The 57,671-nt window shown below is 48.3% G+C and carries 50 protein-coding genes, 1 pseudogene and 2 riboswitches (1 of these 53 running past the window's edge); of the genes and pseudogenes, 20 read left to right on the top strand and 31 right to left on the bottom strand.

Going from position 1 to position 57,671, the window contains the following annotated elements; translation table 11 throughout:
* The 5 genes from ACFPVS_RS08240 to ybeY form a co-directional block, all read right to left on the bottom strand.
* On the bottom strand, positions 1-438 hold the start of the coding sequence (locus ACFPVS_RS08240) for a YadA-like family protein (RefSeq protein ID WP_378595607.1). 6,969 nt of this gene lie to the left of the window's left edge; 438 of the gene's 7,407 nt are visible here — the first part of the coding sequence; it begins with the start codon at positions 436-438; its stop codon lies off the left edge, out of view.
* 207 nt (positions 439-645) lie between these two features.
* Positions 646-1,011, bottom strand: a complete 366-nt coding sequence (locus ACFPVS_RS08235) for a hypothetical protein (protein WP_378595605.1) — start codon at positions 1,009-1,011, stop codon at positions 646-648.
* On the bottom strand, positions 1,008-1,274 hold the full coding sequence (locus tag ACFPVS_RS08230; protein WP_378595604.1) for a hypothetical protein: 267 nt from the start codon (positions 1,272-1,274) through the stop codon (positions 1,008-1,010). The genes ACFPVS_RS08235 and ACFPVS_RS08230 overlap by 4 nt, the downstream gene beginning before the upstream one ends.
* 147 nt (positions 1,275-1,421) lie before the next feature.
* Entirely contained in the window at positions 1,422-2,252 is an 831-nt protein-coding gene (locus ACFPVS_RS08225) for an HlyC/CorC family transporter (RefSeq protein ID WP_096294681.1), read from the bottom strand.
* 13 nt (positions 2,253-2,265) lie between these two features.
* Positions 2,266-2,769: an rRNA maturation RNase YbeY gene (ybeY, locus tag ACFPVS_RS08220; protein ID WP_096294680.1), complete on the bottom strand. Its 504-nt coding sequence runs from the start codon at positions 2,767-2,769 to the stop codon at positions 2,266-2,268.
* Between the two features lie 183 nt (positions 2,770-2,952).
* Here ybeY and ACFPVS_RS08215 point away from each other — a divergent pair, with 183 nt between their 5' ends.
* The 7 genes from ACFPVS_RS08215 to nagZ all read left to right on the top strand — a co-directional run bounded on the left by ACFPVS_RS08215 (position 2,953) and on the right by nagZ (position 10,397).
* Positions 2,953-3,123 carry a hypothetical protein gene (locus tag ACFPVS_RS08215; protein ID WP_157742684.1) on the top strand — a complete coding sequence of 57 codons (171 nt, stop codon included), beginning with the start codon at positions 2,953-2,955 and terminating at the stop codon, positions 3,121-3,123.
* Between the two features lie 385 nt (positions 3,124-3,508).
* Complete coding sequence (locus ACFPVS_RS08210) at positions 3,509-3,904, top strand: hypothetical protein (protein ID WP_096294679.1); 396 nt, start codon at positions 3,509-3,511, stop codon at positions 3,902-3,904.
* A 39-nt stretch (positions 3,905-3,943) separates the two neighbouring features.
* Positions 3,944-4,879 carry a hydroxymethylbilane synthase gene (hemC, locus tag ACFPVS_RS08205; RefSeq protein ID WP_096294678.1) on the top strand — a complete coding sequence of 312 codons (936 nt, stop codon included), beginning with the start codon at positions 3,944-3,946 and terminating at the stop codon, positions 4,877-4,879.
* A 107-nt stretch (positions 4,880-4,986) separates the two neighbouring features.
* Complete coding sequence (nth, locus tag ACFPVS_RS08200) at positions 4,987-5,625, top strand: endonuclease III (protein ID WP_096294677.1); 639 nt, start codon at positions 4,987-4,989, stop codon at positions 5,623-5,625.
* 254 nt (positions 5,626-5,879) lie between these two features.
* Positions 5,880-7,364, top strand: a complete 1,485-nt coding sequence (locus ACFPVS_RS08195; protein WP_378595612.1) for a DegQ family serine endoprotease — start codon at positions 5,880-5,882, stop codon at positions 7,362-7,364.
* 160 nt (positions 7,365-7,524) lie between these two features.
* Positions 7,525-9,048 carry a Na+/H+ antiporter NhaC family protein gene (locus tag ACFPVS_RS08190; RefSeq protein ID WP_378595601.1) on the top strand — a complete coding sequence of 508 codons (1,524 nt, stop codon included), beginning with the start codon at positions 7,525-7,527 and terminating at the stop codon, positions 9,046-9,048.
* A 263-nt stretch (positions 9,049-9,311) separates the two neighbouring features.
* On the top strand, positions 9,312-10,397 hold the full coding sequence (gene nagZ, locus ACFPVS_RS08185; protein ID WP_096294675.1) for a beta-N-acetylhexosaminidase: 1,086 nt from the start codon (positions 9,312-9,314) through the stop codon (positions 10,395-10,397).
* Positions 10,398-10,565: 168 nt separating this feature from the next.
* Here nagZ and ACFPVS_RS08180 read toward each other — a convergent pair whose 3' ends face one another.
* Positions 10,566-12,296, bottom strand: coding sequence for a potassium/proton antiporter (locus ACFPVS_RS08180; protein WP_199721254.1), 1,731 nt, complete (start codon positions 12,294-12,296; stop codon positions 10,566-10,568).
* A gap of 290 nt (positions 12,297-12,586) precedes the next feature.
* Between ACFPVS_RS08180 and ACFPVS_RS08175 the strand changes: the two genes are divergently transcribed.
* Together ACFPVS_RS08175 and lnt are read left to right on the top strand one after the other, a co-directional pair.
* Complete coding sequence (locus ACFPVS_RS08175) at positions 12,587-13,459, top strand: DUF808 domain-containing protein (RefSeq protein WP_096294674.1); 873 nt, start codon at positions 12,587-12,589, stop codon at positions 13,457-13,459.
* A gap of 70 nt (positions 13,460-13,529) precedes the next feature.
* On the top strand, positions 13,530-15,074 hold the full coding sequence (gene lnt, locus ACFPVS_RS08170; protein WP_096294673.1) for an apolipoprotein N-acyltransferase: 1,545 nt from the start codon (positions 13,530-13,532) through the stop codon (positions 15,072-15,074).
* Positions 15,075-15,171: 97 nt separating this feature from the next.
* On the opposite strand, the gene ACFPVS_RS08165 is transcribed toward lnt, so the two are convergent.
* Positions 15,172-15,900 carry a transposase gene (locus ACFPVS_RS08165; protein WP_378595610.1) on the bottom strand — a complete coding sequence of 243 codons (729 nt, stop codon included), beginning with the start codon at positions 15,898-15,900 and terminating at the stop codon, positions 15,172-15,174.
* A 351-nt stretch (positions 15,901-16,251) separates the two neighbouring features.
* Between ACFPVS_RS08165 and rpoH the strand changes: the two genes are divergently transcribed.
* The 3 genes from rpoH to ACFPVS_RS08150 all read left to right on the top strand — a co-directional run bounded on the left by rpoH (position 16,252) and on the right by ACFPVS_RS08150 (position 20,411).
* On the top strand, positions 16,252-17,115 hold the full coding sequence (gene rpoH, locus ACFPVS_RS08160; protein WP_096296070.1) for an RNA polymerase sigma factor RpoH: 864 nt from the start codon (positions 16,252-16,254) through the stop codon (positions 17,113-17,115).
* 186 nt (positions 17,116-17,301) lie between these two features.
* Positions 17,302-18,555 (top strand): glutamyl-tRNA reductase, encoded by a 1,254-nt coding sequence (hemA, locus tag ACFPVS_RS08155; RefSeq protein WP_096294671.1) that lies wholly within the window; start codon positions 17,302-17,304, stop codon positions 18,553-18,555.
* Positions 18,556-18,755: 200 nt separating this feature from the next.
* The gene (locus ACFPVS_RS08150) at positions 18,756-20,411 is read left to right on the top strand and encodes a multidrug ABC transporter permease/ATP-binding protein (protein ID WP_378595598.1); all 1,656 of its coding nucleotides are present in this window, start codon (positions 18,756-18,758) and stop codon (positions 20,409-20,411) included.
* A gap of 298 nt (positions 20,412-20,709) precedes the next feature.
* On the opposite strand, the gene argF is transcribed toward ACFPVS_RS08150, so the two are convergent.
* The 7 genes and pseudogenes from argF to ACFPVS_RS08115 all read right to left on the bottom strand — a co-directional run bounded on the left by argF (position 20,710) and on the right by ACFPVS_RS08115 (position 26,243).
* The gene (gene argF, locus ACFPVS_RS08145; protein ID WP_096294668.1) at positions 20,710-21,705 is read right to left on the bottom strand and encodes an ornithine carbamoyltransferase; all 996 of its coding nucleotides are present in this window, start codon (positions 21,703-21,705) and stop codon (positions 20,710-20,712) included.
* 82 nt (positions 21,706-21,787) lie between these two features.
* A pseudogene (locus tag ACFPVS_RS08140) lies at positions 21,788-22,294 on the bottom strand (methylated-DNA--[protein]-cysteine S-methyltransferase); the annotation flags it as partial.
* Positions 22,295-22,373: 79 nt separating this feature from the next.
* Entirely contained in the window at positions 22,374-23,507 is a 1,134-nt protein-coding gene (gene dapE, locus ACFPVS_RS08135) for a succinyl-diaminopimelate desuccinylase (RefSeq protein ID WP_378595597.1), read from the bottom strand.
* 144 nt (positions 23,508-23,651) lie between these two features.
* Positions 23,652-24,269: an HI_0552 family protein gene (locus ACFPVS_RS08130; RefSeq protein ID WP_096294666.1), complete on the bottom strand. Its 618-nt coding sequence runs from the start codon at positions 24,267-24,269 to the stop codon at positions 23,652-23,654.
* 101 nt (positions 24,270-24,370) lie between these two features.
* Positions 24,371-24,880, bottom strand: a complete 510-nt coding sequence (locus ACFPVS_RS08125; protein WP_378595595.1) for a hemerythrin domain-containing protein — start codon at positions 24,878-24,880, stop codon at positions 24,371-24,373.
* A gap of 121 nt (positions 24,881-25,001) precedes the next feature.
* Positions 25,002-25,580 (bottom strand): azurin, encoded by a 579-nt coding sequence (gene azu / locus ACFPVS_RS08120; protein ID WP_096294665.1) that lies wholly within the window; start codon positions 25,578-25,580, stop codon positions 25,002-25,004.
* A gap of 234 nt (positions 25,581-25,814) precedes the next feature.
* The gene (locus tag ACFPVS_RS08115; protein WP_096294664.1) at positions 25,815-26,243 is read right to left on the bottom strand and encodes a DciA family protein; all 429 of its coding nucleotides are present in this window, start codon (positions 26,241-26,243) and stop codon (positions 25,815-25,817) included.
* Between the two features lie 153 nt (positions 26,244-26,396).
* Here ACFPVS_RS08115 and secA point away from each other — a divergent pair, with 153 nt between their 5' ends.
* From secA to ACFPVS_RS08100, 3 genes are all read left to right on the top strand, one after another.
* Complete coding sequence (gene secA / locus ACFPVS_RS08110; RefSeq protein ID WP_096294663.1) at positions 26,397-29,153, top strand: preprotein translocase subunit SecA; 2,757 nt, start codon at positions 26,397-26,399, stop codon at positions 29,151-29,153.
* A gap of 233 nt (positions 29,154-29,386) precedes the next feature.
* On the top strand, positions 29,387-30,484 hold the full coding sequence (gene aroC, locus ACFPVS_RS08105; protein ID WP_096294662.1) for a chorismate synthase: 1,098 nt from the start codon (positions 29,387-29,389) through the stop codon (positions 30,482-30,484).
* Between the two features lie 155 nt (positions 30,485-30,639).
* Complete coding sequence (locus tag ACFPVS_RS08100; protein WP_096294661.1) at positions 30,640-31,098, top strand: ProQ/FINO family protein; 459 nt, start codon at positions 30,640-30,642, stop codon at positions 31,096-31,098.
* Positions 31,099-31,194: 96 nt separating this feature from the next.
* Here the strand turns inward: ACFPVS_RS08100 and lpxH are convergent, their stop codons facing one another.
* From lpxH to rpsT, 5 genes are all read right to left on the bottom strand, one after another.
* Positions 31,195-31,902 carry a UDP-2,3-diacylglucosamine diphosphatase gene (lpxH, locus tag ACFPVS_RS08095; protein WP_096296068.1) on the bottom strand — a complete coding sequence of 236 codons (708 nt, stop codon included), beginning with the start codon at positions 31,900-31,902 and terminating at the stop codon, positions 31,195-31,197.
* A gap of 110 nt (positions 31,903-32,012) precedes the next feature.
* Positions 32,013-33,821: an aspartate--tRNA ligase gene (gene aspS, locus ACFPVS_RS08090; protein WP_096294660.1), complete on the bottom strand. Its 1,809-nt coding sequence runs from the start codon at positions 33,819-33,821 to the stop codon at positions 32,013-32,015.
* A gap of 103 nt (positions 33,822-33,924) precedes the next feature.
* The gene (locus tag ACFPVS_RS08085) at positions 33,925-34,623 is read right to left on the bottom strand and encodes a DUF502 domain-containing protein (RefSeq protein WP_096294659.1); all 699 of its coding nucleotides are present in this window, start codon (positions 34,621-34,623) and stop codon (positions 33,925-33,927) included.
* A 160-nt stretch (positions 34,624-34,783) separates the two neighbouring features.
* Positions 34,784-35,929, bottom strand: a complete 1,146-nt coding sequence (locus ACFPVS_RS08080; protein WP_123804542.1) for a phospholipase A — start codon at positions 35,927-35,929, stop codon at positions 34,784-34,786.
* A gap of 244 nt (positions 35,930-36,173) precedes the next feature.
* On the bottom strand, positions 36,174-36,437 hold the full coding sequence (gene rpsT / locus ACFPVS_RS08075) for a 30S ribosomal protein S20 (RefSeq protein WP_096294658.1): 264 nt from the start codon (positions 36,435-36,437) through the stop codon (positions 36,174-36,176).
* Between the two features lie 307 nt (positions 36,438-36,744).
* On the opposite strand from rpsT, the gene ACFPVS_RS08070 reads away from it, so the two are divergent.
* Complete coding sequence (locus tag ACFPVS_RS08070; RefSeq protein ID WP_096296067.1) at positions 36,745-37,887, top strand: extracellular solute-binding protein; 1,143 nt, start codon at positions 36,745-36,747, stop codon at positions 37,885-37,887.
* Between the two features lie 123 nt (positions 37,888-38,010).
* Here the strand turns inward: ACFPVS_RS08070 and gcvP are convergent, their stop codons facing one another.
* From gcvP to gcvT, 6 genes are all read right to left on the bottom strand, one after another.
* Complete coding sequence (gene gcvP, locus ACFPVS_RS08065) at positions 38,011-40,860, bottom strand: aminomethyl-transferring glycine dehydrogenase (RefSeq protein ID WP_096294657.1); 2,850 nt, start codon at positions 40,858-40,860, stop codon at positions 38,011-38,013.
* Between the two features lie 102 nt (positions 40,861-40,962).
* Positions 40,963-42,117 carry an MFS transporter gene (locus ACFPVS_RS08060; RefSeq protein ID WP_378595588.1) on the bottom strand — a complete coding sequence of 385 codons (1,155 nt, stop codon included), beginning with the start codon at positions 42,115-42,117 and terminating at the stop codon, positions 40,963-40,965.
* A gap of 140 nt (positions 42,118-42,257) precedes the next feature.
* Entirely contained in the window at positions 42,258-42,809 is a 552-nt protein-coding gene (locus ACFPVS_RS08055) for a DNA-3-methyladenine glycosylase I (RefSeq protein WP_096294656.1), read from the bottom strand.
* Positions 42,810-43,289: 480 nt separating this feature from the next.
* On the bottom strand, positions 43,290-43,673 hold the full coding sequence (gcvH, locus tag ACFPVS_RS08050; protein WP_096294655.1) for a glycine cleavage system protein GcvH: 384 nt from the start codon (positions 43,671-43,673) through the stop codon (positions 43,290-43,292).
* A gap of 39 nt (positions 43,674-43,712) precedes the next feature.
* The gene (locus tag ACFPVS_RS08045) at positions 43,713-43,841 is read right to left on the bottom strand and encodes a hypothetical protein (protein ID WP_269768620.1); all 129 of its coding nucleotides are present in this window, start codon (positions 43,839-43,841) and stop codon (positions 43,713-43,715) included.
* 59 nt (positions 43,842-43,900) lie between these two features.
* On the bottom strand, positions 43,901-45,001 hold the full coding sequence (gene gcvT / locus ACFPVS_RS08040; protein ID WP_096294654.1) for a glycine cleavage system aminomethyltransferase GcvT: 1,101 nt from the start codon (positions 44,999-45,001) through the stop codon (positions 43,901-43,903).
* A gap of 57 nt (positions 45,002-45,058) precedes the next feature.
* A riboswitch (glycine riboswitch) is annotated at positions 45,059-45,223 on the bottom strand.
* Positions 45,224-45,319: riboswitch (glycine riboswitch) on the bottom strand.
* A 261-nt stretch (positions 45,320-45,580) separates the two neighbouring features.
* Between gcvT and ACFPVS_RS08035 the strand changes: the two genes are divergently transcribed.
* The 4 genes from ACFPVS_RS08035 (at position 45,581) to ACFPVS_RS08020 (ending at position 48,847) form a co-directional block, all read left to right on the top strand.
* Entirely contained in the window at positions 45,581-46,063 is a 483-nt protein-coding gene (locus ACFPVS_RS08035; RefSeq protein ID WP_096294653.1) for an Lrp/AsnC family transcriptional regulator, read from the top strand.
* Positions 46,064-46,161: 98 nt separating this feature from the next.
* Entirely contained in the window at positions 46,162-46,734 is a 573-nt protein-coding gene (locus tag ACFPVS_RS08030; RefSeq protein ID WP_096294652.1) for a DUF1415 domain-containing protein, read from the top strand.
* A gap of 8 nt (positions 46,735-46,742) precedes the next feature.
* The gene (locus ACFPVS_RS08025) at positions 46,743-47,102 is read left to right on the top strand and encodes a YbaN family protein (protein WP_198345366.1); all 360 of its coding nucleotides are present in this window, start codon (positions 46,743-46,745) and stop codon (positions 47,100-47,102) included.
* A 326-nt stretch (positions 47,103-47,428) separates the two neighbouring features.
* On the top strand, positions 47,429-48,847 hold the full coding sequence (locus ACFPVS_RS08020; RefSeq protein ID WP_378595585.1) for a sodium:proton antiporter: 1,419 nt from the start codon (positions 47,429-47,431) through the stop codon (positions 48,845-48,847).
* A gap of 90 nt (positions 48,848-48,937) precedes the next feature.
* On the opposite strand, the gene ACFPVS_RS08015 is transcribed toward ACFPVS_RS08020, so the two are convergent.
* The 6 genes from ACFPVS_RS08015 to ACFPVS_RS07990 form a co-directional block, all read right to left on the bottom strand.
* Entirely contained in the window at positions 48,938-50,551 is a 1,614-nt protein-coding gene (locus ACFPVS_RS08015; protein WP_096294650.1) for a type I restriction-modification system subunit M, read from the bottom strand.
* Positions 50,548-51,732 carry an AAA family ATPase gene (locus ACFPVS_RS08010; protein WP_378595583.1) on the bottom strand — a complete coding sequence of 395 codons (1,185 nt, stop codon included), beginning with the start codon at positions 51,730-51,732 and terminating at the stop codon, positions 50,548-50,550. The genes ACFPVS_RS08015 and ACFPVS_RS08010 overlap by 4 nt, the downstream gene beginning before the upstream one ends.
* 7 nt (positions 51,733-51,739) lie before the next feature.
* Positions 51,740-52,342: a restriction endonuclease subunit S gene (locus ACFPVS_RS08005; protein WP_232507569.1), complete on the bottom strand. Its 603-nt coding sequence runs from the start codon at positions 52,340-52,342 to the stop codon at positions 51,740-51,742.
* Positions 52,311-53,078: a restriction endonuclease subunit S gene (locus ACFPVS_RS08000; protein WP_378595581.1), complete on the bottom strand. Its 768-nt coding sequence runs from the start codon at positions 53,076-53,078 to the stop codon at positions 52,311-52,313. Before ACFPVS_RS08000 ends, ACFPVS_RS08005 begins: the two co-directional genes overlap by 32 nt.
* Before the next feature lie 21 nt (positions 53,079-53,099).
* Positions 53,100-54,239 carry a Fic family protein gene (locus ACFPVS_RS07995; protein ID WP_378595579.1) on the bottom strand — a complete coding sequence of 380 codons (1,140 nt, stop codon included), beginning with the start codon at positions 54,237-54,239 and terminating at the stop codon, positions 53,100-53,102.
* Positions 54,240-54,384: 145 nt separating this feature from the next.
* A complete protein-coding gene (locus ACFPVS_RS07990; RefSeq protein ID WP_378595577.1) occupies positions 54,385-57,345 on the bottom strand; it encodes a type I restriction endonuclease subunit R in 2,961 nt (986 codons plus the stop codon).
* Between the last annotated feature and the right edge of the window lie 326 nt (positions 57,346-57,671).

Here is a 57,671-nt window from a genome sequence, read left to right as displayed (position 1 = left end):
AATTGCCAAAGAAGCTGCGCCGGAAGCCACTGACGAAAAACCGGCAGCAAAAGCTACATCGGTAGTAGCGCTTACCGATTGGCCAATTGCAACTGCGTTGTTACCGGATGCATTTGCCCCAGAACCACAGGCAAATGAGTTCGTATTAGAAGTAGCCGGAAGAGTCGCATCATTCTGTGTACAAGTTGCGGCCACGGCCTCGCTTGCGGGTAGCAACGCAAACCCTGTAATCAATGCAAAATTCAACGCCAATGCGCTCCATCCACAACCGGCTAGACTGTAAAGCTTGTTAACTCGGTTATTTGACAAACAGTGTGCGCCTTCTTGTGTTCGAGACATTTGGCTGCCTGCAGGCTTACCTTTAGCGTTTTCAATCTCAGACACGGCAACCCATGCGCCTAAAGATTCATTCCAAATACTGCGATAACTTTTATTCATGATATTTCCTTATTACTTATTTTTTAAGTTAACACTCCGTGAGTCAGACACTTGGGCTATCCCAGCTTCCCCATCCGAACCATGACTTGAATGACCATTAAATGTCACTTACATCATTTAACTGATATTTTTTGTCACTTTGTGACAAATTACTCACTCGCATTACATTACAACATCGATTATTGCATGATGAAATTAATATACCGATTATTTGATTTTTAAACCTCTAATCATAAGGTTAATGCACCATGCTGATTGACTGCTTGGCCATAATGCCGCTTGCTGTTTTTTTAGTTTTGCAATTTCCATGCCAATATTTTTTGTTAGACGGTATTTTTTTTGATTAAGTGGTGAGATGATATAAAAGCAAGCACCAGCCATGCTTGCGATGGTGAGATTGAGGCTCTGTATAATTACTGCGGGTGCATACCCATACGGGGAATATGTTATGCAAACAAGCCGAGAATCTTTACCTCTCAGATTTGAGTGCAGTTCAAAGTCAGGGAAGCAAAAAGTATATATGCCATTAAAGATAGTAAAGATAGATGGGATTTTGAGCAGTGCATAACTCAAGAGATATACCAAAGATGGGGTTTTGTAAAAGTTTCAACCAATTCAAACAAACCAAGTATGGTATGACGCGCTTGACCAACGGTGCTACCACCAAAATGCCGTCTGAAATTTTTTTCAGACGGCATTTCTGTATTCATCTGTATTTCTGAGACTCCACGATTTCTCGGCAGCCCCCAATGCCCCACATTCTCCAGCGCATGGTTCATCACCACGTCGATACACGCAGGCGGCGGTTTGATCACGAATGCTTCGCACAGAATCACATACCGACACCTTTGCCAAACTCCGCATCAAACTAACAGCAGAAACTGCAAAGTACAGTTTCTGCTGTTTTCATTGGTTTTAATCCCGACAATTTCCTACATCGTCTTAAACCATAATCGTTTCAGACGGCCTTGGTTGCATGCCGCTTATTCTTCTTTGGCTTTCACGACCATCAAGGTATGCAAACGACGGTTATCGGCGCGCGCGACGGTAAATTGCAGCGGCCCGATGACTACTTTTTCACCGCGAACCGGCAGATAGCCGAATTCCTGAATCACCAAACCGCCGATGGTATCGACTTCTTCATTGCTGTAATCGGTGCCGAAAAAATCGTTGATGTCTTCGATTTCAGTTACTGCATAAATACGCCAACGCTCGGCCGATACAGCGAAAATATTGTCGGCGCTTTCGTCTTCGTCAAACTCATCTTCAATATCGCCGACGATTTGCTCAATGATGTCTTCAAAGGTGACCAACCCCGATGTGCCGCCGTATTCATCAATCACAATCGCCATGTGGTTGCGTTGCTCGCGAAACTCTTTCAATAAGGCATTCAGCGACTTACCTTCCGGCACGAACACGGCCGGCCGCAAAATGGATTGCAAGTTGAATTGTTCAGCGCTGAACACGTATTTCAACAAATCTTTGGCATGCAAAATGCCCAACACCTCGTCCTTGTCTTCACCAATCACCGGAAAACGTGAATGCGCGGTTTCGATGATATAGGCGACAATGCGCTCAAGGCTGTCGTTTTCCTTAATCACATTCATTTGGCTGCGCGAAATCATCGCATCACGCACTTCCAACTCGGTAAAATCCAATACTTTTTCCAAGCGGGCAAAGGTATCGGCATCGAATACTTCCTGCGCATGCGCCTGCCGCAACAGGCTGATGACGTCTTCGGCGGAATCGGGTTCACCGGTCAAACGGGAAACCAAACGTTCGAAAAAATTGGGTTTCGACTGAGTGTCTTCCATATTAATGTTCGTCCTATTGATAAGGGTTGGGATAACCTGCGGCCTCCATCAGGCGGATTTCGGCGGCTTCCATGACTTCGGCTTCATCGTCTTCGATATGATCATAACCCATTAAATGCAAGGTACCGTGCATGGTGAGGTGGGCAAAGTGTTGCTCGGGCGTTTTGCCCTGCTCTTTTGCTTCTTTCAGTACCACTTGCGGGCAGATAATCAAATCACCGTAAAGGCCGTCTGAAATTTGGCCGGGTATGACGTCGCCTTCGTTCAAGGCAAAACTCAATACATTGGTGGCGTAATCTTTGCCGCGGTAATCGCGGTTGTAAGCTCGGGCTTCTTCTTCATCGAGCAAAATCAGGCTGATTTCGGCGCGGCGGTATTCGTCTTTCAAGGCGGCAAAAGCCCAACGGTAGAAATCTTTTTCAGACGGCACATCGGCTGCGGAAGAGACGTTGTCAAAGTTTAAATGAAAACGTTGGCGTTGTAAGGATTGGAAAGGAAATTTTTTGGCGCGTTTCATAGATATCTACTATTTTAATGATAATATCAATAATAATTATCATTGAACCATAATTTTTTTTTACTCTAATCTCTGTAATTTGCGTTTACTACACAGCATCCTGAGTTTCAAATTTATATTTGGATTATAGGATATCCTTTACTTGATTTGTAATTTTTTAAACCCTAAGGTAAGGAGTTCAAAATGCAAGAATTGACTATATATGAGTTGGAAGCAGTTAGTGGCGGACTGAATACTACTTTTCGACCAGTAAGCCAAAATGTTGAAGACCGGCGTATTGGTTGGCGCGATAATTCTTTTTGGTGGCATTTTGAAGGAGTTTTGCCAAGATTCGGCAGTAATTGGTTATATTGATAATCTGTAAAATAGGCTTCCTGCGAGACCATGCGATATCCTGATTTTTCATTTATGTAGGGAATACACGATACTTCCTAGGGAATACCGGATTCAGGCGCAACCTGTGTGACATGCTGTGTATTCATTCTAAATAAATGTCAAAATGCAACATTAATTTTGTGGGAAGTCTTAAATACGAACTGAAGAAACCGGCTGAAGTAAATTTGTCTGATCTCCTATCCCAAATAGATTATTATTTTTCAGCGAGACATAATTAGCTACTACAAAGCAATATGATAATGTTGCCATCAAACTGCCTGAGTATCCATTCTGAAACTCAAAAAAACATCAAATCTGAATACTTTAAGAAAAAGTCTCAAAATTTAATTGAAACGGAAACCGGATGAAAAAACTGTTTTATTTTTTATTGCCTGCTTTGGCAGCATGTTTACAGCAGACCCAAGCAGATAGCAAGGCTGATATTTCCTTCCCTGAACCTGGCCAAACCATCGCTTCAGAAAATGTAACGGATTCTGATAATGTCAGAATGACAGGGAGTGTCCATTTTTCTTTTGAACAGTCGGAGTTTATTTCCCAAGGTAAAACTTATTTTATTGAAAAAAGTTACGCAGTAATCGGTGAAATCAAAGCAAAACGGAAATATTCCGGTGCATATAATATAACGCTGCACAATATATGTATTCAGGGAAAAATTTTGAATAAAGAACAAAATAAAGGAAATAATTTCGGCCCTTTGGGGCGTTATGAGCAAGCTGTCATCATAGAGGGTTTGTGTTAGACTAACAGCCTTTCCCGCCTTTACATCCGGAAAACGTAAATGAACCCGACAAAACTCGTCATCGCCAGCCGCGAAAGCCGCTTGGCCCTGTGGCAGGCCGAACACATTCAAGGCCGTCTGAAAACCCTTTATCCCGACTGCGACGTGCAAATCTTAGGCATGACCACACGCGGCGACCAGATTTTAGACAAAACCCTTTCCAAAATCGGCGGGAAGGGATTGTTTATCAAAGAATTGGAACAAGCCCTGCAAGACGGTCGCGCCGATTTGGCGGTGCATTCAATTAAAGACGTGCCGATGGATTTGCCGGAAGGTTTTGCGCTGGCTGCGATTGGCGAACGCGCCAATCCGTTTGATGCGTTTGTGTCCAACCGATACGAACGCTTGGAAGATTTACCCAAAGGCGCAGTAGTCGGCACCGCCAGCCTGCGCCGCGAAGCACAATTGCGTGCGCGCTATTCTCATTTGGTAATCAAACCTTTGCGTGGCAATCTGCAAACGCGTTTGGGCAAACTTGACAACGGAGAATACGATGCGATTATTCTCGCCGCTGCAGGTTTACAGCGTTTGGGCTTGGACGACCGCATCCGCTTGATTATTTCCGATACCGTCAGCCTGCCCGCCGCCGGACAAGGTGCTTTGGGCATTGAAATCGCTGCAAACCGCAAAGATTTGCTGGAAGTATTAAAGCCGCTCAACCACGGCATCACCCACGCCTGCGTCACCGCCGAACGCGCTTTAGCACGCGCTTTGGGCGGCAGCTGCCAAGTGCCGCTGGCAGCTTACTGCACCGAAGAAAACGGTTTACTGACCCTGCGTGGCTTGGTCGGCCATCCCGATGGCTCAACCATTATCGAAGCCTATGCCCAAGCACCGGCCGGCTACGCCGATTCATTGGGTCGCGCCGTGGCCAAACGCTTGGCCGATGATGGGGCGATGGAATTGATTGAGACCGTTTTGAAAGAATCCGCATAAACTGTTTATCAGTTTGATGGCCAGATAGGCCGTCTGAAAAGCGTATGCTCTTTTCAGACGGCCTTTTTGCTATAATAACGCGCGAGCATTTCAAATAAAAACACATCATGAACAAACACATCCGCCAAGAAATTTTCGAGCGCTTCCGCGCCGCCAATCCGCATCCGACCACCGAGCTGAATTTCAGTTCGCCGTTCGAATTACTGATTGCCGTGTTACTGTCGGCGCAAGCCACCGATGTCGGCGTAAACAAAGCCACAGCCAAACTGTTCCCTGTGGCCAATACCCCGCAAGCCATGTTGGACTTAGGCTTAGACGGCATAATGGAATACACTCAAACCATTGGTCTTTACAAAACCAAATCCAAACACATCATGCAAACCTGCCGCATTTTGTTGGAACAACACGGCGGAGAAGTACCCGAAGACCGCGCCGCTTTGGAAGCACTGCCTGGTGTCGGCCGAAAAACCGCCAATGTGGTACTGAATACCGCTTTCGGCTGGTCGGTCATGGCAGTGGATACCCACATTTTCCGTGTATCCAACCGCACCAAAATCGCACCGGGCAAAGACGTGCGCGAAGTGGAAGACAAGCTCATGCGTTTTATCCCGAAAGAATTTCTAATGAACGCGCATCATTGGCTGATACTACACGGTCGCTACACCTGCAAAGCACTCAAGCCGCAATGCGGGCAATGCATCATTAACGATTTATGCGAATGGAAGGCGAAAAATATTGTTAATTAAGTTATCCCGCCCGATGATTCAGAATTAAGAGGCAGACAGGCTTTTAGGCCGTCTGAAACATTTCAGACGGCTTTTTCCATTGAAAATGAAACGCTTGAAAAAATGTTCATAATCGGTAAAATTGCCCCTATCCACTCAAATTAAGGGTATGGCGGGTAAACTTGCCCTTCCGTCCGATTGACAAACCGCAACCCGGTAAAACAGATAGACACGCATAACAAGGAATGACTGTGACAAAAAATACCAAAAAATATATGGCTTTAACCATTGCGGCCACACTGGCATTGAGCGCATGTGACAAAGTCGGCAGTTTTTTCAGCAATGACAATACCCAAGACGAAGAGAAAGAACTGGTTCAACGCATTGAACCGCCAAAAGACGATGGCAGCGTTGGCATGTTGCTGCCCGATTTTGCCCAATTGGTGCAAAACGAAGGCCAAACCGTGGTCAATATTCAAGCTACGGCAACCAACCGCAGCCAGCAGCGTGCTGAAGAAAACGGCATGGATTTAAGCCAATTTCCGGATAACGATCCATTCTACGAGTTTTTCAAACGCTTGGTACCCAACCTGCCTGATATGCCGCAGGAAGAAGCCGACAGCAGCGAGCTGAATTTCGGTTCCGGCTTTATCATCAGCTCCGACGGCTACATTCTTACCAACACCCACGTCGTTGCCGGTATGGGCAATATCAAAGTGTTGCTCAACGACAAACGCGAATACACCGCTAAGCTGATTGGTTCCGACCAGCAATCTGATGTGGCTTTATTGAAAATCGATGCCAAAGATTTGCCGGTTGTAAAAATCGGCGACCCGAAAACGCTCAAGCCGGGCGAATGGGTGGCCGCCATCGGCGCACCGTTCGGCTTTGACAACAGCGTAACATCAGGCATCGTCTCGGCAAAAGGCCGCAGCCTGCCGAATGAAAACTACACTCCGTTTATCCAAACCGACGTCGCCATCAATCCGGGTAACTCGGGTGGCCCGCTGTTTAACCTTAAAGGCCAAGTAGTCGGCATCAATTCACAAATCTACAGCCGCAGCGGCGGATTTATGGGCATTTCGTTCGCCATTCCGATTGATGTGGCGATGAACGTAGCCGACCAACTGAAAACCAGCGGCAAAGTGCAACGCGGGCAATTAGGTGTGATTATTCAAGAAGTCTCTTACGACTTGGCGAAATCGTTCAACTTAGACCGTGCCAGCGGCGCTCTGATTGCCAAAGTGATGCCAAACAGCCCGGCGCAGCAAGCCGGTTTGCAGGTGGGTGACATTGTACGCAGCGTCAACGGCGAGGAAGTGCGCTCTTCCAGCGATTTGCCGGTGATGGTCGGCGCTATGCCGCCAGGCAAAGAAGTAAAATTGGAAGTGTGGCGTAAAGGCAAGAAAATTTCTGTCAACGTCACTTTGGGCAGCACCGGTGCACCGACCCCGAGTGGCGAAAGTGAAATGGGAAGCCTCACATCGCCAAACGATGTGCAAAGTTTCTTGGTGGAAGAAGCCGGTTTGACGCTGCAAACGCAAACCACCGACGGCAAACAACGCTTGATTGTCACCCATGTCAGCGGCGCCGCCGAACGTGCCGGTTTGAAGCGCGGCGATGAAATCATGGCCGTGAGTCAAATCACGGTTAATGACGAATCAAGCTTCCGCAGTGCTTTGAGCAGTACCGGTAAAAACGTGCCGCTGTTGGTGCAGCGTGGTAGTGACACACTCTTCTTGGCCTTAAATCTGCAATAAAACGGCATAAAATTGTATAGTAATGATAAAATACCCGTTATTTTTGAAATGACGGGTATTTTACCGTTTTAGCTTTCACACTTTTTCAGACGGCCTTTTTAATACACACTATGCCGTCTGAAAACATTCAGATTTTATTTACACTTCATCATTTTACTTTATGCAACTAATCGATTATTCAAGCTCTTTTATGTCGGTAATTCCGCCATTTCTGGCGCTGACGTTGGCTGTGATTACCCGCCGCGTTTTATTCTCTCTGGCCATCGGCATCATCATCGGGGTGTTAATGCTCACCGGCGGCAATCCGCTCAATACCTTAACTCACTTTAAAGACATCACCGTATCACTGGTTTGGGCAGATGGCGATTGGTCTCTGGCCAAACTCAAAATCCTGATTTTCCTGTTATTATTGGGTATTTTCACTTCCTTGCTGACTTATTCGGGCAGTAATCAAGCTTTTGCAGATTGGGCTAAAAAACACATTCAAAGCCGTCGCGGTGCCAAAATGTTGACCGCCTGTTTGGTGTTCGTGACCTTTATCGACGACTATTTCCACAGTTTGGCGGTGGGCGCGATTGCCCGTCCGGTAACCGACCGCTTCAAAGTATCACGCGCCAAACTGGCTTATATCTTGGATTCTACCGCTGCGCCGATGTGCGTGTTGATGCCGGTTTCAAGCTGGGGCGCCTCGATTATTGCCACCCTGGCAGGTTTGCTGGTGACTTACAACATCACCGAATATACCCCGATGGGCACATTTGTCGCCATGAGTGCGATGAATTATTACGCCTTGTTTGCGCTGTTAATGGTGTTTTTTGTGGCGTATTTTTCTTTCGACATCGGTTCGATGGGCCGCTTCGAGCAGCAAGCTTTGAGCGAAACACATGAAGAACAAGCCGTTTCAAACGATTCCAAAGGCCGCGTATATGCACTGATTATTCCGGTTTTGGTGCTGATTTTCGCTACCATTTCCGCCATGCTCTACACCGGCGCACAAGCTTTGGATACCTTCAGCATTTTGGGCGCATTTGAAAACACCGATGTGAATACTTCATTGGTATTCGGTGGTGTGTTAGGCGTGTTGGCGGTATTGTTCTGCACGGTCGGCACCATCGAAGCCCATGTTTACCCGAAAGCCACTTGGGAAGGCATGAAGTCGATGTTCGGCGCCATCAGCATTCTGATTTTGGCGTGGCTGATCAGCACTGTGGTCAGCGAAATGCGTACCGGCGAATTTTTATCTACCTTGGTCGCAGGCAATATCCACCCGGGCTTTTTGCCGGTGATTCTATTTACCTTGGGCAGTGTGATGGCGTTTGCCACCGGCACCAGCTGGGGCACCTTCGGCATTATGTTGCCGATTGCCGCCGCCATGGCGGTGAAAATCGACCCGAGCCTGATTATCCCTTGCTTCTCGGCGGTGATGGCCGGCGCGGTGTGTGGCGACCATTGTTCACCGATTTCCGACACCACCATTTTGTCCTCCACCGGTGCACAATGTAACCACATTGACCACGTTACTTCGCAGCTACCTTACGCGCTGACCGTGGCCGCCGCAGCGGCCAGTGGCTATTTGGTACTGGGTTTCACACATTCTGCCCTGCTCGGCTTCGGTGTGACTGCCGTAGTTTTGGCCGTATTGATTTTGATGTTGCGCAGCAAAAAAACCGCGCTTGCCGCTTAATTGTTCAGACGGCCTCTAGGTGTAGGAAATTGTCGGGTTGTTTACACTTTTTATGCAAAACAGCTTTTATTTTTTGCCTAAATGATTGTTTTAGGATTGTTGAGCATTATCAAGAACTATGCGGCGTTGCCGTGCCTTTCGGCATTCTTGACAACACTCGAAAATCCCAAAATGGGTCTTCAAGCAAAAAAGCAAAAGTGTAAACAACGCTAGGATTTTCTACACTCTAGGCCGTCTGAAACGTTTTGGATAAAGGAAACAAAATGACCCAAGCCGTTATAGAACGCGGCCCTGTGATGGCCGATGTAAATACGTTTACATTGACCGACGAAGAAAAACAACGCCTGCTCGACCCGGCTATCGGCGGTGTGATTCTGTTTCGCCGCAATTTTGACAACGTACCGCAACTCAAAGCTTTAATCCGCGACATCAAAGCTTTGCGCACGCCGGAACTGATTGTTGCTGTCGACCACGAAGGCGGCCGCGTGCAGCGTTTTATCGACGGGTTTACCCGTCTGCCGGCCATGCGCGTGTTGGGTGAAATTTGGGACAACGAAGGCGAAGCCGCTGCCAAAGCCAAAGCCGAACAAGTGGGCTGGGTATTGGCAACCGAATTGAGCGCCTGCGGCGTGGATTTGTCGTTCACACCGGTGTTGGATTTGGACTGGGGGCAATGCACCGTTATCGGCAACCGCAGTTTCCACCGAGATGCCGACATCGTCACCGAATTGGCTTTGGCCTTACAAAAAGGTTTAAACAAAGGCGGCATGAAATCCTGCGGCAAACACTTCCCCGGCCACGGCTTTGTCGAAGGCGACAGCCACCTGACCCAGCCGCAAGACGACCGCTGCCTGGCCGATTTGCAGGCTGCCGATATGGTTCCTTTCGGCAAATTAAGCGAGGCGGGGATGGCGGCAGTGATGCCCGCACATGTGGTTTATCCGCAAATCGACCCGAATCCGGCCGGTTTTTCAGAAAAATGGCTCAAACAAATCTTGCGCCAAGACATCGGCTTTGACGGCGTGATTTTTTCAGATGACCTCACCATGGAAGGCGCAGGCAGCGCGGGCGGCATCAAAGCGCGCGTTCAAAGTGCTTTTGCCGCCGGTTGTGATATTGCATTGGTATGCAACCGCCCTGACTTGGTCGATGAATTGCGCGCCAGTTTCCACATGCCCGATAATCCGAACTTGTCTGCACGTTGGGCTTATATGGCCAACACACTGAACATGGACGCAGCCGAAGCGATGATGCAAAGTGATGAATTTAAAGCCGCTCAAGCCTTAACCGCCCAACTGGCTACACCGAAAGACATTGCCAACGGCGTGAAAGTAGGCGAAGCTTTTTAACTCTTCAAATATCAATCGAGGCCGTCTGAAATGTTTCAGACGGCCTCGATTGATATACACCCGAGAACTTTGCAAAACGCTAGATTTGAGTATACTTCGAAGCCAAAGCAGCGTATAACGAAGAAATAGGCCAAAAACAGTGATTTTGCAAAGGTTTGGGTTTATTTTTTAATCAGGAAACTTCATGCCCATCAACTTAATACTGCCGTCTTTATTCAATTCCTTAATCGTCAATTCAAATTCACCGATACTCACGCGGTCACCCTCCACCCATTTAGTGCTTTCCGAACGCAGCTCAAACAATTCGCCCAAGCTCAAGCTCTCTTCGTTTGGCTGTAATTTCAAACCGTAAGCCTTGGCCAAATCCCCGGCACGACTGGCCGGATCGAATGAAAATTCTCCAAAATAATCGAAATTAAGCAGCACGCTTTTTTCGGTCTCGGTGAAATAATAGGCCATATTTTCGACCTGATCGTCAGGTAGGACATACCACGCGATGTCACCCTTTTTAAGCTTGGTATCACTTTGCAACTCGATTCGGTATCCTTCGCGAATCAGTGCAAAACAGCGTCGGTCAAAGCTGGCGGAAATCGGAGCCACATCATCGGGATGTACGCCTTCTGCTTCGGATTGCGCTACCACTTTAAATGATATCATGCGTACCGCTTCTTTTTCTGCCAACCAAATATCGCGGCTGTCGTTCGGTTCGGGCTTCGGCGGCATGGCTACTTTCAGCAGGCGCGCCATGACCGGAATGGTTGTGCCTTGAATCAGCAGCGACAACACCACCACCGCAAATGCCACATCAAACAAGGCCCGTGAATTCGGTACACCCATTACCAACGGCATCATCGCCAGCGTAATCGGCACCGCACCGCGCAAACCCAGCCAACTGATGTACGTCTTTTCGCGCACGCTGTAATTAAACAGCCACAAGCCGGTAAACACCGCAATGGGGCGCGCCACCAACATCAAAAATACCGCCAATACCATCGCATCTGAACCGCGCTCCAACACACTCGACGGTGTCACCAGCAAACCCAACACCACAAACATAGTCGCCTGCGCCAGCCATGCCAAACCGTCCATCACGCGCAAAACATGTTCCGTCGCGTGATTATGCTGATTGCCCACCAATATACCGGCCAAATATACCGCCAAAAAGCCGCTGCCGCCAATCAAGTTGGTAAACGAAAACACCAGCAAACCACCTGACACAATCATCAACGCATACAAACCTTCAGGCAGATTCAGGCGGCGTACCAGCTTGGCCAGCAATTTGCCGCCGATAAAGCCCATCAGCAAACCAAAGCCGATTTGCAGCAGCAACATCCACATGAACGACATCACGCCGCCTTCGTCGGGCTTGACCATCATTGCGATTAAAGCAGTTACCAAGAAAATCGCCATCGGATCGTTGGCACCGGATTCAATTTCCAGCGTGGCCTGCACACGTTCATTCAAGCGCACGCCGCTGTTGCGCAACAGGCTGAATACGGCACCGGCATCGGTTGAACCGACAATTGCCGCCATCAGCAGACCAAAACGCCAATCGACATCCAAATAAAGTGTGGTGAAAATACCCAGCAAAGCCACGGTGGCAAACACGCCCCATGTTGCCAACACCGCCGCCGGTTTCAAACCGATGCGGAAACTCTGAAACCGCGTACGCAAACCACCGTCAAGCAGAATCACCGCCAAGGCAAGTTGGCAGATGAAGTTGGCCGAAACAAAATTGTCAAACTCAATACCGCCTATTCCTTCTTCACCGGCCAAAATGCCGACTCCCAGAAACACCAACAGCAAAGGCATACCCAAACGCGCCGAAAGTGTGGTGGAAACCACACTCAAAAACAGCAACGCACCGCCGAGTAGGAATAAGATATTCATCCAATCCACGTTTTTATTTCTCCTGATCTGCTGAAGTTAAGGGGGGAAACCGGCGGTTTCTTGCGTTTACGGCCGGCAGGGACGAATTTTAACACATGTCACGCCATGCAATTGGCAACCATTCAAGAATCTTTTCTTTCCTTTAATTTGATTAAAGGGCGTCTAAATGATAAAAACCGTATAATTTTCAGTTATAATATTCGGTTTCGCTAAAGGCAAGTTTGTGCGCCAAACCATCGCCGAACAGCCGGACTTAGCAGAAAATCATGACCTTTTCTTTAATCTAGGAACCATTCAAGATGGCTTTTGCCTCCCTTTTTACCCTGCTTGACGACATTACCGCCGTATTGGACGACGTGGCCTTAATGACCAAAATGGCTGCCAAGAAAACCGCCGGCGTGGTCGGCGACGATTTGGCCTTGAATGCCAACCAAGTGACCGGCGCTTCTGCCGAACGCGAATTGCCGATTGTATGGGCAGTAGCCAAAGGCTCTTTGATTAATAAAGTCATTTTGGTACCGGCCGCTTTATTGTTGTCTGTTTTCCTGCCGGCTGCGATTACGCCTTTATTGATGATCGGTGGTGCATATTTGTGTTTTGAAGGCGTGGAAAAACTGTTGCATAAATTGTTGCACAAAAACGACGGCAATGAAGCCGCTTCGCATGCCAGCGACGAAATTTTTGATGAAAAAGCCAAAATCACCGGCGCCATTCGCACCGATTTTATTCTGTCAGCCGAAATCATCATCATCGCCTTGGGTGTGGTGAGCGCCTACGGCGTGCTGACCAAATCTTTGGTGATGTCAGCCATCGGTATCAGCATGACTGTGATTGTTTATGGTTTGGTTGCCATCATTGTCAAGCTCGATGATTTAGGCTTGCGCTTAATCGAAAAAGGCAGCAGCCTAGGCAAAGCCTTTGGCCGCTGCATCATCGCGTTCATGCCTTGGTTTATGCGCACGTTAAGCGTGATTGGCACCTTGGCCATGTTCTTGGTCGGCGGGGGCCTCATCACCCACAATTTCGACCCGGTACACGACTTCCTACATGCCCATCATTGGGACACAGGCCTGATGGCACAAGTGGCAAACCTAGTGGTCGGCGTGCTGACCGGTACGGTGGTGTGCGCCGTAGTATTGCCTTTGATGAAAGTATTCTCTAAAAAACATTGATTTGTGTACCATAAGGCCGTCTGAAACCTAAAGCCTTCAGACCCCCCCCCTTTTCTTGTTCACTTAACATATGAATATTCTCCGCAAACTCGAAACATATTGGCGAAAGCCGCTGTTCTATTGGCCGCTGGTCATCATTATCGGCGGCGCTACGCCGCTCACCTTTGCCCCTTATTATCATTTCTGGCTGATGCCACTGCTGTTCGGCGCTCTGATCCGCCTGATTGAGCTGCGCCCGCGCATGGCTGCTTCAACAGCTTATGTATTCGGCTTTTTTGCTTATGTGTCACAGTTTTACTGGATTCATACGGCCCTGCACGGAGTTTCCGGCCTGCCGAACCTTTATGCCATTCCAATGACGGTTTTATTGCCGGCATTTTTGGCACTCTACCCTGCCCTGTGTTTCTGGTTGTGGAAAAAATTCCACTTTCCGCGCTGGATTAAAATCGGCATCGTACTACCGATTCTTTGGACACTGACCGAATTTGCCCGCGAACGCCTCCTGACCGGCTTCGGCTGGGGCGCATTGGGTTATTCCCAAATCACCAAAGCCAGCCCGCTGGCCGGCTTCGCACCCATCGGAGGTATTCATTTAGTAACCTTTGCCACCGCCTGTATCGGCGCATGGTTGGTATTGCTCGTGGATAATGCAGGCCGTCTGAAAAGCCGTCTCATGCCCTTGTGCTGCGGCGTAGCTTTGTGCACTGTCGGCTACATTGCCCAAGAAGCCGAATTTACCCAACCGGACGGCAGCACCAATACTGTCGCCCTATTGCAAGGCAATATCGAACAACACTTGAAATGGCGAGAAGACCAAATCGTTCCGACCATTCAAAAATATTACGAGCAGCTGAACAAAACCCGCGCCGACATTGTGATTTTGCCGGAAACCGCTATCCCCGAAATGCGCCAAACCCTGCCCGAAGAAGTCTTAAATACCTTTGCCGCCCAAGCGCAAAGTAACGGCAGCGCGCTGGCTTTAGGCATCAGCCAATACACGCGCGATGGCAACGGCTATGAAAATGCCGTGATTAATTTAAGCAACTACAACAACACTACCGCCGAAGAAATCCCGTATTACGCCAAAAACCATTTGGTGCCGTTTGGCGAATACAAACCCTTACCGGCCATCACCAACGTGCTTTACCGCATGATGAACATGCCGCTGGCCGATTTCCGCAAAGGCGGCGAAGGCCAAGCGCCTTTGGTGATGAAAGACCAGCGCGTCGCCTTCAACATCTGCTATGAAGACGGTTTCGGCGACGAATTAATCGCCACCGCCCGCCAATCCACGCTGCTGGCCAACGTCAGCAACATGGCATGGTATGGCGACTCTAACGCCATGTATCAGCAATTGCAGCAGTCACAAGCACGCGCAATGGAATTAGGCCGCTATATGGTGCGTGCCACCAACACCGGCGCCACCGCCATTATTTCACCCAAAGGCAACATCATCAGCGAAGCCGAAGCCAACACCGAAACCGTGTTGGAAGGTCATGTTAAAGGTTACATTGGCGAGACGCCTTACATGAAAATGGGTGGCTCATGGTGGCTCATCGGCCTACTCAGCGCCGCAGCCTTAATGCTTTTCGCCCTGCGTAACAAGCAAGAATAAGCGCGTCATCCACCTTGTTCAGACGGCCTGATAGACTGATTGTTTATCAGGCCGTCTGAATTTACATCACCAATAAATTGTTCTATATCAAATAAACTTATTTATCGATACACGCCTGAAATAGCCAATCCACATCCGCCATTCTCAGCCGATTCCCAACACCTTTAATCCAAGCCCGCTTTTTCTCTATCTGATTCAGATCGGGACTATAGGGCGGAAGCCATAACACGGTATGCCCCTTTTCCTTCAGCAAGGCTTCTGCCTTACCCTTATGAAACGCCGCATTATCCATCACCGCCACACTGTTTTGCGGCAGCTCCGGAATCAAAACCCGCTCCGCCCAAGCATCAAATATCCGGCGGTCAATACTGCAATCAAACAGCCCGACGGCAAACAGTTTGCCGTGAAATAACGCTCCAACGGCATTGGTCTGATGATGCCCCTGCCAATCATGAAGCGCATAACAACGCCGGCTTTTTGGCGCATAAGCGTAAGGCCGGTAACAGGATTTTCCGAATTTGCTCCCATCTGAACAAACAACCGGACGGTTACGGAGGATGTAGCGGTGCAGTAACTTCAGGAAGTTTTTTCTGAGCCTTCTGCCGGCTTTCGGGTGGCGGCCGGTCTTTTTTTTGCAGCTGATGCCGTATCGCTTTAATGCTTTGTGTATGGCGGTATGGGAACAGCCAAAGCGTTGCGCTCTTTCACAGCAATAGGCATCAGGATAACGCCCGACATCTTCGAGCAGTGCCTGGGCGCTGATTTTGCGGGTTTTGCGTTGCCTTGGAGGGACTTGGGGAGCCGGAGGGCGTCTCCAAAGCGTGATGGTGGAGAATGGCGGTGCCGGATTCTTTTGCGGTTCTGCGAATCGTCCATCCTTGACGGAGTTTTTTGAGTACGGGTTGTTTGAAGTCTTCTGAATAGGCCATGGGGGAATTGTATCGGAGAATATGTTTATTTGCTTATAATAAATTTATTCCCGAGTAAAATACTCAAATATTAAAAATTAATCATGTTTTTTAAAATACAAAATTTAACCTATCACACATACAACATTAACACAAAAAAGCGGTCTAATAGCCATATCAAAACAGTAGTGTTATACTACTTCGCCACACATTCTTAAGCGCTTGCCGATTACCGGCCGGCGCACATAACAAGGAAAGCCACTCTAATGATGAATAACGCTTTTGCATTACCAGTAATCCACAGCGGTAACGGTAGCTTGGAGCAATACATTCATACCGTGAACAATATTCCGATGCTTTCTGCCGAAGAAGAAACCCAACTGGCAGAACGCCAACAAAAAGGCGATTTAAACGCCGCCAAACAATTGATTCTTTCCCACTTGCGCGTGGTGGTCTCCATCGCCCGCGGTTACGACGGCTACGGTCTGAACCAAGCCGACTTGATTCAAGAAGGCAATATAGGCTTGATGAAAGCGGTGAAACGTTACGAACCAAGTCGTGGCGCACGCTTATTCTCATTTGCCGTACATTGGATTAAGGCTGAAATCCATGAATTCATTCTCCGCAACTGGCGCTTGGTTCGTGTTGCCACCACCAAGCCCCAACGCAAACTGTTTTTCAATTTGCGCAGCATGCGTAAAAATCTGAATGCCTTATCGCCAAAAGAAGCACAAGACATCGCCGATGATTTGGGCGTGAAACTTTCCGAAGTCTTGGAAATGGAACAGCGCATGACCGGTCACGACATCGGCATTTTGGCCGACAGCAACGATGACGAAGACAATTTTGCCCCAATCGACTGGCTGGCAGATAATGAAACCGAGCCAACCCAGCAAATCGCCAAGCAAGCCCATTACGCGCTGCAAACCGATGGTCTGCAAAATGCCTTGGCGCAACTGGACGACCGTAGCCGTTACATCGTTGAAAGCCGTTGGCTGCAAGACGATGGTGGTTTGACCTTGCACGAGCTGGCCGCCGAATACGGTGTATCGGCCGAGCGTATCCGCCAAATCGAAGCCAAAGCCATGCAAAAATTGCGCGGTTTCTTAGCTGAAGAAGCCAAAGCAGTTTAAAATCTAAAATCAAAGGCCGTCTGAACATTTCAGACGGCCTTTTCCATCCGTTCAATCAGTTAACCCAATCATTTTCTGCTAAAATTTAATAACCACGCAGATTGCGGAAGCCGCAAAACATTCTTTTCAAAGCCAACTTACGCTATAATAACCCCTTCACGCACACTCCCTATTCTTCACATTCCCATGCAACTTACCGCCGTCGGACTCAACCATCAAACTGCGCCTTTGAGCATACGCGAAAAGCTGGCTTTTGCTGCGGAAAGTCTGCCTGCTGCCGTGCAAAGCTTGGCCGGCAGCAATGCGGCCAAAGAAGCGGTCATTTTGTCTACCTGCAACCGCACCGAGCTTTATTGCGTCGGCAACACCGAAGAAATCATCGAATGGCTGGCGCAATACCACGGCTTACCCGCCGATGAGATCCGCCCTTATCTGTACACCTTCGACAGCAACGAAACCGTGCGCCATGCCTTCCGCGTGGCCTGCGGCTTGGATTCGATGGTATTGGGCGAACCGCAGATTCTCGGCCAAATCAAAGATGCCGTGCGCATCGCGCAAGAACAAGAGAGCATCAACAACAATCTGAATGCCTTGTTCCAAAAAACATTTGCCGTCGCCAAAGAAGTGCGCACTGACACAGCCGTCGGCGAAAACTCAGTGTCGATGGCTTCCGCTTCAGTAAAAATGGCCGAGCAGATTTTTCCGGACATTGCCGATTTAAATGTGCTGTTCATCGGTGCGGGCGAAATGATTGAGTTGGTAGCCACTTACTTTTCCGCTAAGAATCCGCGCCTGATTACCGTGGCCAACCGTACCTTACCGCGCGCGCAGGAATTGTGCGACAAACTCAGCGTCAATGCCGAGCCTTGTTTATTGAGCCAATTGCCCGATATCATGCACGAATACGACGTAATTGTATCGTCCACCGCCAGCCAATTGCCGATTGTCGGCAAAGGCATGGTCGAGCGTGCATTAAAGAAGCGGCACCATATGCCCGTGTTCATGCTCGATTTGGCCGTACCTCGCGATATTGAAGAAGAAGTCGGCGAATTAAACGATGCCTATCTCTACACTGTGGACGACATGCAGGACATCGTACAAAACGGTAAAGAAGCACGCCAAAAAGCTGCTTCTGCCGCCGAAGCCATGGTGGAAGAAAAAGTCGGTGAATTTGTTGAATGGCAGAAAAGCCGCCAAAGCGTGCCGCTGATTCGTGCATTGCGTGACGAAGGTGAGCGCGCCCGTCGCCAAGTGCTGGAAAACGCCATGAAACAATTGGCCAAAGGCACGGCGGCTGAAGAAGTATTGGAACGTTTATCCATACAGCTGACTAACAAACTGCTTCACTCGCCTACCCGCGCGCTCAACAAAGCAGGTTCTTCCGATACCGATCTCATCGATACCGTTACACAAATTTACCATTTGGACAATCACGAATAAATCATTAAGGCCGAAACCTTTGTCCCCCAGATTTGAGTGCAGTTCGAAGGTTAGAGCAGCACAGAAAGCGCAGACATCACAAAGATAGGCAAGCTTTCGAGCAGCGTATCACGAAGAAATGTGCCAAAGATGGGGAGTTTGCAAAGGTTTCAGGCCGTCTGAACCTTTCAGACGGTCTCAGTATTCCTACCGCTTTACACATGAACATCATTTCCCTCATCTACCGCCAATACCGCAAACCTTTTCTGATTATGTTCGGTCTGACCTTGCTCTCGGGACTGTTCGGCATCGGCGTGTTAATGTTTATCAATACTTATCTGTTGCAAAGCGGAGAGAGCGCACTCGGTGGCTTGATGTGGCCGTTCGGCTTATTACTGCTGGCCTATTTGGTGGTGGCCACTTGGTCGCAAATCCGCTTGTCGCGCATCGGTCATCAGTTTGTATTTGAAATGCGCACGCAGCTTCTGAAGCGGATTATGGATTCGCAAGAAGCGCAAATCCAGCTCACAGGCAAACCGAAACTGCTGGCCAGCCTGTCCAACGACATCCGCTCACTGAGCATGGCGTTTACCCGCTTGCCGGAATTTACACAAGGCGTGTTGTTTACCGTCGGTTGCAGTCTGTATTTGGTGTGGCTGTCGCCCAAGCTTTTTCTGGTTACCGCTGTCGTGTTACTGCTGATGATTGCAGGCACCAATCTGATTGTAAAACACGTGTTCCAAAGCTTCCGCAAAATGCGCGGCTTTGAAGACGAACTCTACACCCATTACGAAACCAGCCTTGACGGTCATAAAGAGCTGACGCTCAACCGTTATCGCGCCGAACGTTTCTACCGTAAAGACTTTACCACCGCTGCACAAAACAACCGCAGCTGGGCGGTGCGTGCCGACAGTCTGCATGCCTTGGCCATTAACTGGGGCAACACCGCCATGCTGGCGGCAGTGGGCATTATTTTTTATCTGTCGGTCTATCATCAATGGGCAAGCTTGGCCGATGCGGCAACCGTCACCATGACTGTCTTATTTATGCGCTCGCCGCTCTCGCAAGCCATAGGGGCATTTCCCATGCTGATGAACAGCAAAGTCGCACTCGAAGCGCTGAATAATCTCGGTTTAACAGAATACCGGCCGGGCTTTCACAGCGGCAATCTCATGCCGTCCGAATGGAAAACCATCCGGTTGGAAAACATCACCTATGCCTACCCCGAACAAGGCGGCCAATCGTTTGCGCTGCAGCCGGTGAATCTCACGCTCCGCCGCCATGAAACCGTGTTTCTCATCGGTGGCAACGGTTCGGGAAAATCAACACTGTCGATGATTTTGGCCGGTTTGTACATTCCGACTTCGGGCAAAATATTTGTGGACGACACCGAAATCACCGGACACAACCGCGATGCCTACCGCCAGCTTTTTGCCAGCGTGTTCACTGATTTTCATTTGTTTGACCAATTAGTCGGCAATATGGGCGAAGACGCTTCGGCCGACATGATTGCCCGTTGGCTCGACCGCCTCCAGTTGGGCGACAAGGTAAAACTTGAAAAAAACCGCATTCTCAACAGTAAGTTATCGCAAGGCCAGAAAAAACGTCTCGGCCTGCTGGCTGCAGCGCTTGAAAACCGCAGCATGCTGATTCTCGATGAATGGGCTGCCGACCAAGACCCGCATTTCCGCCGCGTGTTTTACGAAAAACTGCTGCCGCTTTTGCAACAGCAAGGCTGCACCGTCTTCGCAATCAGCCACGACGACAAATACTTCCACCATGCCGAACGGATTATCTCGATGAAACAAGGGGTATTGAGCGAGTTTGATGCCGAAGAAGCGGTGAAAGTGGCGGATGAACACAGCCGAGAAGGTTGAGGCTGAGACCTTTGCAAAACCTCAAGAATTACCAATAAAAACCTTAGGCCGTCATTCCCGCGCAGGCAGGAATCCATCACAACATCTAAGAAACCTATTTTATTCAACAATTTGCTATGATCAAAAATGGATCCCCCTTCGCGGGGAAGTGTAGCGGACTTGCGCAACTAATGAAGGTTTTATGGTTTGATTGGTGGTTGATGAGGTTTTTCAAAGGCCTCAGCCCGTCTGAAAGCCAATAAGTAAAAGGCCGTCTGAACAATCATTATTCAGACGGCCTTGAATTCATTCTTAAACCTCACTCACCCAACGCAGCCACCATCACCGCTTTAATCGTGTGCATGCGGTTTTCCGCTTGGTCGAATACGATGCTGGCTTCGCTTTCAAACACGTCTTCGGTCACTTCTACGCCGTTTAAGCCGAAGGTTTCGTAAATCCATTCGCCGACGGTGGTTTCGCGGTTGTGGAAGGCCGGCAGGCAGTGCATGAATTTCACTTGCGTATTGCCTGAAGCGGCCATCAATTCAGGCGTAACACGGTAGGCTTTGAGCAAATTGATGCGCTCCTGCCACACTTCTTTAGGCTCGCCCATGCTCACCCACACATCAGTGTGGATAAAATCCACGCCGTTGACCGCTTCTTCGGCATTTTCGGTCAGCAGGATTTTCGCGCCGCTTTCTGCCGCCACCGCTTTGGCTTGCGCCACAATGTCTTCAGACGGCCACAATGCTTTCGGTGCACCGATACGCACGTCCATGCCCAGTTTCGCACCTAAAATCAGCAAAGAATTGGCCATGTTGTAACGCGCATCACCGACATAAGCATAAGCCACTTGGTGAAGCGGTTTGTCGCTGTGTTCCTGCATGGTCAGCGCGTCGGCCAGCATTTGCGTCGGGTGGAATTCGTTGGTCAAGCCGTTGAACACCGGTACGCCGGCGTATTTGGCCAATTCTTCGACAATTTCCTGCCCGAAACCGCGGTATTCGATACCGTCGTACATACGGCCCAACACGCGTGCGGTGTCTTTAATGCTTTCTTTATGGCCGATTTGGCTGCCGGTCGGCTCGAGATAAGTCACACCCGCGCCTTGGTCGCGTGCCGCCACTTCAAAGGCACAACGTGTGCGGGTGGATGTTTTTTCAAAAATCAGGGCAATGTTTTTGCCTTTCATCCGCTGCACTTCTTTGCCTGCTTTTTTGGTGGCTTTGAGTTCGGCGGCAAGGTTCAAATAATGCAGGATTTCGTCTTGGCTGAAATCAAGCAGCTTCAAAAAATGGCGGTTTTTGAGGTTCATTGCAGTCTCTCTATTGTCAATGTTTTCAAATGATTAAAATCTTTTTCAGACGGCCTGATCGCAAAACAAGGCCGTCTGAAACTTAAAACAGTGTTCCCTGCTCCATGCCGCTTTCCAAATCCAGCAAAAACCGTTTGCGCGCCATGCCGCCGCCGTAACCGACCAGCTTTCCGTCGCTGCCGATCACGCGGTGGCAGGGAATCAGAATCGATACTTTGTTTTGCCCGTTGGCAGCGGCAACCGCACGGATGGCTTTCACATTACCCAACTGCTGCGCCTGCTCCTTGTAGCTCAAGGTCGCGCCGTAGGGAATAGTCAGCAGCACCTGCCAAACCTGCTTTTGAAAATCGGTGCCGACCATGTGCAGCGGTGTGTTGAATGTTTTCAGACGGCCTGCGAAATACTCGGCCAATTCATGTTGAAATTCATCATGATACACACTTTTTTGCCAACTGAAATTGGCTGACAAGGCTTGGTGCAGATGAGTCAATTCGCGCTGCAATTGGTCTTGATCGGCAAATTCGAGCAGACACAAACCTTCGCTGCTGAACACGGCCAGTATTTTGCCGATGGGCGTATCCAGCCGCGCCACGTTTAAAGTGGCGGTGTAATCGTCGCAATGGGCAAAACGCAAATCGGCAGGGTTCATTTCAGACGGCCTTCACTTCCTATTTCAACAATTCCGTCATCATGCCTTCATAAATCGCGGATAACTTTGGAATATCGTCCAGCAATACGTTTTCATTGAGCTGATGAATGGTGGCGTTGCTCGGACCCAATTCAATCAATTCAGCGGCAATGGCTTTAATGAAACGGCCGTCTGAAGTGCCGCCACTGGTCGACAATTCGGCTTCCACGCCGCATATTTGCCGAATCGTGGCTCGTGCTGCGTCGGTCAAACGGCCGGCTTGGGTTAGGAACGGCTGACCGGAACAAGACCATGCTAAATCGTACTGCACGCCGCAACGGTCGAGAATGTCTTGCACGCGCTGCTTCAGGCTCTCTTCGGTGGATTCGGTCGAAAAACGGAAATTGAATTTGACGTTGAGTTCGCCCGGAATCACGTTGGTGGCACCGGTGCCGCCGTTGATGTTGGAAATCTGGAAGCTGGTCGGCGGGAAATAATCGTTGCCCTCGTCCCATACTTCTTTTGTGAGCGCGAGCAAGGCCGGGGCAAAGGTGTGCACGGGATTCACCGCCAAATGCGGATAAGCGATGTGGCCTTGTTTGCCTTTAACGGTCAAATTGCCCGAAAGCGAACCGCGGCGGCCGTTTTTCAGCATATCGCCCAATACTTCCGTCGCGGTCGGTTCGCCGACAATGCAGTAATCAATCAGCTCGCCGCGCGCTTTCAATACATCAACCACTTTGGTGGTGCCGTCGTGCGCGTCGCCTTCTTCATCGGAAGTAATCAGCAGCGCAATGCTGCCCTGATGGTCGGGATGCACCGCCACAAATCGCTCGCAGGCGGTGACGAAACAGGCAATGCTGGTTTTCATATCAGCCGCGCCGCGCCCATACAAACGCCCTTCGCGCTCGGTCGGCTCAAACGGCGGCGAATCCCATTTTTCCAAAGGGCCGGCCGGCACCACGTCGGTGTGTCCGGCAAAACACAACACCGGCGCGGTGTTGCCGCGGCGCGCCCAGATGTTTTTGGTGTCGCCGAAATTCATTTCTTCGATGGTAAAACCGATTTTTTGCAGGCGTTCGGCCAAAAGCTGCTGGCAGTTTTGGTCATCGGGGGTGACGGACGTACGGGCAATGAGTTGCTTGGCAAGTTCCAAGGATTGGGTTTCAGTCATTTTATGCTTTATTTTCAATGGCATTTTTGAGATTAAGGCCTTCTGAAAGAAAACGCATTCCGTATTTCAGACGGCCTGAGAATGCTGGTGATGATAACGAGATGCGCTTTATCTGGCAACCCGCAACAGGCCGTCTGAAAACAGTTATTTAAAACAGGCTTCATACAGCGGAGTCAATTCTTCTATCGCATCCACAATCCATCGCTGCACGTCTTGCTTGCCCAAATCCGCGCGCTTGATGTGTTTGCCGATGCAGAAAAAATCGTCTTCATTGTGCAGGCGGATGTTTTCAGACGGCGTGCCGGCTACGGTGGCGTAATCGGCATATTCGTCTTCCGCACCGTGCCAAATATCGAAAGCAGCGTATTTTTGCGCGTTTAATTCATCCAACCATTGGTTGTATTGCAGCAAGGCAATGGGCGACACGCCGGCTTTGTAGCAATGCCAATCAAGGCTGACGGTGAGACGGCGGCGGTTGAGCAACACGGAAATAATCGCGGCGGAATCTTGGTATTGCGCGTATTTGAAATAAGCGAAAAAGTGCGCGCGCACCTGCCAGCCGTTACACCAGCGCTCGATGTGCGGCGGTGCGAAGGATCCGCCCAAGTCATCGGCCACACGCCCGATAAGCTCGCGCCAAATCTGCCAATGGTGTTTATACGCGGCTTTGATCGGCTCAATCATTTCCGGCGCATGTTTTTTCATTTGGGCAAACTGATAAAAAGGGATGTCGAAAAGTTCGCTGCTTTGAGGAGTGAGCATGGTCATTCTCCTTAATTGGATAAATAAACGGTTTGCGCTTTCAGACGGCCTATTAAGGTGATTTGATGCCGTCTGAAATCATAAACGGGGTTTTCAAAGCTTTATTGGCGTCTTCTCGCGGCCATAATTTCTCCGATTTCGGTCAGCTTTTCTTTGGGAATAAAGGTTTTGCCCATTTCAAACAACGGTTCTTCAATGCCTAAATGCACATCGTATCCGGCGGTAAAGCGCTGCAATACTTCGGTGTCTAACTGATGATCTGCGTCGGCCTCCAATCGGGCAAACTCATCCGCCACCGCCGACCAGTTGGCGTGCAGGCTTTCGTGCTGGCGCAATAATTCGTCAATACTCTCCTGCGCTTGCGGGGCGTATTGCAGCAGCAAAGGAAAAAAGTTCTCTTCTTCATCCTCATGATGCAAAGGCGCCGCTACATTGAAATATTGGCTGATTTGACGTATGGCTTGCAGCACCACATCGTTGCGGCCGTTTTCAGCAATATAATCGGGCAACATGTTGACTTGGCTGCAAAAACGGCGCACTTTGTCATGACAGGCATAGAGCATGTCGATGGGTTGGGCAAAAGTCACGCTTGGGGTATTGAACAGGTTCATGGCAGGGTTTCCTTATGTTCAGACAGCCTATCGGATTAGGCTACGCTTTTTTGGGGTCTGCGAAAGTAAAACAGCCCGCAACAAGGCAGGCTGTTCGATTCAAATCGGTTACACAGAGATATTAGTCAACCAAAGTGATGGTACCGTTCATCAAAGCACCGTGGCCCGGGAAGGTACAAGCAAATTTGTAGCTGCCGTCCGCCAATTTGGCAGGGTCGATTTTGATGGTGTCTTCTTCACCGCCACCAAGCAGTTTGGTGGCGGCAACAATACGTTCGTCATTTGGTTTTACATATTCAGCGTCAGGACCTGCAGCCACGCCGTCTTTGAATACGCCGTCTTGGTCTTCAGCTTTAGTAATTACCAAGTTGTGACCCATGCTGGCTTTAGGCTGAGTACCAACGTGTTTGAGAGTGATGCTGAATTCAGAACATGCTTTGCTGACTTGGATGTCTTTGATGTTGAACTGCATAGCGTCGTTAGATTCAACCACAACCCCACAGTTACCGGCAGCAGCGTCAGCCGCAGGGGCAGCGGCTTCTGAAGCCGGAGCAGCTTCAGCAGGCATAGCTTCAGCAGGAGCAGATGCTTGAGCAGCAGGCGCAGGCTCGTTAGCAGGTGCAGCCGGAGCGGCAGGTTCTTGTGAGCAGGCAGCCAAACCAATAACGGCGGCAGAAATCAGAGCCAAATAAGCTTTCATGTAATATCTCCTAATGATGAGAATTGAATGATGAGAATGTTTCAGTTATCCAAAATATTTGTGCCGGAAGACGCCATGCCTTCTGTAACAAAAGAGAAGTATGCGACTTTATTCTGCTCCAAACTTTGATTTAAATCAAAGTTCAAATAAAGATTTACACCTACTTACAAAATGAGAATTTATTTTATTTAATTAGGCTATTTTTTCATTCTGAAATTAACTTTCTTTAACAAATTATCCTTGTCCATAATGCTTTTTGGCCAGTTGTTCCAAGCGTTCGGCCAACTTAGGGTGCTGCTCCTGCAACTTGGCTGCGGTGTCTTCAAAACTCTGCAAAGCGGCTTCGCTTAACCGCAAGGTATTTTTGCGCTCGGGTTTGGGCGGCTTAGGCAACACCCTCACCTGCACATCGGCAATATCGGCGCGCAACAGCTTCAATTGCGGCAGCAACGAGGGCAGAATCATTTTCAAGCGCGAAGAAGCCATATTATTGGCCGCCAGCAAAACCAGCCTGCCGTTTTCGACACAGGCCGTCTGAAAATGCGCGCGCAAATTGGCAGGCAGGATATTTTTCACTTCCTGATCCAACCTGTGCCACTGTTGCGCTTGTTGCAACAATGCCTGCAAATGTCGGTCACGCTTGCCCAATTGTTCTAAATTCATGTTTCAGACGGCCTTTTTATCGGTTATTTTGTCAACGAATATTGAAATACGGTAAAACCGTCTTTATTTCAGACGGCATTAACACCTTACACAATCGCTTGTGTTAAAATCCAGCTTTCGCCATTCATTATTTTTAGGCGCAGGAACCAATTCATGCTGACAAACATTGCAAAGAAAATCTTCGGCAGCCGCAACGACCGCTTGCTGAAACAATACCGTAAATCGGTCGCAAAAATCAATGCCCTTGAAACCGACATGCAGGCTTTGAGCGACCAAGCATTACAAGGGAAAACCACAGAATTCAAACAACGCTTGGCCGACGGTGCCACTTTAGACGATATTTTGGTCGAAGCATTTGCCGTCTGCCGCGAAGCCAGCCGCCGCGTATTGGGCATGCGCCACTTTGACGTGCAACTCATCGGCGGCATGGTACTGCACAACGGCAAAATCGCCGAAATGCGCACCGGTGAAGGTAAAACCTTGGTCGCCACTTTGGCGGTTTACCTCAATGCCTTATCCGGAAAAGGCGTACATGTTGTAACCGTCAACGATTATCTGGCCGCGCGCGACGCAGGCATTATGGAGCCTTTATATAATTTCTTAGGCTTGAGCGTGGGCGTGATTGTATCCGACATGGAGCCTTTCTACCGCCAAACTGCTTACGGCTCCGACATCACCTACGGCACCAACAACGAATTCGGTTTCGACTACCTGCGCGACAATATGGTCACTGACCAATACGATAAAGTTCAGCGTGATTTGAATTTTGCCGTAGTCGATGAAGTCGATTCCATCTTGATTGACGAAGCACGTACTCCGCTGATTATTTCCGGCCAAGCCGATGACAATGTGCAGCTTTATCAAGTGATGGACAGCGTTCCGGCACAGTTAATCCGCCAAGAAACCGAAGACGGCGAAGGTGATTACTGGGTTGATGAAAAAGCACACCAAGTGATTTTGAGTGAAGCAGGTCACGAACACGCCGAGCAGATTCTGACTCAAATGGGCTTGCTGGCCGAAAACGACTCGCTCTACTCTGCCGGCAACATCGCACTGATGCACCACCTGATGGCCGCATTGCGCGCGCATACTTTGTTCCACTTGGATCAGCATTATGTGATTCAAGACGGCGAAATCGTGATTGTCGATGAATTCACAGGCCGTCTGATGGCCGGCCGCCGCTGGTCGGAAGGTTTGCACCAAGCCGTTGAAGCCAAAGAAGGCGTGGAAATCAAGCGCGAAAACCAAACCCTGGCTTCCATTACATTCCAAAATTATTTCCGACTCTACGCCAAGCTGTCAGGTATGACCGGTACCGCAGATACTGAAGCTTTCGAATTCCAAAGCATTTACGGCTTGGAAACGGTCATTATTCCGACCAACCGCCCGATTCAGCGTAAAGACTTCAACGACCAAATTTTCCGCTCGACCGACGAAAAATTCGAAGCCGTGGTCAAAGACATTCAGGAATGCTACGCCAAAGGCCAGCCGGTATTGGTGGGCACGACCAGCATCGAAAACTCGGAACTGGTGTCGCGCCTCTTAACCAAAGCCGGCCTGCCGCACAACGTTTTGAACGCCAAAGAACACGAACGCGAAGCCTTAATCGTGGCGCAAGCCGGTAAAGTCGGCGCGATTACGGTGGCCACTAACATGGCCGGCCGTGGTACCGACATTGTGTTGGGCGGCAACTTGAAGCATCAAATCGACGCCATCCAAGCTGACGAAAACTTGAGCGACAAAGACAAAGCCGCACAAATCGCCGCTTTGGAAAACGGCTGGCAAGCCGAACACGACCAAGTGGTCGCTGCGGGCGGTTTGCACATCATCGGCACCGAACGCCATGAAAGCCGCCGTATCGACAATCAATTGCGTGGCCGTGCCGGCCGTCAGGGCGATCCGGGATCGAGCCGTTTCTACCTGTCGTTTGAAGATCCATTGTTGCGACTGTTTGCCCTTGACCGTGCCGCCGCCATTCTCAACCGTTTGGCGCCGGAACGCGGGGTCGCCATCGAACACGGCATGCTGACACGTCAAATCGAAGGTGCGCAACGCAAAGTCGAAGGCCGCAACTTCGATATGCGCAAACAAGTATTAGAATACGATGACGTGGCCAACGACCAGCGTAAAGTGATTTACCACCAACGCAACGAAATCCTGACCAATAAAGACGTTATCGATTTAACCAAAGACATCCGTGCCGAAGTCATCAGCGATTTGGTCGATGCCCACATGCCGCCGGATACCATGGAAGAACAATGGGATTTACCGACGCTGCAAAGCAAATTACTGGCCGATTTCCGCCTGAATGCCGACATCGCCGGCTGGTTACAAGCCGACAATACTTTAGATGGCCAAGATGTGAAAGAGCGTTTGATTGACCACATCGAAACCGAATACGCTGAGAAAGTCGAATTGGTCGGCGAGCAGCAAATGGCCGATTTCGAACGCAATGTCATGTTGCAAGTCATCGACAACCAATGGCGCGAACATTTGGCGGCGATGGATTACCTGCGTCAAGGCATTCACTTGCGCAGCTACGCGCAAAAAAATCCGAAGCAGGAATACAAACGAGAAGCCTTCGCCATGTTTGAAAACCTGTGGAGCGGCATTAAGCACAACATTGCATCGCTGCTGACATCGGTGCAAATCGAGCGCAACGACACCCCTGCCGAAGACTTTGCCGCCCAACCAATCACCGATATGCAGGAAATGCATTCCGATGCGCCTGATATCGAAGAATTGCTCGGCGAATCGAAAAGCGATTTGGCCGCCGGTGCCTTCAATCCGGCCGGCAACGACTTCAGCCCGGAAGCCCTTGCCGCCAAAGGCCAAATCATTCACCGCAACGACCCATGCCCATGTGGTAGTGGCTTGAAATACAAACAATGTCACGGTAAATTGAGCTGATTGATTAAAAATGAATCAAGGCCGTCTGAAAATATTTTGCGTTTTCAGACGGCCTTTTTATCGCGGTAAAGTGTGTTTTATTTTGCTTTAAAGAATCATTATGCTCAAAAACGATATTTTTAATGTATCGTATCAATTTACCCAATCAGGCCGTCTGAAAACAAAATCCGTTTCAGACGGCCTTTATGTTAAAATTCAGCCCATTCGTTTAACAACATTTTTAGAGCAGAATTATGGCAGGCAACACTTTCGGACAACTCTTCACCGTCACCACCTTCGGCGAAAGCCACGGCCCCGCTTTGGGATGCATTATCGACGGCTGTCCGCCCGGATTGCCGCTCACAGAAGCCGACATCCAAGCCGACCTTGACCGCCGCAAACCCGGCACCAGCCGCCATGTAACCCAGCGCCGCGAAGCCGACCAGGTGGAAATCCTATCCGGCGTGTTCGAAGGCAAAACCACCGGCACACCGATTGCCCTGCTGATTCGCAACACCGACCAGCGCAGCAAAGATTATGGCAACATCGCGCAGCAATTCCGTCCCGGCCACGCCGACTACACCTATTGGCACAAATACGGTACGCGCGACTACCGTGGCGGCGGCCGCTCTTCCGCCCGTGAAACCGCTGCCCGCGTAGCCGCCGGTGCGGTGGCAAAAAAATGGCTGAAGGAGCAATTCGGCACCGAAATCACCGGCTATGTGACCCAAGTCGGCGAAAAAGCCATCCGTTTTGAAAACTTAGCCTTCATCAGTCAAAACCCGTTCTTCGCCGCCAACCAAAGCCAAATCGAAGAATTGGAAGACTATATGGACAGCGTGCGTAAATCTCTGGATTCTGTCGGCGCGAAGCTGCACATCGAAGCGAAAAACATTCCGGTCGGCTTAGGCGAACCGGTGTTTGACCGCCTTGATGCCGACATCGCCCACGCTATGATGAACATCAATGCCGTTAAAGGCGTGGAAATCGGTGCCGGTTTTGATTGCGTGACACAACGCGGTAGCGAGCACGGTGACGAACTCACAGCAGAAGGCTTCTTGAGTAACCACGCCGGCGGTATTCTCGGCGGGATTTCCACCGGCCAAGACATCCACGTCAACATCGCCATCAAGCCGACCAGCTCGATTGCCACGCCGCGCCGCAGCATCGACATCGACGGCAAGCCGGTCGAAATCGCCACCCACGGCCGCCACGACCCTTGCGTCGGCTTGCGCGCCGCACCCATTGCCGAAGCTATGTTGGCCTTGGTGCTGATGGATCATGCCTTGCGCCACCGCGCCCAAAATGCCGATGTCAGCGTCAACACGCCCGACATCGCCCGTTTCAAATAATCCACATGTTCAGGCGGCCTAGTAGGATAAATCAGGCCGTCTGAACAAATTCACACACAAAAACTTCGCCTAATCAGCCACTTTATACTACAATGGCAAGCATTTGCCGTGTACTAGGGAGCGCACGGCTTCAGATTGACAGGAATACAGACAACATGACACAAGAAACCGCTTTGGGCGCCGCACTCAAAACCGCCGTCCAAACCATGAGCAAAAAGAAACAAACCGACATGATTGCCGATCATATTTACAGCAAATACGACGTATTCAAGCGCTTCAAACCGCTGGCTGTCGGTATCGACCAAGACTTAGTTGCCGCCCTGCCGCAATACGACGCCAGCCTGATTGCCCGCGTATTGGCAAACCACTGCCGCCGTCCGCGCTATCTGAAAGCATTGGCTCGCGGCGGCAAACGCTTTGATTTGAACAACCGTTTCAAAGGCGAAGTGAGCCCGGAAGAACAAGCGATTGCGCAGCAACACCCTGCCGTGCAGCAAGCCATGGCCGCGCAAGCCGAACGCCAAGCAGCCAAAGCCGCCGAACAAGCCGAAGTGCCTGCCGCTGAAACCGTGGCGGAAGCCGCTCCTGCTGCTGAAAAACAAACCGAAGCTTAATCACGCTTTTTCTAATATATAAAAAGGCCGTCTGAAAATTTTCGATTTTCAGACGGCCTAACATTTGTATTTATAAAGATTAACTGATTCTTCTCATTACTCTCTGACGAATTCAAAGCCTTGTTCATCCACGTTTAATACCGAAGCATAATCGGCTTTCCAATCGCCTAACACAATACGGGTAAGATCCTCATTTACATGGATATTTTCCCGATGGGTATGGCCGTGAATCAACAGCGACACACCATATTGCCTGGCGATTTTCGCAGTAAACTCAGGATTTACGTCCATGATTTCAGCCGATTTTTGCTGTTTGTCCTGCTTGCTGGTGTGGCGGATTTTATGGGCGATTTTCAAGCGTACCGACAACGGCAGCATCAAAAACAGCTTCTGCCGCCATTTCTGATGCACTTTTTTGCGAAACTGCTGATAACGCACATCATCAATACACAAAGTATCGCCATGACACAGCAAAGCTTGTTGCCCGAATAAACCCACCACTTGATAATCAGGTAAGAGCTTCATGCCACATGCCTGCGTAAAACGTTCGCCAATCATAAAATCACGGTTGCCGTGCTGAAAATAACAGGCCACACCTTGATCGCTTACATGGCGAATGGCTCGTTTCACCGAATCAATCAGGGGCGACGTTTCATCATCGCCGACCCAAAAATCAAACAAATCGCCCAAAATATACACCGCCTGCGCCTGCGGTGCTTTCTCCTGCATAAAACGCAGAAACAACGCCGTCAGCTCGGGGCGTGATTCGCTCAAATGTACATCGGCAATAAAATAAATCGGCATGGAAGGGTTCATAAAATCAATTTCAGCCATTATAAATTTTCAGACGGCCTGTGTATATAAAGGCCGTCTGAAAGAATCACTCTTTCAGACGGCCTTCAATCAAGCGGGAATTAAGCTTCTTTGTTGTCGGTGGCTTTTTGACGCAAACGCAGGCTCAATTCGCGCAATTGCTTGTCGTCCACCACGTTTGGCGCGTTGGTCAGCAGACATTGCGCACGTTGGGTTTTCGGGAAGGCAATCACATCGCGAATCGATTCGGCGCCGGTCATCAAGGCCACCAAACGGTCGAGACCGAAAGCCAAACCACCATGCGGCGGCGCGCCGAATTTCAGATTATCCAGCAGGAAGCCGAATTTTTCTTGCTGCTCTTCCGGCGTAATCTTCAGCGCGGCAAACACTTTTTCCTGCACGTCAGCACGATGGATACGGATTGAGCCGCCGCCGATTTCCCAGCCGTTCAACACCATATCGTAGGCGCGTGCCAAGCAGTTTTCCGGTTGGCTTTCCATCAGGTTTTCATGGCCTTCTTTCGGCGCGGTAAACGGATGGTGTACGGCGGTGTAGCGGTCTGCTTCATCATCGTATTCGAACATTGGGAAGTCAACCACCCACAAGGGTTTCCATTCATCGGCAAAATAGCCGTTTTCTTTACCGTGTTCCAAGCCCACTTTGATGCGCAATGCACCGATGGCTTCGTTCACGATTTTGGCTTTGTCGGCACCGAAGAAAATGATGTCGCCGTTTTGTGCTTCGGTTTGGGCGATGATTTGTTTCAAGGCGTTTTCAGACAGGAATTTCACAATCGGTGATTGCAAGCCGCTGTCTTCGCCGTTGCTCAGGTTGGTCACATCGTTTACCTTGATGTAGGCCAAGCCTTTGGCACCGTAAATGCCGACGAATTTGGTGTAATCGTCGATTTCTTTACGGCTCAATTTGGCACCGCCCGGCACGCGCAAAGCCACCACACGGCCGCCTTTCATGTCGGCTGCGCCACGGAAAACTTTAAATTCTTCCGTTTTCATCAAGTCGGTCAATTCGGTGAATTTCAGGCTGATGCGCAAATCCGGTTTATCGGAGCCATAATAGAACATGGCTTCGCTAAACGGCATACGCGGAAAATCAGCCAATTCTACGCCGATGGCGTCTTGGAATACTTTTTTGGCCATCGCTTCGGTGATATCCATGATTTCGTCCTCGTTCAAAAACGAGGTTTCCAAGTCGATTTGGGTAAATTCGGGTTGGCGGTCGGCACGCAAGTCTTCATCGCGGAAGCACTTAGTAATTTGGTAATAACGGTCGAAACCGGCCACCATCAGCAATTGCTTAAACAATTGCGGTGATTGCGGCAATGCAAAAAACTCGCCCGGATGCACGCGGCTCGGCACCAGATAATCGCGCGCACCCTCAGGGGTCGAACGGGTCAACATCGGCGTTTCAATATCGATAAAGCCTTGGTCGTCCAAGAAACGGCGCACGCCCATGGCCACTTTATAGCGCAGTTTGAGGTTGTTTTGCATCACCGGACGGCGCAAATCAATCACACGGTTGGTCAGGCGCACGTTTTCGCTGATGCTTTCATCGTCGATTTGGAACGGCGGCGTGGCAGCAGTATTAAATACTTCGATTTCTTTGGCCAAGATTTCGATTTTGCCGGATACCATTTTGTCGTTGGTCGTACCTTCCGGACGGTTGCGCACGCGGCCGGTAATGCTCAACACGTATTCGTTACGCGCAGAATCGGCGGTTTCAAATGCCTCTTTGGTATCCGGATCAATCACGACCTGAACAATGCCTTCACGGTCGCGCAAGTCGATAAAAATCACGCCGCCGTGGTCGCGACGACGATGCACCCAACCTTTGACGGTTACGGTTTGGTCTAAATATTGCTCGCTGATTAAGCCGCAATAATTGGTACGCATAAAATCACCTTTTTGTGTTTGATTTAATTTGTTTTGAAATGGTTATGCCGTCTGAAAGTTTCAGACGGTCCGAGATCTTTGCAAAGGTTTCGGCCTGTATTACTTACTGTTCAGTAGCTTCTGATAAAGGCTTGCCCGCATCATCCGCCAATACTTTAGGCACATGTTCATCAGGCATTACCATACCCAGCGAAATCACATATTTCAGGGCTTCGTCCACGCTCATATTGAGCTCGCGGATGTCGCTTTTTTTCACCATGATGTAATAGCCGCCGGTCGGGTTGGGCGTGGTCGGCACATACACCGAAATGTATTCATCACCTTGCGGTAGCGATGCTTTTACCGAATCGGGAATATGGCCGGAAACAAACGCCAGCGTCCAAATATTCGGCTGAGGGAAAGGGATTAATACCGGCGTTTTAAACGAGCGGCTGCCGTCGGACAGCAAAGATTCCGATACTTTTTTCACGCTGGAATAAATCGATTTCACCACCGGAATGCGGCCGAGTATGCCGTCCCAAGCGGAAATGATGCGTTTGCCTAAAACGTTGGCACCGAAAAGGCCGGTGACAAACAACACGACAATCGCCACAATCACGCCCAAGCCGGGAATATTAAAACCTAAGAAATGCTGCGGCTGCCAATATACCGGCAAAAGATTAATCAATTGGTCGGCGGCGGTGATGATGTAGGTAATCACCCAAATGGTGACTGCAATCGGCAACCACACCAAAATACCTGTAATCAGGTATCTTTTTAATGATTTAGCAATTGTACCGCTTTCCGCTGGTTGTTCTGCCATGTTTTTCTATCCGTCAAATACGCAATATGACCGCCCAAACGCGCTATTATACGCGCTTGGGCGGTAAGAAACGAGTGTTTTTCATGGTTTGCGGCATAAACGCTTATGCTTGCATGAGTCATGCGCACAAGCCTGCTTAACTGCTGTTGCCAACCGTAGTTTAAATGCCGTCCCAATCGTTGAACATCAAGCCGAAACCGATGCCGTTTTGCTTGTGGTTGTAGTCAATCAAGCTCTCACCATACCCATGAAAACCGCGCACCACACCTTTGAGCTTGCCTTTAAGCGGAAAGGTGTACGCGGCTTCGACCGCACCGTGGCCGGTTTTCGGGTTGTAACGCAATACGGAATAGACGTTTTGCTTGTCGTTGAGACGGTATTGCACTTTTAAATCACCATAGCCCATGTAATCGGAAATATCCGGATTATCGTCTTCACCGCCATTGGCATCGGTGCGTAACCAAACGCGCGGAATCACGGTCAATCTATCCCATTCCATACCGGCCATGGCATAAATACGGTTCCACGAACGCGACTCGGGGCGGCTCTGACCATTGGATTGATGGGCAAAGCCGGCGCCAACCATGCGCAATTTACCGCCAAACGGCAAATCGAGCTTCACCGGCTGGGTCAGGAATACTTCCGGCTCGTAATCGGTATTGCGAAACGGCGCCGATTTTCTGCCCTGGTTGTACAGCTGCCAATCAGATTTTTGCGTATAGCCAAACCACAAATCCGCACGCGTTTTAAACACGTCTTCCATCAGCTTGCTTTTGAACGACACTTGCATTTTCGCTTCTAACCGCTTCTGCTCGGTAAACTTTTCTTCCGCGGTTACACCACGTGAAGGCGATTCCGGATAGTAATTCGGGCTGGAATTGTACCAAGCAGGCATCAGATACATCGGATTATGTTCACGAACAGAAAGCAAGCCGCGCGCATCATTAGCATCTAAGTCAAACATCATGCTCAAAGGCGTATAGGCGTCGGCAGCATCTCGCAAAGCCGATTCGGAAAGCAGTTGCTCATCGGTCTTCTCGTCAAAAACAATAGTGGTTTCTTTATTTTCGATGCTGGCATTAACCGTTTGCGCCAAATCCACAGGCTGCTTGGTATCTAAGGTATCTGAGGCTACCATAGGCTGCGATGGCGGCAACTGTGCGGCATAAATTTTATCGTAACAGGCCAAACGCATAGCGTTATCGACTATGGCGGCGCATTGCAACGCAGCCGCATCCAAAGCCCAAGCGGCAGGTGTAGCCAATATGCAGCCCGCTCCTCCCCATAAATAATGTTTCAACATCATGTTCACCGTTTACGTCAATCAGCATAATCTGCCGGCTTTTCGCTTGGCCGAATTATCCGAATCAACCCGATATGTCGCGTTATTTTTCAGACGGCATTCATTTAATTAAGGCCGTCTGAAAAAATAATCACTGTGTGTAAGATGCAGCAATGCCCCTGAAATACCTTTACGGTCAGGGGCAGTCGCTTAGTGCAGGTGTCGCCACCTACAGAGTTGCCGCCTTATGCGGCTGGCTGCAAAAGATTTAAGCCAAGGCTTTCACTTTAGCAGACAAACGACTCTTGTGACGGGCAGCTTTGTTTTTGTGGAACACGCCTTTATCAGCAATGCGGTCAATAATTTTTACTGATTCGCGGTAAGTTGCTTGAGCGGCAGCTTTGTCACCAGCTTCAACAGCTTTCAACACTTTTTTGATTGCAGTGCGGAATGCAGTACGCAAGCTAGCGTTGTGGGCGCGTTGTTTAACCGACTGGCGGGCACGTTTACGGGCTTGTGCGCTGTTTGCCATATTAAATATCTCCTGAATGAAAAATAAATTCTGTAAACGCGCAATTTTAAAGACGATTGCCCCTATATGCAAGTCTTTTCTCTGTAAACTTACCGATTCGCTCCGTGAGTTCGCCCAAAAGCCACACCGCTCCGTGGCCACACTCTTGCCTTTACGAAGCAATCAATAGAATTTTTTGCATAAATTGCCCGATATGGCTTTGATTTTCATCAAGCTTACATTACAATGGCCTTGCAGCTTGCCGGGGTGTTTATGGGGCAAGCCTGTTTCTTTTTATTTCAACTCTTTCATCAGGAAACCAACCCGTATGAAAAAATCCGTATTAGCCGTATTGGCCGCATTGTCACTGGCCGCGTGCGGCGGTGGCGAGAAAAAAGCCGAGCAACCTCAAGCAGGCAGCGCGCCTGCTGCCAATGCTGAAGCAGCCGCTACCGACACCTTAAACATCTACAACTGGTCAAACTACGTGGACGAAACCACCGTCGAAGACTTCAAAAAACAAAACAATTTGAAGCTGACCTACGATTTGTATGAAAACAACGAAACCCTAGAAGCCAAAATGCTGACCGGCAAATCAGGCTACGACCTCGTTGTACCGGGTATCGCCTTTTTACCGCGCCAAATCGAAGCCGGCGCCTACCAAAAAGTCAATAAAGACCTGATCCCAAACTACAAAAACATCGACCCTGAGCTGCTGAAAATGCTGGAAACAGCCGACCCGGGCAACGAATACGCCGTGCCTTACTTCTCAGGCGTGAATACTTTGGCCATTACCGCCAAAGGTAAAGAGCTGCTGGGCGGCCAACTGCCTGAAAACGGCTGGGATTTATTGTTCAAACCGGAATACACCAGCAAACTGAAATCATGCGGCATCGCCTTGTGGGATACGCCGTCTGAAATGTTCCCGATTGTATTGAACTACTTGGGCAAAGATCCTAAAGGCACCAGCACCGACGACATCAACGCCGCAGCCGAAGTATTGAAAGCCGTGCGTCCTGACGTGAAACGCTTCAGCCCGTCAGTAATTGACGAATTGGCACGCGGCGACGTGTGCTTGGCAGCCGGTAATGGTGGCGACCTGAACTTGGCTAAGGCCCGTTCGGAAGAAGTCAACAACAATGTCGGCATCGAAGTATTGACCCCTAAAGGCATGGGCTTCTGGATTGAATCTTGGTTGATTCCTGCCGATGCGAAAAACATCGAAAACGCCCACAAATACATCAACTACACGCTGGATGCCGACATTGCAGCGAAGAACGGCATCGCCGTCACCTTCGCCCCTGCCAGCTTGCCTGCACGTGAGAAAATGCCGAAAGAGTTGGTAGAAACCCGTTCGATTTTCCCAACCAAGGAAGACATGCAAAACGGTTTTGTGATGCCGCAAATGAGCGCGGATGCGAAGAAGCTGACCGTAAACCTGTGGCAAAAAATCAAAGTGGGTTCTAATTAATCCGCTTCGTTTTTGCTTAATCCGCTTCGTTTTTGCCAACTAAAAATGCCGTCTGAAAATATTGTTTAAGACGGCATTTTTTATGATTCAACATAAGGCAGGTTCACACCTGCCCTACCCGAATCAATCCTCATACGCTTCCATCGGCGGGCAAGAACACACCAAATGGCGGTCGCCATACACATCGTCCACACGGTTCACGCTCGGCCAGAATTTGTTTTCGCGCACATAAGCCAGTGGGAATACGGCTTCTTCGCGGCTGTATGGATGCGTCCATTCTTCGGCGGCGACGTTAAACGATGTATGCGGCGCGTTGACCAGCGGATTGTCGTCTTTCGGCCAGTCGCCGTTTTGCACTTTCAACACTTCCTGCTTGATGGCTTTGAGTGCGGCGATAAAGCGGTCGAGTTCAGCTTTGCTTTCCGATTCGGTCGGCTCGATCATCAGCGTACCGGCCACAGGGAAGGAAACGGTCGGTGCGTGGAAACCGTAGTCCATCAGGCGTTTGGCGATGTCGGTTTCGGTTATACCGCTTTCAGCTTTGAGCAGGCGTAAATCGACGATACATTCGTGCGCCACGCGGCCGTTTCTGCCGGTGTAGAGAATCGGATAGTCTTCGCTCAAGGCTTGGGCTACGTAGTTGGCATTGAGCAGCGCCCATTCGGTGGCTTGGCGCACACCTTGTTTGCCCATCATGGTGATGTACATCCAAGTAATCGGCAAAATCCCTGCCGAACCATACGGCGCGGCGGATACGGCGCTCATGCCTTCGGTTGCACCTTCTACCGGCGCGACAACGTGGCTCGGGGCAAACGGTGCCAGATGGGCTTTCAAACCGATTGGTCCCATGCCCGGACCGCCGCCGCCATGCGGAATGCAGAAGGTTTTATGTAGATTCATGTGCAACACGTCCGCCCCCACTTCTGCCGGCTGCATGATGCCGACTTGGGCGTTCATGTTCGCGCCGTCCATATACACTTGGCCGCCGTTGTCGTGGATAATGCGGCAGATATCACGGATGCCTTCTTCGTACACGCCGTGGGTGGACGGATAGGTAATCATCAGCGCGCCGAGATGGTCTTTGTTTTGCTCGGCTTTTTGCTGCAAATCGGCCACATCGACGTTGCCGTTTTCATCGGTTTTGACCACGATGATTTTTATACCGAGCATGGCGGCGGTGGCGGGATTGGTGCCGTGCGCCGATTGCGGAATCAGGCAGACATTGCGCTCGGCGTCGCCGTTGGCTTCGTGGTAGCGGCGGATGGCCAGTAAGCCGGTGTATTCGCCTGAAGCGCCGGAATTCGGTTGCAAACTGATGGCATCAAAACCGGTAATCGCTTCGAGCTGGGTTTGCAAACCTTGCAGCAATTCGCGATAGCCTTCAGTTTGTTCGCTCGGGGCAAACGGGTGCAGATTGGCAAATTCCGGCCAGGTAATCGGAATCATCTCGCTGGTGGCATTGAGCTTCATGGTGCAGCTGCCGAGCGAAATCATGCTGCGGTTCATCGCCAAGTCGCGCTCTTCCAGCTTTTTCAGGTAGCGCAGCATTTCGTGTTCGGTGTGGTAGCGGTTGAATACTTCATGCGTGAGGATTTCGTCTTGACGCAACAGGTTTGCTTTCAGACGGCCTGTAACTTCGCCGCGGCAATCAATATCGGTTTTGCCGGTAAACAAAGCAATCAATACCGCCAATTCGCCCACGGTCGATTCTTCGCTAAAGGCCACTGCGATTTGGGTTTCGCCTACTCGACGCAGGTTGTAGCCTGCGTTTAAGGCATTTTGATAAACCTCAGCCGCTTTGTCGCCGCACTCAACCAAAACGGTATCAAAGAAGGTTTCATGCACAACTTGCAGACCGTCTGAAACCAAGGCATCGGCAAACGCGGAAGCCAGCGCATGAATGCGTTGGGCAATTCGTTTCACACCTTCAGGCCCATGATAAACCGCATACATGCCGGCCAAATTCGCCAGCAAAGCTTGCGCGGTACAGATGTTGGAAGTGGCTTTTTCGCGGCGGATGTGCTGCTCGCGGGTCGATAAGGCCATGCGCAAGGCCGGTTTGCCTGAAACGTCTTTCGATACGCCGATAATGCGGCCGGGTGCCGAGCGTTTGAATTCGTCTTTAAAGGCAAAATACGCGGCATGTGGCCCACCGAAACCCATCGGCACGCCGAAACGCTGGGTGTTACCCAAGGCAATATCGGCACCCATTTCAGCAGGCGATTTCAGCAAGACCAAGCTCATCACATCAGCAGCCACCGCCACAATCGCGCCGGTTTCTTTCAGACGGCCGATTACATCGGTCAAATCCACCACATCACCGTCTTTGCCGACATATTGCAACAAAGCACCGAAATATTCGCCCTCTGCCGCTGCGGCAAAATCGCCCACCACCAATTCAAAATCAAAATATTTGGCACGCGTTTTCATTACGTCCAGCGTTTGCGGATAGACGCGTTCATCGACAAAAAAGCGGTTGGATTTAGACTTGGCCACGCGCTTGGCCATCGCCATCGCTTCGGCGGCTGCGGTCGCTTCGTCCAACAAAGACGCGCCGGCCACTTCAAAGCCGCTCAAATCGATACACACCTGCTGGAAATTCAGCAGAGCCTCCAAGCGCCCTTGCGCGATTTCTGCTTGATACGGCGTGTAGGCGGTGTACCAGCCCGGATTTTCCAACACATTACGCACAATCACATTCGGCAAACGGGTCGGATAATAACCTAAGCCGATGTAGGATTTGTTGATTTTGTTTTTCGCTGCAATTGCTTTGATTTTAGCCAAGGCTTCGGCTTCGGTCAGCGCTTCAGGCAAATCAAGTTCAGACGGCATACGGATAGATGGCGGCACGGTATGATCGATAAAATCCGCCATGCTTTTTTCGCCGAGCGCCGCCAACAGCGCTTCTTGGTCGCGAAAGCTGATGTGGCGCGCGGAAAATTCGTTTTTATCGAATAAGTCATTTAAATTCATAGTAATTCCTCTATTGTTAAACGGATTTATACCCCGATGAATGTTGATCACACGGTTTGTCCAGGCCGTCTGAAATCATAATGGCCAAACAAAATTCTTATTTCAGGCGGCCTTCATGCCTTTAAACACAATACCGATGGCGAGCACCTGCACCGCCAATAACGCCCACACCACACCATGCCAATCAGCAGCCTTAAATGCCAAACCGCACAGCCACGCACCGAACGTGCCGCCGCTGTAATACGCCATGTAATACAAGCCTGAAGCCAGCGAGCGCCCCTCTTTTACATTGGCCGCAATGTAATTGATGGTCGCTGCCTGCGTAATGAACACGCCTGACGACATCAACACCAGCCCGACGATAATCAGCGGCAAATCGGTTGCCAAAGTCAGCAGCACACCGGTCATCGATACACCAACCGCCAGCAAAATCGTTTTTACGCTGCCAAAATGCGTCATCAGCCTGGCCGACAAAGGCGTAATCACCATGCCGATAAGATACACGGCAAAAATATTCGCCAACGCGCTGCTGCTCAAACGGTAAGGCGCGTCGGCCAGATGCAGATTGATGTAGGTAAAGCAGCCCACTAAGGAAAACAACACGCAGCCGCCCAGTGAACACGCCGCAAACACATAACGGTTGTGTAAATGCGATTTCAGCATATTCAAGGCCGTCTGAAAATTCGGTTTCGGCACAAAATTCTGCGATTTGGGCAGCTGCCTCCACACAAACACTGCGCAAGCCAAGCTCAACACCGCCATTACATAAAACGCCGTGCGCCAGTCGAACCACTCCGTCAGATAGCCCAATAAGAAACGGCCGAGAAACCCGCCCAATACCGTACCCGACACATACATGGTCATCAACTGCACGACTTCGTTTTGGGTAAACTCTTCGCCGATATAGGCAATCAGCACCACCGTAATCCCCGGCACCGCCAAACCCTGCAAAAAACGCAACAGCGTAAACACTTCGATATTCGGCGACCACGCCAGCAGCATGGTCGGCAAGGCCAGATAAATCAGCGACCCGACCACAAACAGCTTACGCCCGAACGCATCCGACAACATGCCCATAAACGGCGACATCAAAGCCACACCCAACACCGCCGCCCCCACCGACAATCCCGCCTGCACCGCCGTAGCGTTCAATTCCGCCATCAACACGGGCAACACCGCCTGCACGGAATACACCTGCAAGAATGCCGACATACCGGTCAGCAAAATAGCCGTTTTCAACAGGCCGTTCAGTTTCATGATGGGTTTCTTCACATGTGTTTTTATGTTTTGATTTTATTCTATTTATTTGAATTATCTTATCTTTTTACCAACCTCCGTCTCAATGAAAGCCGGCCAATTTATGGTGGCGGGCCGTCTGAAAGTGTGCGCCGCCCTTTTCAGACGGCCTCTGCCCACTTCGCTCCGGCCGCCAATGTTTGCCGATAAATCGGGCAATGCTCGTCATGCGCGCCTTTTAAATAACCGGTGCTCATCAAAAATTCGCCGACAATTTCGCCGCCGGCAAATTTGAAATGCTGCTTAAACAATTTTACCCACGCCGCTTTATCACGCGGATGATGGGCATCGAGCCAGTTTTTGAATGAACCGTATTCGGCCTGCAAATGCAACACCGCGCGCGCATTGTGAATCACCGCATTGATTTTCAAACGGTTGCGCACAATTCCCGCATCGTTCAACAGCCTTTCGACATCGTGTTCATCAAACGCCGCCACTTTAACAATGTCAAAACCGGCATAGGCCGTATGAAACGCCTGCTGCTTTTTCAGCATCAATGTCCAATTCAAACCAGCTTGATTGATTTCCAAAATCAATCGGCCAAACAAAGCATTGTCATCGCCAACCGGAAAACCGTATTGATGGTCGTGGTAATGTTTGTTCGGGTCGTCGGTATCGGGCGGCAGACTGTTGGCAAAATCGCAGTAGGTCATGGGGATTCTTTAATGCACAAAGGCTGAAGCCTTTGCAAAACTGATGAATCATTAATAAAAACCAAAACCGCCGTCATTCCCGCGCAGGCGGGAATCCATCTCAGAATTTAAGAAACCTATTTTATTCAATAGCTTGTCATGTTTAAAAATGGATTCCCGCCTGCGCGGGAATGACGTCGGTTTTATGTGTGCTGGCTTTTGAAGGAATCTTGCAAAGGTCTCAGGTGTAGAAAATTGTCGGGTTATTGACACTTTTTATGCAAAACAGCTTTTATTTTTTGCCTAAATGATTGTTTTAGGATTGTTGAGCATTATCAAGAACCATGCGGCGTTACCGTGCCTTTCGGCACTCTTGACAACACTCGAAAATCCCAAAATGGGTCTTCAAGCAAAAAAGCAAAAGTGTAAACAACGCTAGGATTTCCTACATCAGGCCGTCTGAAAAAGAAGTTTCGTTTTCAGACGGCCTTTTACAGCGGATTAGTTGACTTCGTTGGCGTATTGCTCGGCAGTCAGCAAGCTGTCGAGATCGGCCGGATTAGCCGGTTTGATTTTAAAGAACCAGCCTTCGCCGTATGGGTCGCTGTTGGCGGTTTCCGGAGCGCTTGGCAAATCATCGTTGACGGCCACGATTTCACCGGCAATCGGTGCGTATACATCAGATGCGGCTTTCACCGATTCCACCACACCGGCTTGCTCTTCAGCCGCCAAATTAGCGCCGACTTCAGGCAACTCGATAAACACTATGTCGCCCAACAATTCTTGCGCGTGATGGGTAATGCCGACCGTCACCGTGCCGTCTGCTTCGGTGCGCAGCCATTCGTGGCTGGCAACATATTTCAATTCTGCTGGGATATTGCTCATTTTGTGTTCTCCAAGAGTAGGTTAGATTAAAATCCGACATTATTTTTTACATTTTCCAGCCGCTTCGCTGTAACTGCCGCCCTGATCCAGGCAGCGATCCTTGGCATCGCAACCGGCCAAATTCAGGAATGCTGAAACATCATTAAAAAAAATAATACTTTGTTCCACTTCATATATACCGTTCATTATCTTTCAGACGGCCTCACGAGGCTAAGCCGTGCGAGCCGTCAGGCAAACTGTTTCTGACCGTTGCGCACAAACGGCAGTTTCAATACGCGCACATCGACTTCCTTACCGCGAATCAACACTTTAGCCACTTCGCCGTCAAAGTCTTTCGGTACGCGGGCGATGGCAATGGATTGTTTCAGGCTTGGGGAAAACACGCCGCTGGTGGTGATGCCGTTGCCTTTGTCGGTCACGACTTCCATACCTGCGCGCAACACGCCGCCTTTATCCAGCAGCAGGCCGACTTGTTTCACCGCCACGCCTTTTTCTTTCAGCGCAACTAAAGCAGCCTTGCCGACAAAATCGCGGGTTTCATCTTTTAAATCAACCGTCCAGCCCATACCGGCTTCAAGCGGGCTGGTGTCGTCGTCCATATCGTTGCCGTAAAGATTCATGCCTGCTTCCATGCGCAAGGTATCGCGTGCGCCCAAACCGCAAGGCTGCACACCTGCCGCCTGCAGGGCTTTGAAAAATTCAGGGGCTTGGTTTACCGGCAAAATCACTTCCACGCCGTCTTCGCCGGTGTAGCCGGTGCGGGCGACAAACCAATCATCGCCGAAATCGTGGCCTTGGAATGGTTTCAGTGCGCTCACCTGCTCCGCCCATTCCGGTTTGACGCTCAATAATTTCTCAACTGCTTTCGGACCTTGCACCGCCAGCATCGCCAAATCGGTGCGCGGCGTTAAGTTTACGCCGAATGCTTGGCCGATTTTTTGGAATTGGGCGCTGTCTTTTTCGCGGGTTGCGCCGTTGGAGACGATGCGGTATTGCGTTTCGGCTTCGTTCATGCGATAGACGATTAAGTCATCAATGACGCCGCCGTGGTCGTTTAACAAGGCAGAATATAAGGCTTTGCCGACAAAGGCTAATTTATCGACATCATTGGCCAATAATTTGCGGAAAAAGGCTTTGGCTTGTTCGCCGGCCACGTCGGTAACCAGCATATGGGATACGTCGAACATACCGGCATCAGTGCGCACGGCTTCGTGTTCGGCGATTTGCGAACCATAATTCACAGGCAATTCCCAGCCGGCAAAATCAACCAGCTTGCCGCCTGCTTCGATGTGGTTTTGATGAAAAGGGGTGATGTTGGGGGCAGTCATATCAAGTTCTCCAGTATATTTTAGCGTCATCGCACGTTGCTGTTTTTATCTGCGCGCATGACCCTATCTGTCCTTGAACCTGAGATTTTCGGCGCCGTGTCGTTCCGACCGCAATCTGCTCATTGCGTGCCATTTGGCAACGGATGTCTGAATGGTGGCTCAGACGGCCTTCTCCCCTTCGGTGGGCATGATGTGACATCGTACCGCTCTCCAGATGTTTTATTTCAACGAGCAGTCCTTTTACCTGAGCGATTTAAGGGCATCTGCGCCTTCGGTGGCTGCCTGTAGTTGTCAGCAGCGCTCTCCTGCACGTTTTTTGATTATGGCGTGATTCTTTTTCCGGGGCAAGCATTCTTTGGGATTATTTTTACACAATCTATCAAAATATGATTATTAATAGGTTTGATAAATTAATTTTCCGAAAGTACGCTGTTTTAACACAGATTATTTTTGAAAAGTTTCTTTTCTTGAACTATTGTATGTTAAGTTTATTTAGCTTAAGATTACAGCAGTCGCTTTGTTTTCTGTTTCAAAACAATCAAGCGGCATCATAATCTAAAGCATAAAGGGAACCAGCTAATGGGTCAAATCACTCTGGATAAAACAGACCTTAAAATTTTGCAGGTTTTGCAGGAAAACGGCCGCTTGACCAATGTCGAGCTTTCCGAACGTGTCGCCCTCTCTCCTTCTCCGTGTTTACGCCGTCTGAAACAATTGGAAGATGCCGGCATCATCCGCAAATACGCCGCATTGTTGTCGCCGGTTTCCGTCGAACTGGGCTTGCAGGCGTTTATCCGCGTCTCCATCAGCAAAGCGGCTGATGCGCGTGACGATTTCTCGCAAGCGGTGCAAAACTGGCCGGAAGTATTGAGCTGCTTTGCGCTGACCGGTGAAACCGATTATCTGTTGCACGCGTTTTTCACCGATATGAATTCTTTCTCGCATTTTGTGCTGGATACATTGTTGTCACACCACGGCGTGCAAGACGCGCAATCGAGCTTTGTGTTGAAAGAAATTAAAAACACCACTGCCCTGCCGCTGTCGCATTTGCAGCAAGATTAATCTTTGCGCCAATATAACAAGGCCGTCTGAAACTCGTTCAGACGGCCTTGTTATTTGCTATAATTGAGAATTACTCTTATAAACACCATCTCCATCTAATGAACACGCCAAGCACCGAAACCGTTATCAAGCACACCAAACAATGGCTGGAAAAAGCCGTGATTGGTTTAAACCTCTGCCCTTTTGCCAAAGCGCCATATGTCAAAGACCGCGTACGTATTGTGGTCAGCGAAGCCAAACATTTAGACGGTTTCTTAGAAGATTTAGACCGTGAATTACAACGTTTGGGCAATACTTCGGCCGAAGAATTGGAAACCACTTTATTGGTGCATCCGGCCTTATTCGGCGATTTTCTGCTGTTTAACGATATGCTCGACATCGCCGATGAAGCAGTCGCGGATAACCGATTGGAAGGCGTGATTCAGATTGCGCCGTTTCACCCTGATTTCCAGTTTGCCGATACCGAAGCCGACGACATCAGCAACTACACCAACCGGTCACCTTACCCGACACTGCATCTGATTCGAGAAGACAGTATCGCTAAAGCAGCCGAAGCCTTTCCCGATGCGACGGCAATTTTTGAGCGTAATATCGCGCTACTGGAAAACATGGGCCAAGAAGGCTGGAATCGATTGGATATTCCGCGCTGCCCGTTTCATCAATCTGAATAAACCTCATGATCATCCGTTATATTTATTGGCTTTGCGGCGCACTGGCTTTGGCCTTGGGCGTGCTCGGTATTTTTCTGCCCGTTTTGCCGACCACGCCTTTTGTCTTACTGGCGGCGGCGTGCTGGGCAAAAGCCTCTCCGCGCTTTCACCGCTGGCTGCACCAGCATCGCTATTTCGGCCCGATGGTACAAAACTGGGAGCGCAACCGCGCAGTGCCGCGTAAAGCAAAAATATTGGCCGTGGGTATGATGACGTTTTCCTGTCTGTTTTTATTTTGGCAGTTTCCTGAACGCTGGTGGATAGGCGCGGCTTCTTCCACCTTTTGCGTCTGCGTGGCCATCTGGATGATTCGCTTGCCGGAAGCATAAAATCAGCCTGTTCTCCGACGGCCTTATTGTCGAATCCTTGCAAAAAAGTGTTAAAAGCAATTTAACAATATTTTCTGATAGTATTTTATTATATAGTTAACATTTCATTAAACTGCTGTTTTAAAGAATTTTTCTCTCTATGCCAAAAGAATTGGGCAATTTCACAAAAAATTTTCGGTATATTTATTTGATTCGCACTAATACTTTAGTCTAGTTTCTGGCACTATTTTCCTTTACAATCGTTTGCAACAAGCTTGAAGCTTAACGTGCAGTGTCGTGATGTTCAGACGGCCTGAAGTTTTACCACGATAAGAAAAAGGAAACATATGCGCCTGCCTCTTTTCTCCCTGCCTATGCTGATGATGCCGGCGTTTGCACAAGCCGCCAACTTCAGCGGCGACTCGCTGAGTCTGCTTTGGGGTTTGCCCTTCGCAGCCATTCTGCTCTCCATCGCTTTAGGTCCTTTAATGATGCCGAAAATTTGGCATCATCATTTCGGTAAAATCACCGCTTTTTGGACGGTACTTTTTTTGGTTCCGTTCGTGCTTTATTTCGGCTTCACCGCCGGTATTCAAGTGGTGGCACATGCCATGGTGGAAGAATACATTCCGTTTATTCTGCTGCTTTTTGCGCTGTACACCATTTCGGGCGGCATTTTAGTATGGGGCAACTTGCACGGTTCGGCCAAACTCAATACCATCCTGCTCGCCATCGGCACCGCCTTGGCATCAGTGATGGGTACCACCGGCGCAGCCATGCTGCTGATTCGCCCTCTGTTGAAAGCCAATGACAACCGCAAACATAAAGTACACGTGGTCGTATTCTTTATCTTCTTGGTGGCCAACATCGGCGGCGGCCTGACCCCATTGGGTGACCCGCCTTTGTTCTTGGGCTTCTTGAAGGGCGTTGACTTTATGTGGACGGTCATACACATGTTGCCGCCGGTGCTCATCAGCGTAGTGATTCTGCTGACCGTGTTCTACTTTCTCGACCGCCACCTGTATTTAAAAGATGACGAAATCGTGCCGCATGATCCCTCACCGGACAGCAAGCTGCAAATTTTTGGTAAAGTGAATTTCATTTTGCTGTTGGGCGTAGTGGGTGCCGTTTTGATGTCGGGCATTTGGAAACCGGATCATCCCGGCTTTGAAATCTTCGGCAGCCATTACTTATTGCCAAACTTGGTGCGCGATTTGATTCTGCTGTCTTTAGCAGTGATTTCATTGCTCATCACACCGAAACAAGTGCGTTCCGGTAATGAATTCAACTGGGAACCGATTGCCGAAGTGGGTAAACTGTTTGCGGGCATTTTCATTACCATTGCACCGGTATTGGCGATTTTGAAAGCCAGTGAAAACGGCGCATTGCGCGGCGTGGTATCGATGGTGCACAACGCGGCGGGCGAGCCGCTCAACACCATGTATTTCTGGATGACCGGCCTATTATCGGCCTTCTTGGACAACGCCCCGACCTATCTCGTGTTTTTCAACATGGCCGGCGGCGACGCGCAATCTCTGATGACCGGCCCGCTGTTCCACACCTTGCTCGCGATTTCGATGGGTTCGGTATTCATGGGTGCCCTCACCTACATCGGTAACGCGCCAAACTTCATGGTCAAAGCCATCGCCGAACAACGCGGCGTGAAAATGCCGAGCTTCTTTGGCTACATGTTGTGGTCGTTCGGTATCCTGTCACCATTGTTTATCCTCCACACGCTGATTTTCTTCGTGTACGAAATTTTCTAAAAGTTAATAATCAAGGCCGTCTGAAGTATTTCCTTTCAGACGGCCTTTTTTAATTCGGCAATATACGTTCAGACGTCATATTTAAAGTATTCAAGGCAAAAGCGGCAATCCTAATTCCTTCAAAAACGCATTATGTTTTTCGGTTGCTGTTTTGATTTTTTCGTCCAATGTCATTAGGTTTTGGTGATTGGCGATTAAATCAATTTCAGGTTCGGCGGCAACATTGCTGACATAACGGGCAATATTCAAATTGCCGTCGTTTTCGTCAATTTCCTGTATAGGAACCCGTCTGGCGTAGCCTTGTTCTTCTTTGCGGTATTGGTAGTAATCCACAATTTTATCAATATGTTCATCATTCAAGCGGTTTTGCCGTTTGCCTTTTTCAAAGGCATCAGCGGCATTGATAAACAAGACATCGTCTTCTTTTTTGCATTTTTTCAATACCAAAATACAGACTGGAATGCCTGTGGAATAAAACAGGTTGGCAGGCAGCCCGATGACCGTATCAATATGCCCGTCTTTGAGCAGTTTTTTGCGGATTTTTTCTTCTGCGCCGCTGCGGAACAATACGCCGTGCGGCAGGATAATCGCCATGGTGCCGTTGTCGCTTAAAAAGTGGAAGCCGTGCAGTAAAAAAGCAAAATCCGCTGCTGATTTTGGTGCCAGCCCATAATTTTTAAAGCGGAAATCATTTGCTAACTCTTCCTTGGGTTCCCAGCGGTAGCTGAACGGCGGATTGGCAACCACAGCATCAAAGGTCAATTTATTGGCAGGATTGGTTTCGTTCAATATTTCCCAATCATTGAGCAAAGAATCGCCGTGGTGAATGGTAAATTCCGTATCTTTTACGCCGTGCAGCAGCATATTCATGCGAGCCAAATTGTAAGTGGTGATGTTTTTTTCCTGCCCGTAAATTTTGCCGATATGCCCGTTGTTTTGTGCCATTTGATGGCGTACATTTAACAGCAGCGAACCTGAACCGCAGGCGAAATCCAGCACGTTATCCAGTTTTATTTTGCTGCCGCCGGCTGGGTTTTGGCTGTCCAGCGTAACAATGCGGGATAAAATGGTGGAAACCTGCTGCGGCGTATAAAACTCACCTGCTTTTTTGCCTGAGCCTGACGCAAATTGAGCAATCAAATATTCATAGGCATCGCCCAATGTATCGCTGCCAGTGGAAAATTCGCTGATACCCTCGGCAATACGTTTCACGATTTCAACTAATTTGGTATTTCGTTCGTCATAATTTTTGCCGAGTTTTTCCGAATTGAGATTGATTTCGGAAAACAGTCCGCCAAAAGTGCTTTCAAAAGATTCATTCTCGATATATTTAAAACCCTTTTGCAAAGTATCAAGCAGTTCATTGCTTTGAATGCGTGCCAACTCAGCAATGTTGCCCCATAAAAATTCAGGCTTGATGACATAATGCACTTTGCGGCGCATCTGTTTTTCAAAATCGGCAACAAAATCGGCATTTTCGTCATACCACACGGCAAGCGGCGTGCGTCCATTTTCTTCGACAGACTTTGGATAATCTCTACCCAGCTCTTTTTGAGCAGCAAGTTCGTAATTGTCGGATAAGTAGCGTAAAAATAAAAATGACAGCATATAGTCACGGAAATCATCGGCATTCATCGCACCACGAAGCTGGTCGGCAATTGCCCATAGGGTTTTGCCTAATTGGTTGAGTTGTTCTTGGGTCATTGGTGTGTTTCTCTAAATGAATTGGGTATTAAGTCTGAATGAAAAGGATAAGTTTCCAACAAAGTTTTTAAAACGGTTTTAAATTTTTCTTTATTATCAGGCAACATTTCTTTGGGTTCAAAAACAGAGTAACCTCCGTGATTTAATACTGGGATCAGGCGTTCATAATCAGCATCTTTAAGCTGAATACATTTTTTAAACCCTGCAAAACCGTGAAAATTTGCTGTTTTCTCCATAATATTTCGTAAAATGTTGAAATGATATGGATATATCGGCTCATTATTATCCAATGTATCTTTTAATACTTTCAGCATTGCAACATGATACAGGCTAGCAGTATCACCTTCCAATTTCAGGAAAGTGTATTGGTCAGAATTGTTTTTTGACAACAAATATCTAGGTGCTTTATTCAATTCATTACACAATACATTAAAAAATAAGCCGTGATGAGTTGAAATCACAAACTGAATATCTTTTTTTGCATCGTAATTTTCTGTTTTATAACTTTTCAGCATCGCAGCTAAATTGTGCGCCACTGATACCGCATAATTATCGTCCAGTGATGAAATCGGGTCATCAATATAAACATATTTGACCCATTGATATGGCGATCCTTCTTGTTTATCCAAGCTCAATTGCAAGATTGCCAAGAAAAAACACCAAATAAAAATATGTTCTTCACCACGTGAAACCTTGATATTGTCATCAGGATTTTCAGGACGGAAAAAAGCAACTTCCCAACGCTCTATGTTTTCTTTACGGCTTTCTTTGCTGATTCTAAAATCAAAATCCACATATTTTTGCAACAATGGGCGGATTCGAGTATCCAGTTCCAGCTCCCAAATACCGTCAAAAAAGCGGGATGAATCGTTTAATACCAATACTCGGTCAGTATCGTTTTCCAAATCATTATCCCAAAAGAACAAATCCTCAGTAAATGCATTAAAATACAGAGTATCCCGTTGAACGCTCTGCCTGCCAAGATCTTTAAATGCCATTGATAAGCGGGTTTTTCCCATGCCGTTATGGGCAAAAATCAACTGGCATTTGGATTGTTGTTTTCTCAATCGTGTTGCCAAATCATTTAAATCGGCTAAATCCTTAAACGGATCATCTTTTTGTTCGTTATTCTTAGACATTGCTATTTTTTGTGTTTTTGAAAATTTTTCCCCAAATTTCACCGCTTGTTTATTGCAGCGTTGGAAACAACTGCTGCATTAAGCCTTTTTTGTGGGCTTTCAGGCTGCCTATATGCTGGTTTTGTTCGCTGATTAGGCTATCTAATGATGACAGGCAATCAGCGATGGCTTGTTGTTCTTCGGGAGATGGTGTCGGCAACTCTATTGCAAATAATTTATTGGGTGAAATTCTTTTCAATGTATTACTTGTTCCTGTTCTTTCTATCTTAAAGTCAATGTAATTTGCTTCTAACCAATACATAAAGAATGTTGCATTACTTTCTGGCTTAAATGAAAATGCTGGTATATCGGAAGAAGAGCAAAATCCATCTAATTCTTTAGGGATTATTCCAAAAGCTCCATTTAGAAAATCAATTTTTGAAAAAATAAAATCCCCTGCTTTACGATAAAAATAATTAGCTCCGCCAGTCAATGTGTCTGTTCTTTCATTCTTGACAATACCAAGCGTATGTAATTTGACTGTCAAGACTTTATCTTTATTAAAAAAGTCAATTTTTTCATTTTTGATATTTTTATCAAATAAACTACCCAACTCAACAACCTCCCAACCTTTACAATTCTTAAATTGCGGAAATCTCAGTTTCGGATACACTACTGCTTGCTTGCTTGCTTGCTTGCTTGCTTGCTTGCTTGCTTGCTTGCTTGCTTGCTTGCTTGCTTGCTTGCTTGCTTGCTTGCAGGTCATTGTGGCTTGGGAACAGCTGCTGCATCAAGCCTTTTTTATGCTGTTTTAAGGCGGCAAGTTTTTGTTCCTGCAATTCAATCAGTTCATCAAGTGAAGACAAGCAATCGGCGATTTTTTGTTGTTCTTCTGGGGAAGTTGGGATTGCTACAACATAGTTTTCCAATAAACTATTTTTTAAATTGTTAATATTTCCCCCACCGATTGAAAGAGATACAAATTTTTCATAGTCATCGGTTTTTAATAAATATTTTGGAAATGTAGAATAAGATCTAAAAATTGAACAAAATGCACCAACTGTTATACTCTCTAAATAATTACCTTTATATTCAGCATTCTTTCCTACTAAAGCCTTACTTCCATTAGACATACATATAACAACATCTCCTGTTTTTAGAAGCAAGTTGGTTTCACATTCCTTTCTTACATACACTAAATCTTTATTTAAAACCAATTGATTATTCTGTATATTACTTGAACGTAAGACTAGCAATCCCTCATTTGAGATATCAGATGCAGAGTAAGTTAATCCTCTGATAAAAATACCTAATGTACCTAATCTTTGCTTTTCCCACCCCGATGCCATCTGAAACTCAGGAAAACGCAATTTGGGCATAATTTTGTGGCTGTCTTCTTGTTTGTTCATTTGTCTATACTCTTTAATTGGTTAGAAAATATCCAAATAACGTGTCATTGCGTACATGCGACTACGTTTGTTACCCGTCATTTCCTGTAAGATGCCTGCTTTTTCAAATTCTTTGAGTAATGTATTTGCCGTAGAGGGTGATATGCCTAAACTTTGCTCTATACTTTGTGCCGTTTGCACAGGTTGGGTATAAAGCAACTTTAACAGATTATCCGCTGTTTCTGCCCGCTTGCCCATTGTCATTACTGCTGCCTGCATTTCTTGTTGCAATGCCAAAATTTGACGGAATGTCTGGCAGCCTTTTTTGGCTGTTTCTTCTACGCCGTTTAAAAAGAACAGCACCCAGTGTAATAAATCATTACGCAGACGTACTGCCATCAAAGCATCGTAATAACTGGCTCGGTTGCGTTCAAAAAAATCAGAAATATAGAAAGAAGGTTTTTCCAGTACGCTATGACTGATTAAATACAATGGAATCAGCAACCGCCCAACACGCCCATTACCATCTAAAAACGGGTGAATTGTTTCAAATTGATAATGGCTAATCGCAATACGGATAAGATGAGGAACAAAAATTTCATCGTTGTGCCAAAATAATTCCAAATCCCCCATCAATTCCGCAACATTGTCATAATGTGGTGGAATGAATGCCGCATCCATCAGGCTAGAACCGCCAATCCAGTTTTGACTGCTGCGAAATTCCCCCGGTAATTTTTCTCTGCCTCTTACACCACTCATTAGCGTATGGTGTGTTTCTTTCAGTAAGCGGTTGGATAAGGGAAGTCTTTTCAAGCTGTCTACGGCTTGGTTCATTGCTTTGATGTAGTTTTGCACCTCTCGCCAATCGTCTCTTTTTTCAGGCAAGATCTGTTCTTCTGGCATTAAAGCTTCATCAAGCTGGGTTTGTGTACCTTCAATTTTGCTTGATGTTTGTGCTTCTTTCGTAATATGCATCTGAATAAATAGATCTATATCCGGCACAATCAGAGAAAAGGCATTCAGCTCGCCCAGTGCTTTGGTTGCCCGCTCGAGCATCATGTTGATTTTGGGTTCTTCCCATATCCAAGAGGTGTTGATATGGGTTGGCTCAAAACTTTTGTATTGATAGCGGTTTTGCCATTGCCCAGCGATAAAGTTTTCTATTTTTTGTGTTGATGTCATCGTACTGCCTCAAAACTTTGAGTTTTTCCTAGAATAACACAAGCTCTTATTTTGAGAAAACGCTTTTTCTCAAAATAAGGAAGTTTGTTATTTTGAGAAAATCGCTTTTCTCAAAATAAGCATGTCCGTTATTTTGAGAAAAGTGTTATTCATAGGCTTTCAAGCCTGAAATTTCTTTGCCTTTTGCCATATTTTTAAGCAAAGGGACAAGATCTTCCATCAATGCCAGTTCTTTGACACGGCGGTCTTTCCAGCTTAACTCCAACGGTTCGAGCAGGTCAGTAAGTTTTTCGCCGTCAAAAATCATTCGGGTAAGAATTTCATCAATAAAAGCGGATAGGGCTTCGCCTGCAATGCCGTGTTTTTGTGAAAGAGCGGTTAGTTTTTCATTATTTTTTGCCTGCCTGAATGCCTGATAACCTGCTTTGACTTCTTTTTCACTCAAAGCTTCGCCTACTTTCAAGCTGTCAATATAGGCAATGATGTCATCTTTTTCTTCCATTAAATCGCTGCTGGCAGCAATCAGTTCAACCAGCTGATTACGGCTCATTTGCTGTTTTCTTGGCTTGCTACTGTTGTCGGCAATCAACTTCATAATGTAGTCATAATCAATTATCGTTGATGAAAACAGCACAAATTCAAAATCCAGTTGCTCCAATTCAGGTGCAAGCGGTGCTTTTTGCCCAGCCATTTGCGATTTGATTTGCTGTGCCATATCCAGATACACGCCTTTAAAGGCACGTTGAGTATCATTCGGCAAAATACTTTCAATGATTTGCTGCTGTTTTTCGCTTAAATCGGTGTATTGCCCAAGCTGAGTTTTATAGCGTTGTATGTCCTTGAATAAATTGATAAAACTAGCACGTGCCGTGTCGCCTTTTAAGTTGTAGGCTTCAGATGGCTCACACGCCAAGCTTTGTGAAGACATAAAATTTTGCAGTCGTGTCATTGCATTTTGTAGTTTGTCTATCACGATTTCAGCAGGGTCAACAATCCAGATTTCTTTGGCACGCTCTTGATCTTGCCCCGAAAAGCGTTTGATGGCTTCATCTACTTGTGCTTGCTGTCCACGAAAATCCAAAATATTGCCATAGGGTTTGGCTGAGTTCAAAACACGGTTGGTGCGAGAAAATGCCTGAATCAAACCGTGATATTTCAGGTTTTTATCTACATACAGCGTGTTCAGGTATTTACTGTCAAAGCCTGTCAGCAGCATATCTACCACAATAGTGATATCAATTTTGTCTTGGTGCGGATAATCTTTGTCGGGATACTGATGGTCTTTAATTCGTTTTTGAATATCCTGATAATACAAGTCAAATTCATTGATGCTGTGATTGGTGTGGTATTGCCAGTTGTAGTCATCAATAATGGCTTTTAATGCAGCTTTTTTGCCGTTCGGATCGCTTTGGTTGTCCTGCTCTTCCTGTGGTAGATCTGCCTGAATTTGGGCAATATCTTTATTGCCTTCGGCAGGCGGAGAAAAAACGCAAGCGATATTAAGCGGTATAAAATCAGGGTTGTCCGCCTGCCATTTTGCCTGCGTTTGTTTAAAGATACGCTGATATTCCACCGCATCATTGATGGAGGCAGTAGCAAAAAGGGCATTAAAACGGCGACTGTCTGTGGCAGCATCGTGTTTGCTTAAAATGGAATCCACAATTGCTTGCTTAGTTACAGGATGATTCACCGGCACACTCGAATTACCCTCTGCTTTGTAATAATCAATGTGGAATTTCAATACATTACCGTCATCAATGGCGTTGGTAATGGTGTAGGCGTGAAGCTGCTGTTGAAAAATATCTTCGGTGGTTTGATAAAAAGCATCAGTGCCATCAATGCGTTTATAGCTGGCGTTTTCTTCAAAAATCGGCGTTCCCGTAAATCCAAACAGTTGGGCATTAGGGAAAAAGTTTTTAATCGCCTGATGATTTTCACCAAACTGACTGCGGTGACACTCATCAAAAATAAATACCATACGTTTGTTTTTCAGGCTGCCTAATTGGGTTCGGTATGCCCCATTTTCTTTGAGTGCCAAGCCCAATTTCTGAATAGTGGTTACAATCACTTTATCGGCGTAATCATCAGACAACAAGCGGTTTACCAAAGTATGCGTATGGGTGTTTTCTTCTACGCAACCTTGCTGAAAGCGGTTAAATTCTTCCCGGGTTTGACGGTCAAGGTCTTTTCTATCCACCACAAACAGGCATTTGTCAATATCGGGATTATCTTTGAGCAAAGTAGAAGCTTTAAATGAAGTCAATGTTTTACCCGAACCTGTGGTATGCCAAATATAGCCGTTGCCACGATTTTCGCGAATACAGTCCACAATCGCTTTGACGGCATAAATCTGATACGGACGCATCACCAACAGTTTCTGTTCACTTGCCACCAAGACCATATAACGGCTGATCATTCTGCCCAAAGTACATTTTTCCAGAAATTTATCGGCAAAATCGCTCAAATGGTTGATTTTACGGTTGGCTTCATCTGCAAAACGGTACACAGGCAAAAAGCGTTCATCCGCAGCAAAAGCAAAATGTTTGTTTTGATTGTTGGCAAAATAGTAGGTACTGCTTTCATTGCTGACAATAAAAAGCTGCATAAAACACAGCAGGCTGTTGCCGTAGCCGTTGCCTGTATCGTTTTTGTATTCAATGATTTGCTCAATGGCTTTTTTCGGCGGGATTTGCAGGGTTTTGAGTTCAACCTGCACCACAGGAATGCCGTTAATCAGCAAAATCACATCATAACGGTGATGACTGTTCCCGGTATTGATACGCAGTTGGCTGATGACTTCGTAATCGTTTTTGCACCAGTCTTTGATATTGACCAGCGTGTAATTGAGCGGTGTCTCATCTTCACGAATAAAAGTATTGGTTTGACGCAGAATTTTGGCGGCAGCAAAAACATCAGGGGTGATGATTTCCAGCTTCAAGCGTTCAAATTCGCTGTCGGTCAAACGCACGCGGTTGAGCTTTTCAAATTTCTCGCGGAAATTTTGTTCCAATGTTTGTTTATCTTTAATATCGGGGCGGTGCGTATATTTTAAGTCAATCAGTTTTTGGATAAATTTTTGCTCAATCGCAGATTCGGTATAGTTCATGATACATGCTGTAAGGTTAAAAAAACTTGAGTAATCTTAACATGAAGCTAAAGGTTAATAGAAGCAGCAATAACCAAGGCCGTCTGAAAGCATTCCTTTTCAGACGGCTTGAGACCTTTGCAAAAACCCCAAAACTCCCCTAAATTCCCCCTAAAGAATTCAGAGGAGTTTTTTTTATGAGCAGCTTCTTCCACCAACAAGCCCGAATCATGACGGGTAAACATACCGACAGCTGCCCGTTGCTCAAAATTAACCGGCTGCCCGATTGGCAGCCCGTCGGACAACTGCCCAACCGGCAAAAGACCCGTTACATCCGCGGCCACCGC

The organism is Neisseria weixii (assembly GCF_042658245.1).
Taxonomy (GTDB): Bacteria; Pseudomonadota; Gammaproteobacteria; order Burkholderiales; family Neisseriaceae; genus Neisseria; species Neisseria weixii.
This window is presented reverse-complemented; position numbering and strand designations above follow the sequence as displayed.

Coding starts and splice junctions, on each gene's coding strand:
- ACFPVS_RS08225 (WP_096294681.1), bottom strand. CDS start 2,252: ATGGAAGACACTCAGTCGAAACCCAATTTTTTCGAACGTTTGGTTTCC.
- ybeY (WP_096294680.1), bottom strand. CDS start 2,769: ATGAAACGCGCCAAAAAATTTCCTTTCCAATCCTTACAACGCCAACGT.
- ACFPVS_RS08215 (WP_157742684.1), top strand. CDS start 2,953: ATGCAAGAATTGACTATATATGAGTTGGAAGCAGTTAGTGGCGGACTG.
- ACFPVS_RS08210 (WP_096294679.1), top strand. CDS start 3,509: ATGAAAAAACTGTTTTATTTTTTATTGCCTGCTTTGGCAGCATGTTTA.
- hemC (WP_096294678.1), top strand. CDS start 3,944: ATGAACCCGACAAAACTCGTCATCGCCAGCCGCGAAAGCCGCTTGGCC.
- nth (WP_096294677.1), top strand. CDS start 4,987: ATGAACAAACACATCCGCCAAGAAATTTTCGAGCGCTTCCGCGCCGCC.
- ACFPVS_RS08195 (WP_378595612.1), top strand. CDS start 5,880: ATGGCTTTAACCATTGCGGCCACACTGGCATTGAGCGCATGTGACAAA.
- ACFPVS_RS08190 (WP_378595601.1), top strand. CDS start 7,525: ATGCAACTAATCGATTATTCAAGCTCTTTTATGTCGGTAATTCCGCCA.
- nagZ (WP_096294675.1), top strand. CDS start 9,312: ATGACCCAAGCCGTTATAGAACGCGGCCCTGTGATGGCCGATGTAAAT.
- ACFPVS_RS08175 (WP_096294674.1), top strand. CDS start 12,587: ATGGCTTTTGCCTCCCTTTTTACCCTGCTTGACGACATTACCGCCGTA.
- lnt (WP_096294673.1), top strand. CDS start 13,530: ATGAATATTCTCCGCAAACTCGAAACATATTGGCGAAAGCCGCTGTTC.
- rpoH (WP_096296070.1), top strand. CDS start 16,252: ATGAATAACGCTTTTGCATTACCAGTAATCCACAGCGGTAACGGTAGC.
- hemA (WP_096294671.1), top strand. CDS start 17,302: ATGCAACTTACCGCCGTCGGACTCAACCATCAAACTGCGCCTTTGAGC.
- ACFPVS_RS08150 (WP_378595598.1), top strand. CDS start 18,756: ATGAACATCATTTCCCTCATCTACCGCCAATACCGCAAACCTTTTCTG.
- argF (WP_096294668.1), bottom strand. CDS start 21,705: ATGAACCTCAAAAACCGCCATTTTTTGAAGCTGCTTGATTTCAGCCAA.
- dapE (WP_378595597.1), bottom strand. CDS start 23,507: ATGACTGAAACCCAATCCTTGGAACTTGCCAAGCAACTCATTGCCCGT.
- ACFPVS_RS08130 (WP_096294666.1), bottom strand. CDS start 24,269: ATGCTCACTCCTCAAAGCAGCGAACTTTTCGACATCCCTTTTTATCAG.
- ACFPVS_RS08125 (WP_378595595.1), bottom strand. CDS start 24,880: ATGAACCTGTTCAATACCCCAAGCGTGACTTTTGCCCAACCCATCGAC.
- azu (WP_096294665.1), bottom strand. CDS start 25,580: ATGAAAGCTTATTTGGCTCTGATTTCTGCCGCCGTTATTGGTTTGGCT.
- ACFPVS_RS08115 (WP_096294664.1), bottom strand. CDS start 26,243: ATGAATTTAGAACAATTGGGCAAGCGTGACCGACATTTGCAGGCATTG.
- secA (WP_096294663.1), top strand. CDS start 26,397: ATGCTGACAAACATTGCAAAGAAAATCTTCGGCAGCCGCAACGACCGC.
- aroC (WP_096294662.1), top strand. CDS start 29,387: ATGGCAGGCAACACTTTCGGACAACTCTTCACCGTCACCACCTTCGGC.
- ACFPVS_RS08100 (WP_096294661.1), top strand. CDS start 30,640: ATGACACAAGAAACCGCTTTGGGCGCCGCACTCAAAACCGCCGTCCAA.
- lpxH (WP_096296068.1), bottom strand. CDS start 31,902: ATGCCGATTTATTTTATTGCCGATGTACATTTGAGCGAATCACGCCCC.
- aspS (WP_096294660.1), bottom strand. CDS start 33,821: ATGCGTACCAATTATTGCGGCTTAATCAGCGAGCAATATTTAGACCAA.
- ACFPVS_RS08085 (WP_096294659.1), bottom strand. CDS start 34,623: ATGGCAGAACAACCAGCGGAAAGCGGTACAATTGCTAAATCATTAAAA.
- ACFPVS_RS08080 (WP_123804542.1), bottom strand. CDS start 35,929: ATGATGTTGAAACATTATTTATGGGGAGGAGCGGGCTGCATATTGGCT.
- rpsT (WP_096294658.1), bottom strand. CDS start 36,437: ATGGCAAACAGCGCACAAGCCCGTAAACGTGCCCGCCAGTCGGTTAAA.
- ACFPVS_RS08070 (WP_096296067.1), top strand. CDS start 36,745: ATGAAAAAATCCGTATTAGCCGTATTGGCCGCATTGTCACTGGCCGCG.
- gcvP (WP_096294657.1), bottom strand. CDS start 40,860: ATGAATTTAAATGACTTATTCGATAAAAACGAATTTTCCGCGCGCCAC.
- ACFPVS_RS08060 (WP_378595588.1), bottom strand. CDS start 42,117: ATGAAACTGAACGGCCTGTTGAAAACGGCTATTTTGCTGACCGGTATG.
- ACFPVS_RS08055 (WP_096294656.1), bottom strand. CDS start 42,809: ATGACCTACTGCGATTTTGCCAACAGTCTGCCGCCCGATACCGACGAC.
- gcvH (WP_096294655.1), bottom strand. CDS start 43,673: ATGAGCAATATCCCAGCAGAATTGAAATATGTTGCCAGCCACGAATGG.
- gcvT (WP_096294654.1), bottom strand. CDS start 45,001: ATGACTGCCCCCAACATCACCCCTTTTCATCAAAACCACATCGAAGCA.
- ACFPVS_RS08035 (WP_096294653.1), top strand. CDS start 45,581: ATGGGTCAAATCACTCTGGATAAAACAGACCTTAAAATTTTGCAGGTT.
- ACFPVS_RS08030 (WP_096294652.1), top strand. CDS start 46,162: ATGAACACGCCAAGCACCGAAACCGTTATCAAGCACACCAAACAATGG.
- ACFPVS_RS08020 (WP_378595585.1), top strand. CDS start 47,429: ATGCGCCTGCCTCTTTTCTCCCTGCCTATGCTGATGATGCCGGCGTTT.
- ACFPVS_RS08015 (WP_096294650.1), bottom strand. CDS start 50,551: ATGACCCAAGAACAACTCAACCAATTAGGCAAAACCCTATGGGCAATT.
- ACFPVS_RS08000 (WP_378595581.1), bottom strand. CDS start 53,078: ATGAACAAACAAGAAGACAGCCACAAAATTATGCCCAAATTGCGTTTT.
- ACFPVS_RS07995 (WP_378595579.1), bottom strand. CDS start 54,239: ATGACATCAACACAAAAAATAGAAAACTTTATCGCTGGGCAATGGCAA.
- ACFPVS_RS07990 (WP_378595577.1), bottom strand. CDS start 57,345: ATGAACTATACCGAATCTGCGATTGAGCAAAAATTTATCCAAAAACTG.